The 57,671-nt window shown below is 40.2% G+C and carries 47 protein-coding genes, 5 tRNA genes, 6 rRNA genes, 1 other RNA gene and 1 other annotated feature (1 of these 60 running past the window's edge); of the genes, 5 read left to right on the top strand and 54 right to left on the bottom strand.

Going from position 1 to position 57,671, the window contains the following annotated elements; translation table 11 throughout:
• From glmU to metG, 13 genes are all read right to left on the bottom strand, one after another.
• Positions 1-727: the 5' portion of a bifunctional UDP-N-acetylglucosamine diphosphorylase/glucosamine-1-phosphate N-acetyltransferase GlmU gene (gene glmU, locus B1NLA3E_RS00290; protein ID WP_015591898.1), read on the bottom strand. Its footprint begins 647 nt before the window's first position; only the first 727 of its 1,374 coding nucleotides appear in the window; the start codon lies at positions 725-727; its stop codon lies off the left edge, out of view.
• Positions 728-977: 250 nt separating this feature from the next.
• Entirely contained in the window at positions 978-1,268 is a 291-nt protein-coding gene (gene spoVG / locus B1NLA3E_RS00285; RefSeq protein WP_015591897.1) for a septation regulator SpoVG, read from the bottom strand.
• A 171-nt stretch (positions 1,269-1,439) separates the two neighbouring features.
• Positions 1,440-1,814, bottom strand: a complete 375-nt coding sequence (locus tag B1NLA3E_RS00280) for a RidA family protein (protein ID WP_015591896.1) — start codon at positions 1,812-1,814, stop codon at positions 1,440-1,442.
• A 40-nt stretch (positions 1,815-1,854) separates the two neighbouring features.
• Positions 1,855-2,700, bottom strand: a complete 846-nt coding sequence (gene purR, locus B1NLA3E_RS00275; protein ID WP_015591895.1) for a pur operon repressor — start codon at positions 2,698-2,700, stop codon at positions 1,855-1,857.
• A gap of 57 nt (positions 2,701-2,757) precedes the next feature.
• Positions 2,758-3,627, bottom strand: coding sequence for a 4-(cytidine 5'-diphospho)-2-C-methyl-D-erythritol kinase (gene ispE / locus B1NLA3E_RS00270; protein ID WP_015591894.1), 870 nt, complete (start codon positions 3,625-3,627; stop codon positions 2,758-2,760).
• 250 nt (positions 3,628-3,877) lie between these two features.
• Positions 3,878-4,054: a small, acid-soluble spore protein, alpha/beta type gene (locus tag B1NLA3E_RS00265; protein ID WP_015591893.1), complete on the bottom strand. Its 177-nt coding sequence runs from the start codon at positions 4,052-4,054 to the stop codon at positions 3,878-3,880.
• 138 nt (positions 4,055-4,192) lie between these two features.
• Positions 4,193-4,456, bottom strand: coding sequence for a biofilm formation stimulator Veg (gene veg / locus B1NLA3E_RS00260; protein ID WP_015591892.1), 264 nt, complete (start codon positions 4,454-4,456; stop codon positions 4,193-4,195).
• Positions 4,457-4,700: 244 nt separating this feature from the next.
• Complete coding sequence (gene yabG / locus B1NLA3E_RS00255) at positions 4,701-5,579, bottom strand: sporulation peptidase YabG (RefSeq protein ID WP_041580820.1); 879 nt, start codon at positions 5,577-5,579, stop codon at positions 4,701-4,703.
• A 176-nt stretch (positions 5,580-5,755) separates the two neighbouring features.
• Positions 5,756-6,637 (bottom strand): 16S rRNA (adenine(1518)-N(6)/adenine(1519)-N(6))-dimethyltransferase RsmA, encoded by an 882-nt coding sequence (gene rsmA / locus B1NLA3E_RS00250; RefSeq protein WP_015591890.1) that lies wholly within the window; start codon positions 6,635-6,637, stop codon positions 5,756-5,758.
• Positions 6,630-7,190, bottom strand: coding sequence for a ribonuclease M5 (gene rnmV, locus B1NLA3E_RS00245; RefSeq protein WP_015591889.1), 561 nt, complete (start codon positions 7,188-7,190; stop codon positions 6,630-6,632). Before rnmV ends, rsmA begins: the two co-directional genes overlap by 8 nt.
• Before the next feature lie 200 nt (positions 7,191-7,390).
• Positions 7,391-8,566, bottom strand: a complete 1,176-nt coding sequence (locus B1NLA3E_RS00240) for a G5 and 3D domain-containing protein (protein WP_015591888.1) — start codon at positions 8,564-8,566, stop codon at positions 7,391-7,393.
• Positions 8,567-8,799: 233 nt separating this feature from the next.
• Complete coding sequence (locus tag B1NLA3E_RS00235; protein ID WP_015591887.1) at positions 8,800-9,570, bottom strand: TatD family hydrolase; 771 nt, start codon at positions 9,568-9,570, stop codon at positions 8,800-8,802.
• Positions 9,571-9,735: 165 nt separating this feature from the next.
• Complete coding sequence (metG, locus tag B1NLA3E_RS00230; RefSeq protein WP_015591886.1) at positions 9,736-11,697, bottom strand: methionine--tRNA ligase; 1,962 nt, start codon at positions 11,695-11,697, stop codon at positions 9,736-9,738.
• Positions 11,698-12,254: 557 nt separating this feature from the next.
• Here metG and B1NLA3E_RS00225 point away from each other — a divergent pair.
• Positions 12,255-12,545, top strand: a complete 291-nt coding sequence (locus tag B1NLA3E_RS00225; RefSeq protein WP_187292175.1) for an AbrB/MazE/SpoVT family DNA-binding domain-containing protein — start codon at positions 12,255-12,257, stop codon at positions 12,543-12,545.
• Between the two features lie 50 nt (positions 12,546-12,595).
• On the opposite strand, the gene rsmI is transcribed toward B1NLA3E_RS00225, so the two are convergent.
• From rsmI to B1NLA3E_RS00115, 23 genes are all read right to left on the bottom strand, one after another.
• Complete coding sequence (gene rsmI / locus B1NLA3E_RS00220) at positions 12,596-13,471, bottom strand: 16S rRNA (cytidine(1402)-2'-O)-methyltransferase (protein ID WP_015591884.1); 876 nt, start codon at positions 13,469-13,471, stop codon at positions 12,596-12,598.
• The gene (locus tag B1NLA3E_RS00215) at positions 13,449-13,733 is read right to left on the bottom strand and encodes a GIY-YIG nuclease family protein (protein ID WP_015591883.1); all 285 of its coding nucleotides are present in this window, start codon (positions 13,731-13,733) and stop codon (positions 13,449-13,451) included. Before B1NLA3E_RS00215 ends, rsmI begins: the two co-directional genes overlap by 23 nt.
• Entirely contained in the window at positions 13,723-14,463 is a 741-nt protein-coding gene (locus B1NLA3E_RS00210; protein WP_015591882.1) for a tRNA1(Val) (adenine(37)-N6)-methyltransferase, read from the bottom strand. Before B1NLA3E_RS00210 ends, B1NLA3E_RS00215 begins: the two co-directional genes overlap by 11 nt.
• A 56-nt stretch (positions 14,464-14,519) precedes the next feature.
• Positions 14,520-14,897, bottom strand: coding sequence for a DNA replication initiation control protein YabA (gene yabA / locus B1NLA3E_RS00205; protein WP_015591881.1), 378 nt, complete (start codon positions 14,895-14,897; stop codon positions 14,520-14,522).
• A 13-nt stretch (positions 14,898-14,910) separates the two neighbouring features.
• Positions 14,911-15,738, bottom strand: a complete 828-nt coding sequence (locus B1NLA3E_RS00200) for a PSP1 domain-containing protein (protein WP_015591880.1) — start codon at positions 15,736-15,738, stop codon at positions 14,911-14,913.
• Complete coding sequence (gene holB, locus B1NLA3E_RS00195) at positions 15,731-16,738, bottom strand: DNA polymerase III subunit delta' (RefSeq protein ID WP_015591879.1); 1,008 nt, start codon at positions 16,736-16,738, stop codon at positions 15,731-15,733. The genes B1NLA3E_RS00200 and holB overlap by 8 nt, the downstream gene beginning before the upstream one ends.
• Positions 16,739-16,844: 106 nt before the next feature.
• The gene (locus B1NLA3E_RS00190) at positions 16,845-17,174 is read right to left on the bottom strand and encodes a cyclic-di-AMP receptor (protein ID WP_015591878.1); all 330 of its coding nucleotides are present in this window, start codon (positions 17,172-17,174) and stop codon (positions 16,845-16,847) included.
• Between the two features lie 333 nt (positions 17,175-17,507).
• On the bottom strand, positions 17,508-18,134 hold the full coding sequence (tmk, locus tag B1NLA3E_RS00185; RefSeq protein ID WP_015591877.1) for a dTMP kinase: 627 nt from the start codon (positions 18,132-18,134) through the stop codon (positions 17,508-17,510).
• A gap of 169 nt (positions 18,135-18,303) precedes the next feature.
• Complete coding sequence (locus B1NLA3E_RS00180) at positions 18,304-19,743, bottom strand: aminotransferase class I/II-fold pyridoxal phosphate-dependent enzyme (protein WP_041580201.1); 1,440 nt, start codon at positions 19,741-19,743, stop codon at positions 18,304-18,306.
• 254 nt (positions 19,744-19,997) lie between these two features.
• Positions 19,998-20,210 carry a sigma factor G inhibitor Gin gene (locus B1NLA3E_RS00175; RefSeq protein WP_015591875.1) on the bottom strand — a complete coding sequence of 71 codons (213 nt, stop codon included), beginning with the start codon at positions 20,208-20,210 and terminating at the stop codon, positions 19,998-20,000.
• 181 nt (positions 20,211-20,391) lie between these two features.
• A 5S ribosomal RNA gene (rrf, locus tag B1NLA3E_RS00170) occupies positions 20,392-20,508 on the bottom strand.
• A gap of 74 nt (positions 20,509-20,582) precedes the next feature.
• A 23S ribosomal RNA gene (locus B1NLA3E_RS00165) occupies positions 20,583-23,519 on the bottom strand.
• Between the two features lie 129 nt (positions 23,520-23,648).
• A tRNA-Ala gene (locus tag B1NLA3E_RS00160) sits at positions 23,649-23,724 on the bottom strand.
• 14 nt (positions 23,725-23,738) lie between these two features.
• Positions 23,739-23,815: transfer RNA gene (locus tag B1NLA3E_RS00155), tRNA-Ile, on the bottom strand.
• A 123-nt stretch (positions 23,816-23,938) separates the two neighbouring features.
• A 16S ribosomal RNA gene (locus B1NLA3E_RS00150) occupies positions 23,939-25,488 on the bottom strand.
• The 16S, 23S and 5S rRNA genes sit together here with 2 tRNA genes alongside, the layout of an rRNA operon.
• A 337-nt stretch (positions 25,489-25,825) precedes the next feature.
• On the bottom strand, positions 25,826-26,089 hold the full coding sequence (locus B1NLA3E_RS00145) for a pro-sigmaK processing inhibitor BofA family protein (RefSeq protein WP_015591874.1): 264 nt from the start codon (positions 26,087-26,089) through the stop codon (positions 25,826-25,828).
• A gap of 83 nt (positions 26,090-26,172) precedes the next feature.
• Positions 26,173-26,391 (bottom strand): YaaL family protein, encoded by a 219-nt coding sequence (locus B1NLA3E_RS00140; RefSeq protein WP_015591873.1) that lies wholly within the window; start codon positions 26,389-26,391, stop codon positions 26,173-26,175.
• A 19-nt stretch (positions 26,392-26,410) separates the two neighbouring features.
• On the bottom strand, positions 26,411-27,007 hold the full coding sequence (recR, locus tag B1NLA3E_RS00135; protein ID WP_015591872.1) for a recombination mediator RecR: 597 nt from the start codon (positions 27,005-27,007) through the stop codon (positions 26,411-26,413).
• Positions 27,008-27,022: 15 nt separating this feature from the next.
• On the bottom strand, positions 27,023-27,337 hold the full coding sequence (locus B1NLA3E_RS00130; protein WP_041580819.1) for a YbaB/EbfC family nucleoid-associated protein: 315 nt from the start codon (positions 27,335-27,337) through the stop codon (positions 27,023-27,025).
• Between the two features lie 22 nt (positions 27,338-27,359).
• On the bottom strand, positions 27,360-29,042 hold the full coding sequence (gene dnaX, locus B1NLA3E_RS00125; protein WP_015591870.1) for a DNA polymerase III subunit gamma/tau: 1,683 nt from the start codon (positions 29,040-29,042) through the stop codon (positions 27,360-27,362).
• Positions 29,043-29,239: 197 nt separating this feature from the next.
• An RNA gene (ffs, locus tag B1NLA3E_RS23455) (signal recognition particle sRNA large type) lies at positions 29,240-29,505 on the bottom strand.
• A 74-nt stretch (positions 29,506-29,579) separates the two neighbouring features.
• On the bottom strand, positions 29,580-30,074 hold the full coding sequence (gene tadA, locus B1NLA3E_RS00120) for a tRNA adenosine(34) deaminase TadA (protein ID WP_015591869.1): 495 nt from the start codon (positions 30,072-30,074) through the stop codon (positions 29,580-29,582).
• A gap of 109 nt (positions 30,075-30,183) precedes the next feature.
• On the bottom strand, positions 30,184-31,038 hold the full coding sequence (locus B1NLA3E_RS00115) for an EAL domain-containing protein (protein ID WP_015591868.1): 855 nt from the start codon (positions 31,036-31,038) through the stop codon (positions 30,184-30,186).
• A gap of 169 nt (positions 31,039-31,207) precedes the next feature.
• Here B1NLA3E_RS00115 and B1NLA3E_RS00110 point away from each other — a divergent pair, with 169 nt between their 5' ends.
• The 3 genes from B1NLA3E_RS00110 to B1NLA3E_RS00100 all read left to right on the top strand — a co-directional run bounded on the left by B1NLA3E_RS00110 (position 31,208) and on the right by B1NLA3E_RS00100 (position 33,977).
• Positions 31,208-32,491, top strand: coding sequence for a glycoside hydrolase family 18 protein (locus B1NLA3E_RS00110; protein WP_015591867.1), 1,284 nt, complete (start codon positions 31,208-31,210; stop codon positions 32,489-32,491).
• A 180-nt stretch (positions 32,492-32,671) separates the two neighbouring features.
• Positions 32,672-33,331: a deoxynucleoside kinase gene (locus B1NLA3E_RS00105; RefSeq protein ID WP_015591866.1), complete on the top strand. Its 660-nt coding sequence runs from the start codon at positions 32,672-32,674 to the stop codon at positions 33,329-33,331.
• Positions 33,309-33,977 (top strand): deoxynucleoside kinase, encoded by a 669-nt coding sequence (locus tag B1NLA3E_RS00100; RefSeq protein ID WP_015591865.1) that lies wholly within the window; start codon positions 33,309-33,311, stop codon positions 33,975-33,977. Before B1NLA3E_RS00105 ends, B1NLA3E_RS00100 begins: the two co-directional genes overlap by 23 nt.
• A gap of 197 nt (positions 33,978-34,174) precedes the next feature.
• Here the strand turns inward: B1NLA3E_RS00100 and B1NLA3E_RS00095 are convergent.
• From B1NLA3E_RS00095 to guaB, 6 genes are all read right to left on the bottom strand, one after another.
• Positions 34,175-34,267: transfer RNA gene (locus tag B1NLA3E_RS00095), tRNA-Ser, on the bottom strand.
• 96 nt (positions 34,268-34,363) lie between these two features.
• A complete protein-coding gene (serS, locus tag B1NLA3E_RS00090; protein WP_015591864.1) occupies positions 34,364-35,644 on the bottom strand; it encodes a serine--tRNA ligase in 1,281 nt (426 codons plus the stop codon).
• A gap of 56 nt (positions 35,645-35,700) precedes the next feature.
• Positions 35,701-35,919, bottom strand: a binding site (T-box leader).
• A gap of 55 nt (positions 35,920-35,974) precedes the next feature.
• Positions 35,975-36,565 (bottom strand): pyridoxal 5'-phosphate synthase glutaminase subunit PdxT, encoded by a 591-nt coding sequence (pdxT, locus tag B1NLA3E_RS00085; protein WP_015591863.1) that lies wholly within the window; start codon positions 36,563-36,565, stop codon positions 35,975-35,977.
• Positions 36,566-36,576: 11 nt separating this feature from the next.
• Complete coding sequence (pdxS, locus tag B1NLA3E_RS00080; protein ID WP_187292132.1) at positions 36,577-37,476, bottom strand: pyridoxal 5'-phosphate synthase lyase subunit PdxS; 900 nt, start codon at positions 37,474-37,476, stop codon at positions 36,577-36,579.
• Between the two features lie 110 nt (positions 37,477-37,586).
• Complete coding sequence (locus tag B1NLA3E_RS00075) at positions 37,587-38,915, bottom strand: D-alanyl-D-alanine carboxypeptidase family protein (protein WP_015591861.1); 1,329 nt, start codon at positions 38,913-38,915, stop codon at positions 37,587-37,589.
• 248 nt (positions 38,916-39,163) lie between these two features.
• Positions 39,164-40,630, bottom strand: coding sequence for an IMP dehydrogenase (guaB, locus tag B1NLA3E_RS00070; RefSeq protein ID WP_015591860.1), 1,467 nt, complete (start codon positions 40,628-40,630; stop codon positions 39,164-39,166).
• 121 nt (positions 40,631-40,751) lie between these two features.
• Between guaB and B1NLA3E_RS00065 the strand changes: the two genes are divergently transcribed.
• A complete protein-coding gene (locus B1NLA3E_RS00065) occupies positions 40,752-41,708 on the top strand; it encodes a YaaC family protein (RefSeq protein WP_015591859.1) in 957 nt (318 codons plus the stop codon).
• Positions 41,709-42,089: 381 nt separating this feature from the next.
• Here B1NLA3E_RS00065 and rrf (B1NLA3E_RS00060) read toward each other — a convergent pair.
• The 12 genes from rrf (B1NLA3E_RS00060) to dnaA form a co-directional block, all read right to left on the bottom strand.
• Positions 42,090-42,206, bottom strand: a 5S ribosomal RNA gene (gene rrf / locus B1NLA3E_RS00060).
• Between the two features lie 118 nt (positions 42,207-42,324).
• Positions 42,325-45,261 (bottom strand): 23S ribosomal RNA (locus B1NLA3E_RS00055).
• Between the two features lie 127 nt (positions 45,262-45,388).
• A tRNA-Ala gene (locus B1NLA3E_RS00050) sits at positions 45,389-45,464 on the bottom strand.
• Between the two features lie 14 nt (positions 45,465-45,478).
• A tRNA-Ile gene (locus tag B1NLA3E_RS00045) sits at positions 45,479-45,555 on the bottom strand.
• A gap of 123 nt (positions 45,556-45,678) precedes the next feature.
• Positions 45,679-47,228, bottom strand: a 16S ribosomal RNA gene (locus B1NLA3E_RS00040).
• A gap of 492 nt (positions 47,229-47,720) precedes the next feature.
• Positions 47,721-50,324, bottom strand: a complete 2,604-nt coding sequence (gene gyrA / locus B1NLA3E_RS00035) for a DNA gyrase subunit A (protein ID WP_015591858.1) — start codon at positions 50,322-50,324, stop codon at positions 47,721-47,723.
• A 191-nt stretch (positions 50,325-50,515) separates the two neighbouring features.
• Complete coding sequence (gene gyrB / locus B1NLA3E_RS00030; protein WP_442852674.1) at positions 50,516-52,423, bottom strand: DNA topoisomerase (ATP-hydrolyzing) subunit B; 1,908 nt, start codon at positions 52,421-52,423, stop codon at positions 50,516-50,518.
• Positions 52,424-52,512: 89 nt separating this feature from the next.
• A complete protein-coding gene (gene remB, locus B1NLA3E_RS00025; protein ID WP_015591856.1) occupies positions 52,513-52,758 on the bottom strand; it encodes an extracellular matrix regulator RemB in 246 nt (81 codons plus the stop codon).
• Between the two features lie 9 nt (positions 52,759-52,767).
• Positions 52,768-53,886, bottom strand: coding sequence for a DNA replication/repair protein RecF (gene recF, locus B1NLA3E_RS00020; RefSeq protein ID WP_015591855.1), 1,119 nt, complete (start codon positions 53,884-53,886; stop codon positions 52,768-52,770).
• 18 nt (positions 53,887-53,904) lie between these two features.
• Positions 53,905-54,117: a S4 domain-containing protein YaaA gene (gene yaaA / locus B1NLA3E_RS00015; protein ID WP_144061409.1), complete on the bottom strand. Its 213-nt coding sequence runs from the start codon at positions 54,115-54,117 to the stop codon at positions 53,905-53,907.
• Positions 54,118-54,329: 212 nt separating this feature from the next.
• Entirely contained in the window at positions 54,330-55,466 is a 1,137-nt protein-coding gene (dnaN, locus tag B1NLA3E_RS00010; RefSeq protein ID WP_015591853.1) for a DNA polymerase III subunit beta, read from the bottom strand.
• 288 nt (positions 55,467-55,754) lie between these two features.
• Positions 55,755-57,101, bottom strand: coding sequence for a chromosomal replication initiator protein DnaA (gene dnaA / locus B1NLA3E_RS00005; RefSeq protein WP_015591852.1), 1,347 nt, complete (start codon positions 57,099-57,101; stop codon positions 55,755-55,757).
• Positions 57,102-57,671: the final 570 nt, after the last annotated feature.

Below are 57,671 nucleotides of genomic sequence, written 5' to 3'. Positions count from 1 at the left end.
TTTTTCGCAAAATGCGTTCAGCTTCCGATAAAGCAATCCGATCATTTACACCGAGAGTTTCTTCAAACTCTGCAGTCTGGTAGGCCGTAACCGTTTTTCCCTGCTTTTTCAAAATTTCAATGACATCTGGCAAATAATACTCGCCTTGAACATTATCATTTGATACTTGTTCAAGTGCAGTAAACAATGCAAGATTATCAAAGCAATAAGTACCAGTATTGATTTCTTTTATGTTTCGCTCTTGGTCTGAAGCATCTTTATGCTCAACAATCTTTTCAACGTAACCCTGATCATTCCGAATAACCCGTCCATAACCAGTTGGATCGGTTGCTTTAGCTGTTAACACGGTCGCCTTAGCTTGGGTTTCTTCATGTTGTTTGAATAGAGCCTCCATTGTTTCAGCCTTAATGAGCGGTGTATCACCACAAACGACTAAGGTAACACCTTGTTTCCCAGCAAGCATATCTTTTGCTTGAATCACAGCATGTGCCGTCCCAAGCTGTTGCTCCTGCAAGGCATACTGACTTTGACTTCCGAGCTGAGATTTTACCTTTTCTGCCCCATGTCCAATAATTGTGACCATTTCCTCTATGTGAAGTCTTGAAATTTGATCAACAACATGTTGAACCATAGGTTTGCCACAAACAGGGTGTAAAACCTTATATAATTTAGATTTCATTCTTGTTCCCTGGCCTGCAGCCAAAATGATAGCATACCGAGTAGACATGTATGGGCCTCCAATTTACCTTTTTATCCATTAAGAATATATCTTAAATAGCGGTTTATTTCAAGGAATCATCACAAAGTGTTTATATTTGCTAAGAAAGGGAGAGTGTTGGAAGGGGTTTCAGAAGGGTATGTATTTCCTTTATGAAGCCTAGTTTACAGGTGATTCTTGGGTAAAACGGCCCTATTTATTAAAATAAAAAAAGAGCCATACTTTTTTGTAGTAGGCCCTCGGTGTTTATCAATAATTATTAAGATGCTCCAGCTTCTTCAAATTCTACTTCTAATTCACCTAAACGATGGTATTCCACTAACACAGCTTCTTGAATTTTGCCACGGGTACCTGAATTGATTGGATGGGCAATATCCCGAAACTCACCATCTGGTGTACGTTTACTTGGCATCGCAACAAATAAACCATTATTTCCGTCAATGACCCGGATATCATGAACCACAAATTCATTATCTAAGGTTATTGATGCGATTGCTCTCATACGTCCATCTGTGTTTACACGGCGTAATCTTACATCTGTCACTTCCATCATGTTCACCACCTTCTCATTTTTCCGTAATGAAAACAATTTTAAATATTCAACAAGTATTTCCAATTTTCCTTCTTTATCCTTTTATTTTTTCAAAAAATTTGCTCAAATTGTGAACAAAAAATGAAACGACTAACGTAATATTTTAGAATAATTAAAAAACGCCCGTTATTATTTAACGAGCGCTACAACTTCAATTTCAACTAAAACATCTTTCGGAAGGCGGGCCACTTCAACACAAGAACGGGCTGGTTTATGAACTGAAAAATATTCACCGTAGACTTCATTTAGAGGAGCAAAATCATTCATATCTTTAATAAATACAGTCGTTTTAACTACCGTTCCGAAAGACGCCCCAGCTGCTTCCAATACAGCCTGTAAGTTTTTGAATACTTGATGGGTTTGAACCGTAATATCACCTTGTGCCAGGGTTCCCTCTGCTGTTAAAGGAATCTGACCAGAACTATAAAACATATTATTAACGATAATTCCTTGTGAATAAGGTCCGATTGCTGCTGGCGCCTGGTTTGTTTGAACAATTTTCATTACTATATCCTCCCTAATGTTTATTTAAACTGTGAAACTGTTACTTCTTTTCCCACGACATATTCCCTGCTAAAGTAAAATAGTTTCCATTTCCAACGTTAATTGACTTAGATTTCAAATCTACATCCGATAATTTCACTAGCGATAGGTATTCATCGACTAATCGTTCCTCTATGTTCTCTGACTCAACTAACACTGCTATCCCCGCCAAATGTGCTTTGAATTCCTCAAGCATACTCTTCATTCCATTCACGGTTCCGCCCGCTTTCATAAAGTCATCTACAATGAGAACCTTCGAACCCTCCGCAAGACTTCTCTTTGATAATACCATTGTTTGGATCCTTTTTGAGGAACCTGACACATAGTTAATGCTAACAGTAGAACCTTCTGTTACCTTACTATCCCTTCTAACCATTACCACCGGAACATTGAGTTGACTAGCAACTGCATAAGCAAGCGGAATTCCTTTTGTTGCGACAGTCATGACAACATCAATATCTGCATGTGCATAGGCTGATGCAAATAACCTGCCAGCTTTTTGAACAAAGGAAGGATCACCTAAAATATCCGTCATGTACAAATAACCACCCGGAAGAAGCCGTTCCGGACTTGCTATCAATTCACATAATTCATTCACAAATAACTTTGCTTCTTTTTCATTCACCTTCACATAATATTTAACCCCTCCGGCTGCACCGGGTACTGTCTGTAAGGTTCCTATCCCTCTTTGCTCAAATGTATCCTTAATGATAGCTAAATCTTCACTAATCGAGGACTTAGCTGAACCATACCTTTCAGCAAAAAAGGTTAACGATACTAACTCCCGGGGATGATCGGTTAAATAGTGTGCCATATCCAGTAAACGTTCACTTCGACGGAATTTCATAAAAGGGACCTCCAAAAACCGAATGTTTTATCGATAATATATCACTAATATACGGTTTTAATCAAGAGAATGACGGTCTCCTAAAATTCTTACTGCGAAAACTTGATCACAAAATCCTCTTAACCCGTTATAAATCCGATGCATTCTCGAATCATGTTGAACAAGACTGAAAACAGTTGGGCCACTTCCACTCATTAGCACAGCATCTGCACCGAATCTTTTCATTTGTTCTTTAATTTGAGCTACCTCAGGATAGAGGTTAAGTGTAACCTCTTCTAAAACATTCCCAACATTTTCACAAACCTGAGCGTAATTTTTCTTTTTGATTGCTTCAATCATTCCTTCTGTATGGGGGTGCTTCATTCTAGTAAGATCCAACCGACGATACACGTCTGCAGTTGAAACCCCAATAAAAGGCTTCGCTAAAATCACCCAACACGTTGGAGGAACGGGTAACTGAGAGACAATTTCCCCTCTTCCTGTAGCTAAAGCTGTACCACCATAAACACAGAAAGAGACATCAGATCCTATCTCTGAACCAAGACTTGCTAATTCATCTAAAGATAAGCCTAAATTCCAAAGCTTATTTAAGCCTCTTAATGCAGCTGCAGCATCACTACTTCCACCAGCTAACCCTGCCGCAACTGGTATCGTTTTTTCAATGGCAATCATAACGCCTTGTTTTACGTTAAATCGATCTTTCAAAAGTTGAGCAGCCTGATAGGCTAAATTCCGGTCGTCATCAGGAACAAACCGATTATGTGACACTATTTGTATTTCATTTTTATCTAATAAAGAAAGCTCAAGGCGATCCGCTAAATCAATTGTCGTCATAATCATTTCTACTTCATGGTATCCATCAGGACGTTTATGTAAGACATCTAATGATAAATTGATTTTTGCCGGTGCCTTCACTAAAAGCTTCAAAAAATCCACCTACTTTACAAAATTCGACCATCTTCATATTTTGTCCTATTTTACCATAAAACAGACTGTATAGAACGACTGATTCCCAACATTATTCGGAATAAGTAGGACAATTTCCTTATAAAGTGAAACTTCAATCAGTAGGGATTTCATTTCTTGATGAAGTGAAAAAAAAAAGTCAGGGTTTTAACCTGACTTCCTGCCGTGTGATTTATAATTGATTGAATCCTAAAGCTATTTTAAAGAGAAATTACTGTTTGTTTAAGAGTTGTTGTTCCGCAAGCTCAATTGCTCTTTTCACCATATTCCCCGCGTCTCTGGCCTTAATTCCACCCCAGCCTTCTTTTTGGACAACATCGTAAAAGCCAAGCTCCTTTGCTAGCTCCTCTTTAAAACGTTCCGACATAATCCCTCTTTTTCTGCTCAAAAAAACAACCTCCTTATTCACAAACGGCATGATTAGTTTGTGGAAAGGCCGGAAAGTTATTTATCATATTAGAAATATCATCAAAAATGGCAAAATAAAAAGCAGAGAACGAAAGTCCACTGCAATTTAAACTACTTATTAACTTAAAGCAATGCTTCCTGATGTATCTTCATAGAAGGTAATCTGAACCGTCTCGGTTAAAATATCCGCATAACTGTATGATACCCGTTCAAACGCGTTTTCTTCTTGATCCAACTCAATTACAAATACGGAAGGATACGTTTCTGCTAAAACACCGGAACGTTCAATCGTCTTTCTTCGTCCTCCGTTCGCTTTTAGCATAAGTCTTTTCCCTAAATTTGAATCGAGAGCTCTCTTAATATCCGCTAATGTTCTTGGCATTCAGTCCACCTCACTATTGAAAGTATATCACGATTAGCAAAAAAAGTCAAACAAAACATAAAATTATAACAGTCTAACAAAAAGATTGTCAACATTTTTCATTCCTCTTTTTTTGCTAATTTTCAACATTTTTATATTAACCCTAACATGGATGGATTATGTACCCTTTTTTGATATAATATTTTCCCAAATCCAAAAAGGCACAAAAATAAGCCGATTGGATTTAACGGCTTATTTTTGATTTTTATTCATCCACCGGAAGCTTATATGGCATCCCTGTTCTTAACACACCCTTTGTCTCTATTCCACCTAATCCCTTTTCTCCTGTTAAAGTGTTTCTTAAAACATCCCATACGTTTATTCTCTCCATAAACGGTGTAAAGCTAATTTTCGCCACAATGTACACCGGATCAAGCGCATGAATATTAACCCGAGATGGTGAACTCGCAAAATTAGCTCCAGCATGAATGAGTGATTCAAAATGCGATTGGCACGCTCCTGCAAAAATGACCAACTGATCTAAGTGGGGAACCTTTTTTCTTGCTTCAATGACCGTTTCTACAAATTGCCTCGAATGACGATACGCATTGATATCCGACATTTTTCCTTTAGCTTTAGAATATGAATCATGCCCTGTCACAACTAAAATGTCAGGACGATAATAATCGAGAAATTGTCCAATCTTTGCTGGCATTTCTTTTTCATTACAGTGAATCCCATAAACAGGAACTCCGACCTTCTCATATAACAAAAGACATTTTTTTAAATAAGTGGCATCCCCATCCATGTGAAGGACCTTCCCGGGCATTTGAAAATAGTTTAATTCTTTGCTATATCCTTCAGTTGCATCGTACTCCTGTTTCTGCTTAATTAAGCTCACATCTTGGCGAAACAATTGAAATGATTGTTCTTCCATGGATCGAAACTGTTGAGACTTCTTCATTCGTTCAGTTTGATCAATCGAAATGAGATCTTCATAAGGTGCATCAGCAATAAGCCGAAAATCCTCCCCGTATAAAATGGCGATTTTCCGCCCATCTTCTTCTCTTATATCAATGACACGAAACAGGATGTCACAATGGTATGACCTTCTTCCGACTACATCCATAATGCTTATCGCCACTGTCAACCACTCCATACAGCCCATAAAATGGGCTTTCCTAAACTAAATATTTCTTTGATAAGTTATGCGAATACCTAATTAAACGTGAAAAAAACTGCCATAGAAAAAATGACAGTTTGATTTATCGTTATACCAAAATAGCATATGTATGATACACGCTAGTTTTGAAATCAATCTTATTTTGAAAAGAATGGGATTAAGAAGTCACTCAACCGCGCAAACTCCTCGATTGAAAGGGTTTCTCCTCGACGCCTCGGATCTATATTCGCCTGTTCTAATGCTAAAACGATAGACTCCTTCTTTTCCTTACCGTTTGGTAACTGGCTTGTTAAATTGTTTAAAATGGTTTTTCTTCTTTGAGCGAAGCTCATTTTTATCACCCTGAAAAAGAATGCCTCATCAATCATAGTCACCGGTGGATTCTCTCTAACAGTAAGCCTGATGACAGCGGAATCTACATTAGGCTGAGGAACAAAAACCGTCTTTGGAACCGTCATAACAATCTCAGCCTTCGTATAATACTGGACGGCAATTGATAAGGATCCATAATCCTTTGTACCCGGGTTAGCGGTAATTCTCTCTGCCACTTCTTTTTGCAACATCACCACAATTCCTCTGATTGGTAGCTTTTCTTCAAGAAGCTTCATGATGATTGGAGTCGTCACGTAGTATGGCAAATTAGCTACCACCATGACGTCTTTGATATCACTAAGCCTGTCCTCCATCACGGTCTTTACATCCGCCTTCAATACGTCCTGATGAATCACTTCAACATTGGAATATGGATCCAATGTTTCGTTGAGAATAGGCAATAATCGTTGATCGATCTCAAAAGCAACGACCTTTTTACTGCTTCGGGCTAACTGTTCTGTTAAAGCCCCAATACCAGGACCAATTTCAATAGTGCCTGTCTCTTCTGTAATTTCAGCGTGATCAACGATCCTTTTTAAAATATTGGGGTCAATTAAAAAATTTTGACCAAGGCTTTTTTTGAAAGAGAATCCGTATTTTTCCAAAATGTCCCGTGTTCGAATGGGTGTCGCAATATCCTTAAGCATTCTTTTCCTCCTGTCTAATTACCGCTATTGCTGCCGCAAATTCCTCGCGGCTAATTTGAAACATCATTAATCTTTTATGGAGCTGTTTCCCATTGGTGTAGCCTATTTTTAGCAATTTGCCAAGTTTTTCCCTCTTTTCCTTTGCGCCGTCACCGCCAATCAAACCTGCGTCGATCAAGTCCTCTTGAGTCATTTCTTCAACGATACTTATACTCATCTCATGAGCCTGTTCAAGCGCCTTCAAAATGGTTTGGGGAGAAGCATGCTCGACACCTAAGCCTCTTCCACGACTTTTGAGCGCTTCTTCTTTCGTAATGAAGGCATGCTTACAGCCAGGAACTTGTTGAGCAATTATTTTCCGAATCTTTTCCCCTGGAAAATCAGGATCGGTAAATACAATAACACCCCTATTCTTTTGGGCAAGCTTGATCTTTTCAATTGTTACTTCGTTAATGGCAGATCCATTTGTTTCAATTGTATCTGCGTCAACTGCTCGTCTAATCGCAGTGGTATCATCTTTTCCCTCCACTACAATAACCTCTTTAATTTTCATGTTTAAGTTTTCCTCCAACAATAAAATATTCCTAAATGTGAATGTAATTTTATTAAATATAAATGTAACATTTCTGTTATATTAATCGTCTATAAATGTGGTATTTGAATAAAAATAGAATAAGAACATTATCTTATATTCTAAAGAAAAATGACAAAAAAGCAAAATGCAGAGGAATTTCTCCCTCTGCACTCAGTTTGCTACAAAATTCTAATTTTTACTTTTTTGTTTCCCCAACGGAATGCATCCGATTTTGATGGGAAAAACACATCAATCTTATATCCCTTTATTGCAGAGCCAGTATCTGCTGCAACTGCATAGCCATACCCATCAACATACACCTTGGTTCCAAGAGGTATGATATTCGGGTCAACAGCAATGACTTTTACATTCGGATTCACCCTTAGATTAATCCCCGTTGCAGTAGTACCAGAACAGCCGTTGCACGAGGCTGTATAGGCGGTAGAGCTAACATAGATCTCTTGTCCACTTGCTGCTCCACGGGACACTTGTTGAGCAAACGTCATGGTCCCCACAGCTACTACCTTATCTTGCTTTTCCTTAAGTTTGGTTTCATTCAATAAATTTCTAACAACTTCCTTGCCATTTTCCAAAACTACTTCATAGGTTTTCTGTAAGAGGCCCTTTTGCCCCTCCGTCACAACCGTTTCGGTACCCTGTGTCAAGTTGTTGTCTTGCTTTGTTACCACGGCAAATTCAACTGGTTCTTCCACAACATCGGTGACTTTTTCAACTCTAATGACATTTATCACGCCATTTTCCTTTACGGGATCTTCTGGCTTAGGATCAACTCGGTCTAGTTGATTCAGCGTAATTCCTTGTTGTACTAAAAAGTCAGCGACCGTAGTCGAAGTGGACCAAACTTGGTGCTCTACTCCGCCATCCACTAAAGTTAACGGAAAGGCACTTTTTACTGTTACCTTCAATTTGCTTTTTATCTTTACAGCAGGCCTGGGATAAACCTTGTCTTGTTCTTTTAAAGCAACTTTCTGCTCTTTTAACAATTGTGCAACTGTTGTGGCTGTTGTCCAAACCGTTTTCTTCTCGCCGTCTGTGACAAGTTGAACCTGTTTTGCTGGTTTCCAAACAATTTTCAAGTTGTTCTTAACCCTTGTGTTAACCGCAGGAAACACATAGTCTTCTGAGCGAAGAGAGATATTTTGATCATCAAAGATTCCTTGGACGGTTTCCTTGTGGGTCTTGATGACTTTTTCATGACCGTCAATCGTAAATACTATAGTTTTTTTCGTCGTTTCATACAGTATACCACCTGTTGATGCAACAAAAACTATGAAACTTGCAATAAAAACGGTCAATCTCCTCTTCCTCGAAAGAATGGAAAACAGGTTTTTCATGTTTTTGATTACGATGAAAAACGCCTCCTTATCTCGAGTGAATTATATAGACTAACTTGCCGCCTGTCAACCAAGGCACATTTTCCCTGACGTATCCCAATTATGCAAAAAGTCAAGAGAAAAAGAAAGGAAGACTTGTCGACATGATTATCCTATGTTTCACCGAAGGCGTGTAGAACTTTAGTGGATAACAAAAAATTCAGACAAGCTCTATTATAAATCGACAAAATCCTTTATCGATTTATGCCGAATAATTTTTTTGCATTTTCTGTCGTTATTGCTCCAACCTCTTCCAACGTTTTCCCTTTAATCTCCGCTATTTGTTCCGCAACTAGTTTTACATAGCCAGGCTCATTTCGTTTTCCTCGATTAGGATGAGGAGTTAAATAGGGGCAATCCGTCTCAATTAATAGTCGATCTAGCGGAATCATTTCTGCCACTTTTTTTGGTTGTTTGGCATTTTTAAATGTTACCGGTCCTCCGAGAGAAATATAAAAGTTCATTTTTATACATTCTTGGGCAATTTCTGGACTTCCACTAAAACAATGCAATACCCCACCAACTTCCTCCGCTTTCTCTTCTTTCAAAATCGTAATGATATCAGCAGTAGCATCACGATTATGAATAATAATTGGTAATTTTACCTTTCGAGCTAATTGAATTTGTTTCCGAAAGACCTCTTTTTGGATTTCCTTTGGGGATTTATCCCAATAGTAATCTAATCCCATCTCTCCAAGTGCCACTACCTTAGGATGCCCAGCCAACGATTCAATCCATTGAAAATCTTCTTCTGTCATATCAATTGCATCAACTGGGTGCCAGCCAACACTTGCATATAGAAAATCATAAGCTTCTGCTAATTCAATTGCTTTTTTTATCGTCGGGCGGTCAAACCCTACGACAACCATCGTATTGACACCTGCTGCTAGGGCCCGATCAATAACCTCTTCTAAATCATCTTGATATTGTTCTGCGTTTAAATGGACATGAGTATCAAAAAGCATGATCAATTACTCCCTTACAAAAATAATATTTAGTCATATTTTATCGTTTTAGACACATAAAAACAAAAACATAGAATGTTCGACGTTTTGTTACACGTGAAACATCCTATGTATTAGAAAAGCTTCAGCACCTAGGGGCTGAAGCTATTCAATTCCTAAAAGATATTATTTTACTCTCGACCCATTTGGTAATGTTTGATCAACTGTCGCTAAAGACATCATACCTTCTTGACTTCCTGCTAAAATCATCCCTTGTGAAAGCTCTCCACGAAGTTTTACCGGTTTTAGATTAGTGACGCAAATAACCTTGCGACCGACTAAATCCTCTGGTTTATAAAATTTGGCGATTCCAGAAACAACCTGACGTTGTTCATAGCCTAAATCTAATTGCAGCTTCAGTAATTTATCAGCTTTTGGGATAGCTTCTGCATGCAATACCTCTGCCACCCTCAAATCAACTTTCATAAAATCATCGATTGAAATTTCTTCACTTTCTGGTATTTCCGCTTTTGGTTGTTCTTTTTCCTGAACAGGTGCTGCCGGTCCTTTCATAACCCCTTTGATATAGTTTACTTCCTCTTCAATATCAAGACGTGGGAAAATGGGCTCACCCTTTGTTACAGTTGTTCCACTAGGGATTTTCCCAAACTCGGCTAAACTTTCCCACGATTTTAAAGCATCATCATTAATATTTAATTGAGTGAATATTTTACCTGGTGTTTGTGTTAAAAATGGTTTTAGTAAAATCGCCACTCTGCGCAATGATTCTGATAGATGAGCCATTACATTTGCCAATTGAGCTCTTGTTTCTTCTTCTCTTGCCAATATCCACGGTGAAGTTTCATCAATATATTTATTGGTTCGACTAACAACTTGCCAAATAGAGCTGAGTGCAACTGAAAATTCCATTCGTTCCATCGCATCTTCATATTTATCGACTGCATCCACATTTGCTTGTAGAAGCTGATTGTCGAACTCACTAACAGACCCATTATATTCTGGAATTTGTCCATCAAAATATTTATTGATCATTGCTACAGTCCGATTTAATAAATTACCAAGATCATTAGCCAAATCAAAATTGATACGATCCACAAACCCTTCTGGAGTAAAGACCCCATCGGCACCGAAAGGTACTTCACGAAGCAAATAATAGCGCAGTGCATCTAAACCATAACGGTCAATTAATGTAACTGGATCAACCACATTCCCCTTTGACTTGGACATTTTCCCATCCTTCATTAATAGCCAGCCGTGCGCAAACACTTTTTTAGGTAGGGGTAAATCAAGGGCCATTAACATGATTGGCCAATAAATAGTATGGAATCGGACAATTTCCTTCCCAACTAAATGAACATCTGCAGGCCAATAATTTAAGTACTTAGCATCGTTTTCTGTTCCATAACCTAGTGCAGTTATATAGTTTGATAGAGCATCGATCCAAACATAAATGACATGCTTTGGATTTCCAGGAACCTTGATGCCCCAATCAAATGTTGTTCTTGATACAGCCAGATCTTCTAATCCAGGCTTGATGAAGTTATTGATCATTTCATTCTTCCGTGATTCCGGTTGGATAAATTCCGGGTTTTGCTCATAATAAGCAAGCAATCGATCGGCATACTTGCTTACTTTGAAAAAGTAAGATTCTTCCTTTACCTTCTGAACCGGGCGCCCACAATCAGGACAATTCCCCTCGACTAATTGGATTTCTGTGTAATAGGACTCACAAGGAGTACAATACCAGCCTTCGTATTCTCCAAGGTAAATATCCCCTTGCTCCAAAAGTTGAGCAAAAATCTTCTGGACAACTTGTTTATGACGATCTTGAGTGGTTCGAATAAAATCATCATACGAGATATCAAGCTTTTTCCAAAGATCTTGAATACCGGAAACAATTTCATCCACATACTGCTGAGGTGTTACACCTTTCTCCTCGGCTTTTTCTTGAATCTTTTGACCGTGCTCATCCGTGCCTGTTAAATACATAACATCAAAGCCACGCATCCGCTTATACCTGGCCATAGCATCACCTGCCACTGTCGTATAAGCATGTCCAATATGCAAATTTCCGCTTGGATAATAAATCGGTGTAGTAAGATAAAAGGTCTTAAGTTTTTCCTCCATTAAAAATTCCTCCCATAAAAGTTTGTATGTACTTATTCTCTTCAATCCACAGAAAAACTCCCCTGGCAAATCCCCAAAAACAGCTAGGAAAGTTCCATGGAAAAACTCTATTATTCGAATGATTTTATAACGTCATCATAACCGCTTATATCATCAAAATATACCTAAAAATACATAAATGTGCAACAACGCGACTCTATCCAGAACAACCCTTCACATTCTCATGAAAACCTAACAAAAAAATCGATATCGTTTCATCGATTAAATAAATGAAGGATAATCATTATTTTTGTCGAATAATATATAGAATACTTATTTTAATATATCATTTTAATAGTTCTTTCTTCCTATTTTCATTCCCCTCCAAACAGCGCCAAACATGATAAATATTGATTTAATAAGGTTTTTGAACACATTCAAAAATTACTATTAAACAATAAATAAAAATAATTGACGGATATGGGAATGGCTGGTATTATTAAAGCAGAAGAGAAAAATGTCGAATTATGACGAATTAAAACAATAATAGAGAGAAACATAGAGTTTGAGAGGAGATTATTGGAATGAAATCTACAGGTATTGTTCGTAAAGTTGATGAGCTTGGTCGCGTGGTTATTCCTATTGAATTAAGACGTACTCTTGGTATTGCAGAAAAAGACGCTCTTGAAATTTATGTTGATGACGAGCGCATCATCTTAAAAAAATACAAGCCAAACATGACTTGCCAAGTAACTGGTGAAGTATCTGATGACAATGTGACATTAGCCGACGGCAAATTAATCCTTAGTCGCGAAGGTGCAGAATTACTAGTAGAAGAAATCAAAAAAGCGTTTGAATTTAACAAATAATTTCATTCAATAAGAGGCTGACTCCAATCTAGGAGTCAGCCTCTTTATTATTAATCAATGTGGTACGCCTGATAGACATCCCGCTTGCTTATATCTCTATCTTTTGCCACTTGCTTGATGGCTTCTTTTGAAGGCAATCCCTTCTCTGTAATGTAATGATCCACATGCGCTGAAATTGGTATCGCTTCCCACCAATTGATTTCGGGTAAAGCATCTTTCTCATTCGAACCCTCCACCACAATACAGAATTCCCCTCTAATCTCATCATTGCGGGCCCACTCAAGTACTTCCTCTAATGATCCACGAATAAATTCTTCGAATTTCTTAGTTAATTCTCTACATAACACCACTTGGCGATTACCTAACGTTTCAAACATCAATTGCAAAGTATCCTTTAAGCGGTGTGGAGATTCATAAAAAAGGAGCGAAGCAGTCTGTTTCGCTAATGTTTCAAGTTCTTTCCGTTTCTCCTTTTTCTGACGATTCAAAAAACCATAAAAATAAAACGGTTGTGTAGTTATTCCAGAGGCAATTAGGGCGGTCAGCGCAGCGTTAGCTCCTGGAAGCGGTACAACCTTCAGCCGCTCTGCCACTGCACTCTGTACTAACTCATAACCAGGGTCAGATATTGTTGGCATCCCAGCATCACTAACGAGAGCAATATTGGCACCTTCTCTTAATCGGCTTAATAACTTCTCCCCACTTACTCGTTTATTATGTTCATGATAACTGACAATTTTGGTTTCAATCTCGTAATAATGACAAAGCTTCATTGTATTTCTTGTATCTTCTGCTGCTATCATATCGGCTTCTTTTAAAATTCGAACTGCCCGGAAACTCATATCCTCTAAATTGCCAATTGGAGTAGGAACTAAGTACAAAATTCCACCTTGTTCTTCATTATTAAAACTTTTTTGCTGCCACATATTCACCACCAACTTCCCTTAAAAGGAACTCTTCCTTTTTTTTCCGCGACCATTGTTTAAATTCGTATTCCGCTTTCAAGGCCTCACTTTTATTTTCAAAAGCTTTATTGTATAAAAGCACTACAGGCCCTCTTCCTCTTGTATATTTTGCGCCTTTTCCTTCATTATGTTGCATAATACGTCGTTCTAAATGATTGGTATACCCTCCGTAAAAACTACCATCACGACACTCAAGCACATAAAAATAATGTTTATTTTCCATACAAGATCTCTTTTACTTCTGAAGTATATTCTTGCTTTTCATCATAGACAAAAAGAGGGGGTAAAATCTTCAGGTCCGGTTGTCCATCTTTGATTGCCTCAATTAATAAGGTATTAGCATCTTTTCCTTGCTTTGGATGGACAAGCTGAATTCGTTTTGGTTCGAGGCGATATTCTCGCATCAGGGTGATAATATCAAGCAATCTGCCGGGGCGATGCACAAAGGCTACTTTTCCTCCTTGTCTGACCAGCTGACTCGAAGCTCTGACTGCATCCTCTAAAGTACACATGATTTCATGACGGGCAATCGCCAAATGTTCATTTTCATTTATTGTTTCCTTTCTTGGCGTAGAAAAATAAGGGGGATTACAGGTAATAACATCAAACTTCCCATATCCTAACTGCTTATGTATTTCCTTAATATCCCCTTGTATCATTTGTAAACGGTGCTGTAGGCCATTATATTCAATACTTCGAATAGCCATATCATACAACCGCTCTTGAATTTCTACACCTGTAATTGCTCCCTTTGTTCTCGTACTTAATAGCAATGGGATGATACCATTTCCACTGCATAAATCAAGAATATTACCCTTTTGAATTGGGACATATGTAAATTTTGCAAGCAACACTGCATCTAGTGAAAATGCAAAAACGGATGGACTTTGGATAATTTTTAAGTCTTCTGCTAGTAAATAATCCAACCGTTCATCATTTTTCAAATTGACCATATTTAATAATCCTCCGTATATGGAAACAGCCTTCCTTACAGTAGGAAGGCTGCCAGCTATTTCTTATTTAAAAAGGATAAGCAGAATAGACAATCCCCTTCTTTTCTAGGACTTCCAAAATGAATATTACAAATATGGAAACCCTCTTGATAAAGACGAGCAAGATTATCGTAGCCTTCGCCAATATCGAAACTATTTCGGTCAGCAGAGTCAGGCTGATCTGCATTTTTCTTGTCTGGCTTCTTCTTTTTCTGCTTTTCTTTCTCAGTTGTAAAATCAAATCGTTTACGTAACAGGTCATTTTCTAGCTTTAAGGAGTTATTCTCTTCTAGTATTTCCGCTAGATGCTCCCTTAACTCACCAAGCTGTTTATACAATTGGCCAATTTGCGTTTCCATATTGCTGACTGAATCAAAAATCTCTTTTTTATCCAAGCGTTCCACCTCGTTAGTCTGTGGATTGAATCGAAACAGCGCCTTCTTTTAATATCTCATCAAGCGTATATTCAAGCACACGCCCTTGATCACTGTATTCTATTTGAAGAACGCGTTCTAAAATGTTTAAACCAACAACTTTCCCAATTCCAAGGGGGGTCCGAATCTTTTCACCTAAATCTGGCAGTTGTTCTTTTGCAGTTTCGTATTCATCATTTTCATATTTTAAACAGCACATAAGACGCCCGCATAATCCAGAAATCTTTGTGGGATTTAAGGATAAGTTTTGGTCCTTCGCCATTTTTATCGATACAGGATCAAAATCGCCAAGAAATGTAGAACAGCACAGCATTCTCCCACATGGACCAATACCACCAAGCATTTTTGCTTCATCTCGTACTCCAATTTGACGGAGTTCAATTCTTGTTCGGAATATAGCGGCCAAATCTTTCACTAATTCTCTAAAATCAACTCTTCCATCTGCAGTAAAGTAGAATATCACCTTATTTCGGTCATATGTGTATTCTACATCCACCAATTTCATATCTAATTGGTGCTCATTAACCTTCTCACAACAAACCTCATAGGCTTCTTTAGCGGCTTGTTTATTCTCTTCAACAATTAGCCGATCCTTTTGGTCTGCCAGCCTTAGCACCTTTTTAAGCGGGAGAACCACATCGTGATCCTCTACTTGTTTTCGTGCCGTTACTATTTTTCCATATTCAACACCACGAACTGTTTCAACAATAACAAAATCATCCTTTTCAATAAGGAGATCCCCGGGATCAAAATAATATATCTTACCCGCTTTTTTAAAGCGTACTCCTACAACATCATACAAATGAAGATCCCTCCTGCAATTTTAACACAAGCTGTTCCATTAACAGCTGCGGATTCATATTTGCATGCAGCTTTCTCTTGGACTCTAATATGGCTGCCATCTGTTCAGCCAAACGCCGACCTGATGTTTGCAATGCATACTGCTCTAACCGATCCTTCTCTTTAAGAAAAACAACCTGGGTCCCTTTTCCGAGTTGTATATATAATAAATCCTTATAAATAAGAAGTAATAAATCTAGACCACGATCCAATTGTTCTTTTTCTTTAAAGTGCACGAACCAATTTTCCTGAAGAGACACCATCGCTTCAAGAGAATTTTTTTTCAGCACCTCGTATAATTTTAACACTATTTTTTGTGCTTGTGCAAACCAATCATCCTGGTTCCATTCCAATGCTTCATCAATATTATTGGTTAACTGTGCCAATAAAGGAGCTACGTCCATTTTTACCCCCTCAGCAATAAACTTTTCTATCAAATTATCCGGAGAAAGCGGTGTAAATGTTAAGGTTTGGCACCTTGATAAAATGGTTGGTAATATTTTTTGGACTTGTTCAGATATTAAAATAGCAAACGTTTGTCTATTAGGTTCTTCGAGAAATTTCAATAGACTATTTGCTGCATTGACTGTCATTTTATCGGCATGGACGATCATATAAATTTTTTGCTTCGATTCGACACCAGTTTTAGAAAATTCATCTTGAAGCTCATGAATTTGCTGTTTTTTTATCGAAAGACCATCAGGTTCAATTAAATGAAAATCCGGATGGTTACCCGTATCAATTCTTTTGCAATTTGAGCATTCTTCGCAGGGCAAATAACCTTCTTTAGGGCTTTGACAAAATAGACTCTTGGCAAGTAGCAGCCCTACCTCTTTTTTCCCAGTCCCACGGATTCCTTCAAAAAGATAGGCGTGTGAAACCCGATTTCTTAAGATACTATTTTTCAGCATTTTTAATACTGTTGGTTGGATCGCTTCAAGCTGATTCCAAGTTCTTGCCAAGTTCATCACTCACTTATATAAAATGATCAAAATTCTTTTTTTGTATGCTTAACCTTGGTTGTGCAATAAGGGAATTATTAGTCCATTTCACCACTAGGGCTATTTTTTAAAAACGATGAAATTGATCGACAGGAAGGACAAAAACAGTGGCTCCTCCTACTTTAATCTCAATTGGATATGGGACATAGGATTCAGCACTACCACCCATCGGTGATATCGGAGCAACAAATTGCTCTTTAGACTGGCAGTTTTCTTTTATGATTTCCAATGCCTGCTCTACCAGACTATCTTCTGTTCCAATCATAAAAGTTGTATTCCCAGATTTCAAAAAACCACCAGTACTAGCAAGTTTAGTGGCGCGGAAATTATTATCTACGAGAGCATTTAGAAGACGATTACTATCTTGGTCCTGAATAACTGCAAGAATTAACTTCATCCTTTCTTCCCCCAATGATTTCCGATTTAATATCTATATTATAACAGTTATTCTCTTGTAATCAGAAAGAAGTTAGACTACTGTACTTATTTAAAAGAAGGCTCTTTTAAACTAGAATGTTGATTTCCGTTCCAGGCACTCGCTTTCCGCGGGCGGTCCGGGAGCCTCCTCGGCGCTTTCGCTCCTGCGGGGTCTCCCGTGACTCGCTTCTCCCGCAGGATTCTCGCGCCTTCCACTCCAATCAACATTGTGCAAAAAATAAACATTGAGCTTTAACACAGCCTAAAAGTAAAAACTGACTACACTTTTTGTAGTCAGCTTCTTCTCATTTTATTATAGTATTTCCCTGATTTTGATTAATGCCTGATTGAATACTGATTCCACTGACTTTGATGCATCAATTAGTTGAATACGCTTTGGAAACCTAGTTATCAAAAGTTGATAACCCTCTCTAACCTTTTGATGAAAATCAATTGTTTCTAAATCCAACCGATTCACTTCACGACCTTTATGTTGGTTGATCCGCTTCAGTCCTTGTTCAGGATCAATATCAAAATAAAGCGTTAGCTTAGGCATCATATCCTCAATTGCAAACTCATTAATAGTATATACCTCGTCGATTCCCAAACCGCGCGCATAACCTTGGTATGCTAGGGAACTATCGATAAACCGATCACACAAAATTACCGCCCCAGATTCTAGAGCTGGCTTAACCTTTTCTATTAAATGCTGTCTTCTGGCCGCAGCATATAACAAAGCTTCTGTTCGTGGATCCATTGCCGTATTTTCGGTTGCTAAAATGACCTCACGGATTTGTTCAGCGATTTCTATTCCTCCAGGCTCCCTTGTTTGCATAACCGGATACCCTACACTTTCTAAATGTTGCGCTAACATATTGATTATCGTTGTTTTACCGGCACCCTCAGGCCCCTCAATTGTAATAAATACACCTTTACCCATATAAACCTCCGAAATATATGAAATGCTCTAGTGGCCCGCCTAAAGGCTTGACTCGAGATCCGATGGCACCTAATACTAGACACCCATCTATGTTCAAAAATTTTACACCGTTTTATCCACGCAGCGCTGAAAGCCTGAAGCGGAAATCAACATTTTAATTTTACAAAGCCTATATAAAAATAGAAATAAAACCTTGCCTTAATATTTCTCCACCTTGAAATCTTGTCCCCTTTTCAAGTAGCCATTGAATGTGGTGAATATCTGCTTCCATTATCATTTCCCCGGGAAATAATAATGGAATTCCGGGAGGATATGGGATAATCATTTCAGCAGAAATTGCCCCAATTGCTTCCAAAAGTGGGACCCTCTTATTATTTCGTTTTTTCATTTCTTTATAGTTTAAACTCAACTTAGCCAAGTCTTTTTTTTGATAGGGAACCAGCTCTTTTTCCATTTCTTTAGTGGGAACAGCATTGTCGCTCAAAGCCGTTTTCATTCGAACGATCACCTCGTTGAACGGATATTCCATTCCCTCTTTTAACAAAGGAATAATGAACAATAGGTTAAAGGGATCAGCAAGCTCCGCAAAAATACCTTGTCCCTCTAATATTTTTTGTAAATTAAATCCACTTAAAGAGTTTGTTGATTGAATTGTTATCTTTAACAAGTCACCTTGATTGTTAGGGTATGACAAAACTTTAATGCCAGATAGATTTGAAAGGTGGATTTTAAAAATATTTATCTGTTCTTGGAGATAAACTAAATCGTTTTTGTTTATCGAGCTAAGATAACAGCGTGCTATATCCAAAGAAGCCATGATTGGATAGGATGGACTACTTGATTGTAAAATATGAAGATATTTTTCTATATCATTTAATGCAATTAGCTTACTGTTAAAGTGCAAAAATGAACCCATTGTCATCGCTGGCAATGTTTTATGTGCAGATTGTATGACCACATCGGCTCCAAATGTTACTGCCGATGAAGGGAAAGGCTCACCTGCAATAAAATGAGCACCATGTGCCTCATCTACTAAAACTGGAATGTTATGACCATGGGCCAATCTTATAATCCTTCCGAGTTCATAAACCATCCCATAGTAATTCGGATAGGTTACAATCAAGGCTTTGGCATTGGGATACTTTTTTATGGCAGCTTGGACTGCTTCAAATGAAAGACCACCTGCCACCTGCCAGTCTTCATCAAATTCAGGACTAATAAAGACCGGGTCAGCATTGACAAGTTGAAGCCCATTTAAAATAGATTTATGACAATTCCGTTGTACAAGTACAGTATCCTCTTCATCAAGAGCTGCCATAATCATTGCCAGATTACCAACAGTACTACCATTAACAAGAAAAAAGCTCCTGCACACGCCAAAAAGCCCTGCCAGCAACTGCTCTGACTCTCGGATCACACCTTCCGGAGAATGGAGGTCATCTAAACCAGTTAGCTCTGTAACATCAAGCTTTAACAGTTCTTTAAAGGATACTGCACCTTCGAAAGGGAACACAGCCCCATTTTTATGACCTGGGACATGAAGAGAAATCGGAATTGCTTCTTTATGAAAAATAAGTTTTTCGTATAAGGGTGTTCTTAATTGTTCCATAGTCACCACCATTGGTAAATATTAATCTCGTTTGGAAATTTGGTATATGGTATCTTGAAAAATGTAAGGTTTATCCTGCTAATTGCAAGTCTAATCTATTTTAACAAATCAAGGAACAAGTTGTATGTCATATTAGTAAAAAAACTAATATGGATTTTATTAAAATTGAATGGATGTAAGTTATTTTTCCACAAAAAAACAAGCGCCCTACTGAGCACCTTATCAAAAGTATTTTATTTTATTTATGATTAACTTTATGAATAAATTTCTGGCTTTGTGCCCTTTTTTAGCTGATTAAGATAATATTTATATTTGGGATCATCCGTTGCTGTCTTGATAAGTTCACTTTCGCATTCGGTACAGATAAACGAAGTGTATAGATGAATCCCTTTCAGTTTTTGTTCCTCACAAATCACACATGTTTCCCCACAAAACTGATTCTGCAAGCTCAATATTTCCACCTCCATAATCCTAGTGTGTCCTTACCGTTCAATTTGTATACAATTTTTAGAATTTTCATATTAATGATAGCCGCATTTTATTGTATGTTTTTTTCTCTGGTTGGGTGTATGTCTATTGGATTGTTTTTTCTAAATATGACAAAAACGGTCCAAAAAAAGAACAACCCATTTGAGTTGTTCTTCATTTGCCCGGCAACGTCCTACTCTCACAGGGGGAGAACCCCCAACTACCATCGGCGCTGAGAAGCTTAACTTCCGTGTTCGGTATGGGAACGGGTGTGACCTTCTCGCTATCGCCACCAGACTATTTAATTGGGAATTTTCATTCCCTCAAAACTAGATAATGCAGAAGAAGTTGTAAAACCAATAACACCGTTTTTGGTTAAGTCCTCGATCGATTAGTATCAGTCAGCTCCACACGTCACCGCGCTTCCACCTCTGACCTATCAACCTGATCATCTTTCAGGGATCTTACTAGCTTGCGCTATGGGAAATCTCATCTTGAGGGGGGCTTCATGCTTAGATGCTTTCAGCACTTATCCCTTCCGCACATAGCTACCCAGCTATGCCTTTGGCAAGACAACTGGTACACCAGCGGTGCGTCCATCCCGGTCCTCTCGTACTAAGGACAGCTCCTCTCAAATTTCCTGCGCCCACGACGGATAGGGACCGAACTGTCTCACGACGTTCTGAACCCAGCTCGCGTACCGCTTTAATGGGCGAACAGCCCAACCCTTGGGACCGACTACAGCCCCAGGATGCGATGAGCCGACATCGAGGTGCCAAACCTCCCCGTCGATGTGGACTCTTGGGGGAGATAAGCCTGTTATCCCCGGGGTAGCTTTTATCCGTTGAGCGATGGCCCTTCCATGCGGAACCACCGGATCACTAAGCCCGACTTTCGTCCCTGCTCGACTTGTAGGTCTCGCAGTCAAGCTCCCTTGTGCCTTTACACTCTACGAATGATTTCCAACCATTCTGAGGGAACCTTTGGGCGCCTCCGTTACTCTTTAGGAGGCGACCGCCCCAGTCAAACTGCCCACCTGACACTGTCTCCTACCCCGATCAGGGGTATGGGTTAGAATTTCAATACAGCCAGGGTAGTATCCCACCAATGCCTCCACCGAAGCTAGCGCTCCGGCTTCTACGGCTCCTACCTATCCTGTACAAGCTGTACCAAAATTCAATATCAGGCTACAGTAAAGCTCCACGGGGTCTTTCCGTCCTGTCGCGGGTAACCTGCATCTTCACAGGTACTATAATTTCACCGAGTCTCTCGTTGAGACAGTGCCCAGATCGTTACGCCTTTCGTGCGGGTCGGAACTTACCCGACAAGGAATTTCGCTACCTTAGGACCGTTATAGTTACGGCCGCCGTTTACTGGGGCTTCGGTTCAAAGCTTCGCCTTGCGGCTAACCTCTCCCCTTAACCTTCCAGCACCGGGCAGGCGTCAGCCCCTATACTTCGCCTTGCGGCTTTGCAGAGACCTGTGTTTTTGCTAAACAGTCGCCTGGGCCTATTCACTGCGGCTCTTCAAGGCTATTCACCCTAAAGAGCACCCCTTCTCCCGAAGTTACGGGGTCATTTTGCCGAGTTCCTTAACGAGAGTTCTCTCGCTCACCTTAGGATTCTCTCCTCGCCTACCTGTGTCGGTTTGCGGTACGGGCACCTTTTATCTCGCTAGAGGCTTTTCTAGGCAGTGTGAAATCAGGAACTTCGGTACTATATTTCCCTCGCTATCACAGCTTAGCCTTCACGGTAACGGGATTTTCCTCGCTACCAGCCTAACTGCTTAGACGCGCATATCCAACAGCGCGCTTACCCTATCCTTCTGCGTCCCCCCATTGCTCAAACGATAAAGAGGTGGTACAGGAATATCAACCTGTTGTCCATCGCCTACGCCTTTCGGCCTCGGCTTAGGTCCCGACTAACCCTGAGCGGACGAGCCTTCCTCAGGAAACCTTAGGCATTCGGTGGATGGGATTCTCACCCATCTTTCGCTACTCATACCGGCATTCTCACTTCTAAGCGCTCCACCAGTCCTTACGGTCTAGCTTCAACGCCCTTAGAACGCTCTCCTACCACTGACATCTAAGATGTCAATCCACAGCTTCGGTGATACGTTTAGCCCCGGTACATTTTCGGCGCAGAGTCACTCGACCAGTGAGCTATTACGCACTCTTTAAATGGTGGCTGCTTCTGAGCCAACATCCTGGTTGTCTAAGCAACTCCACATCCTTTTCCACTTAACGTATACTTTGGGACCTTAGCTGGTGGTCTGGGCTGTTTCCCTTTTGACTACGGATCTTATCACTCGCAGTCTGACTCCCACGGATAAGTCTTTGGCATTCGGAGTTTGTCTGAATTCGGTAACCCGATGAGGGCCCCTAGTCCAAACAGTGCTCTACCTCCAAGACTCTTACAACGTGAGGCTAGCCCTAAAGCTATTTCGGAGAGAACCAGCTATCTCCAAGTTCGATTGGAATTTCTCCGCTACCCACACCTCATCCCCGCACTTTTCAACGTGCGTGGGTTCGGGCCTCCAGTAGGTGTTACCCTACCTTCACCCTGGACATGGGTAGATCACCTGGTTTCGGGTCTACAACCACATACTCATTCGCCCTATTCAGACTCGCTTTCGCTGCGGCTCCGTCTTATCAACTTAACCTTGCATGTAATCGTAACTCGCCGGTTCATTCTACAAAAGGCACGCCATCACCCATTAACGGGCTTTGACTACTTGTAGGCACACGGTTTCAGGATCTATTTCACTCCCCTTCCGGGGTGCTTTTCACCTTTCCCTCACGGTACTGGTTCACTATCGGTCACTAGGTAGTATTTAGCCTTGGGAGATGGTCCTCCCTGCTTCCGACCGGATTTCTCGTGTCCGGCCGTACTCAGGATCCACTCAGGAGGGAACGAAGTTTCAACTACAGGGTTTTTACCTTCTTTGACGGGCCTTTCCAGACCTCTTCATTTACCCCGTTCCTTTGTAACTCCATGTTGAGTGTCCTACAACCCCAAGAGGCAAGCCTCTTGGTTTGGGCTATTTCCCGTTTCGCTCGCCGCTACTCAGGGAATCGCATTTGCTTTCTCTTCCTCCGGGTACTTAGATGTTTCAGTTCCCCGGGTCTGCCTTCAATACCCTATGTATTCAGGTAAAGATACTACTCCATTACGAGCAGTGGGTTTCCCCATTCGGAAATCTCCGGATCAAAGCTTACTTACAGCTCCCCGAAGCATATCGGTGTTAGTACCGTCCTTCATCGGCTCCTAGTGCCAAGGCATCCACCGTGCGCCCTTTCTAACTTAACCTAAAGGTTAATCTCTTATTATATAAGAGAGAAAAAAACTAATGTGGTGTTTCTCGGTCTTACATTCTTCTTACGATTATCTAGTTTTCAAGGAACAAAAAATAACGACAAAAAGCAATCGTTATAAGATTGGTGGAGCCTAGCGGGATCGAACCGCTGACCTCCTGCGTGCAAGGCAGGCGCTCTCCCAGCTGAGCTAAGGCCCCGTTATAGGTGGATATGGTGGGCCTAAATGGACTCGAACCATCGACCTCACGCTTATCAGGCGTGCGCTCTAACCAGCTGAGCTATAGGCCCATATAACGGATAAACATATATAAATTTTTAAGAGATTACTCTCTCAAAACTAAACAAACAAACCATCAACATCACATCACTATAAGTGTTGTGTTCCGATTGTCTTTACGACAATATCCTTAGAAAGGAGGTGATCCAGCCGCACCTTCCGATACGGCTACCTTGTTACGACTTCACCCCAATCATCTGTCCCACCTTAGGCGGCTGGCTCCTTACGGTTACCCCACCGACTTCGGGTGTTACAAACTCTCGTGGTGTGACGGGCGGTGTGTACAAGGCCCGGGAACGTATTCACCGCGGCATGCTGATCCGCGATTACTAGCGATTCCAGCTTCATGTAGGCGAGTTGCAGCCTACAATCCGAACTGAGAGTGGTTTTATGGGATTGGCTCGACCTCGCGGTTTTGCAACCCTTTGTACCACCCATTGTAGCACGTGTGTAGCCCAGGTCATAAGGGGCATGATGATTTGACGTCATCCCCACCTTCCTCCGGTTTGTCACCGGCAGTCACCTTAGAGTGCCCAACTGAATGCTGGCAACTAAGATCAAGGGTTGCGCTCGTTGCGGGACTTAACCCAACATCTCACGACACGAGCTGACGACAACCATGCACCACCTGTCACTCTGTCCCCCGAAGGGGAACGTCCTATCTCTAGGAGTGTCAGAGGATGTCAAGACCTGGTAAGGTTCTTCGCGTTGCTTCGAATTAAACCACATGCTCCACCGCTTGTGCGGGCCCCCGTCAATTCCTTTGAGTTTCAGCCTTGCGGCCGTACTCCCCAGGCGGAGTGCTTAATGCGTTAGCTGCAGCACTAAAGGGCGGAAACCCTCTAACACTTAGCACTCATCGTTTACGGCGTGGACTACCAGGGTATCTAATCCTGTTTGCTCCCCACGCTTTCGCGCCTCAGCGTCAGTTACAGACCAAAGAGCCGCCTTCGCCACTGGTGTTCCTCCACATCTCTACGCATTTCACCGCTACACGTGGAATTCCGCTCTTCTCTTCTGCACTCAAGTTCCCCAGTTTCCAATGACCCTCCCCGGTTGAGCCGGGGGCTTTCACATCAGACTTAAGGAACCGCCTGCGCGCGCTTTACGCCCAATAATTCCGGACAACGCTTGCCACCTACGTATTACCGCGGCTGCTGGCACGTAGTTAGCCGTGGCTTTCTGGTTAGGTACCGTCAAGGTACCGGCAGTTACTCCGATACTTGTTCTTCCCTAACAACAGAGCTTTACGACCCGAAGGCCTTCATCGCTCACGCGGCGTTGCTCCATCAGACTTTCGTCCATTGTGGAAGATTCCCTACTGCTGCCTCCCGTAGGAGTCTGGGCCGTGTCTCAGTCCCAGTGTGGCCGATCACCCTCTCAGGTCGGCTACGCATCGTCGCCTTGGTGAGCCGTTACCTCACCAACTAGCTAATGCGCCGCGGGCCCATCTGTAAGTGACAGCCGAAACCGTCTTTCAGCTTTTCCTCATGAGAGGAAAAGGATTATCCGGTATTAGCTCCGGTTTCCCGGTGTTATCCCAGTCTTACAGGCAGGTTGCCCACGTGTTACTCACCCGTCCGCCGCTGATATCAGGGAGCAAGCTCCCATCAATCCGCTCGACTTGCATGTATTAGGCACGCCGCCAGCGTTCGTCCTGAGCCAGGATCAAACTCTCCAAGAAAGTTGATTGACTCATAAAAGTTACGTTGGCTAGTGTCATGACCGAAGTCATTCACACTATAAAAAATTATATTGTTGACGTTTGTTTGTTTAGTTTTCAAAGAGCAATTTTTCACCATCGCCGTGAAGCGACTTTATTAATATATCATTTCATCATTTATTTGTCAAACATTTTTTTAAAATGTTTTTTTCGCGTCTTTTCGACGACGTTTAATATCTTACCATCCTCAACTATTTCTGTCAATCCCAAAAAAACTTATTTAGAAATACATTTTACACACCGTTTCAATTAAAAATAAAAAAACCGTCATTCAATGACGGAGTTAATGAAGAATTCTCTAAATAATCCATGTCTGTACAGCAACTAGTGCTATGATTCCCGGGATTCCTAATAAACCCGAAACTGCTGACGTTATGAAATTAATTGGGACATGGATACCATAATGATTTCCCAATGTGTTTAAAAAAAACAAAAACATGGCACCTATTAATAACTTTATCACACCTTGTCCAATATATCTGATTGGTTTAACAGGCGCACCAATAAATAGTAATAATAGCACTAACCCAACGATTACCGCGATTACATAAGCTGGTTCCAATAAAAAACCCCCTACCGAGTATCTTGTACTATAAAGATATGTACAAGTATTAAAAAAAGAACACGGTAGTGGGGTATGAATGCTTATTTTCTTATTGTTACGTTTCTACTCTTTGCTTCTCTAAGCAAAAAGAAATATTTCATTTCGGCAACCCTTGATTCACTAAGAACTTCATCAGAAGGGTCTAAGCACTTTTCAACAAGGTTTTTTTGATTAATCCAACCATTTCGTAAATCATGAAGTTGATTTAAAAGTTTCTCATCAAACTCTTTACGAAGTCGGCCTTTTCGTTGAAAAAACATGGTATTCCCTCCGTTAACACTATACTTCTCTGCGACCTTCTAATGCCTTTGAAAGTGTTACTTCATCAGCATACTCTAAATCTCCACCAACTGGTAATCCATGGGCAATCCTTGTAACTTTGATTCCTGATGGCTTTAATAAACGAGAAATGTACATCGCGGTTGCTTCTCCCTCAATATTAGGGTTAGTAGCAAGAATAACCTCTTCAACTGTTTCATCTTGTAACCTTTTCAGTAGCTCAGGAATTTTAATGTCTTCCGGACCGATTCCATCCATTGGAGAGATTGCCCCTTGCAAAACATGATATAATCCAGAAAACTCCTTCATTTTCTCCATTGCAATGACATCTTTCGGGTCCTGAACTACACATATAATAGATCTATCCCTACGCTGATCTTCACAAATATAACATGGATCTTGGTCTGTTATATGACCACATACAGAACAATAGGTTAAATTTCTTTTAGCATTTACTAATGCTTTTGCAAAATCTAACACAATATCTTCCTTCATACTTAATACATAAAATGCCAGTCTTGAGGCTGTCTTTGGCCCAATTCCAGGCAATTTCATAAAGCTATCTATCAGCTTAGAGATTGGTTCAGGATAATACATATTGTTTTATTCCTCCTAGAACATGCCGGGAAGATTCATACCTTTAGTAAATTGTCCCATTGTGTTGTTTGTTAATTCCTCTGCTTTTTTCAAGGCATCATTAGTTGCAGCCAGTACTAAATCCTGCAACATTTCTATATCATCAGGGTCAACCGCTTCTGGTTTAATATTTACTTCAACGACTTCTTTATGTCCAGTTACAACAACAGTGACAACTCCTCCAGCTGTCCCTTCAATTCTCTTTTCTCCTAATTCCTCTTGAGCTTTAGCCATTTGCTTTTGCATTTTTTGCATTTGTTTCATCATACCTTGCATATTTCCACCGCGCATCATAAGTAAAACCTCCGATTTATTATTCTTTAATTTCAACTAGATCTTCGCCAAACAGTTTTTTTGCTTCGGCGATAAGTGGATCCTCTTCCTTATCCTGCTCAGGAGGGGCATCCTGACGTTGAACTGATAAAAAGTTCTCTCGTATATTATGCCATTGATCCTCTGGTACGCCTACAACTTGCATTCTTTTTCCTAGTAATTCTTCCATTATGGTTGATACAGTCTCAAGAAATTTGTTGTTTTCCATAGCCATTTGGCAATGAATTTCATATTTAAATTTAATAATAAACGTATGTTCAGAAGCAGCAACAGGTTCGGCTTCGTTTAACAATGCAGCCTGAGATCGCATCTGATTTTTTGCTAAATGCCCTAACATCTCCCCCCATTTACTCTTAACATGGTTTAGGTTAGTTTTGGTAGCCTGTTTTAATATTTCATTAATTTTTCCAGCTGGTGCTTGGAACCCCTTCCGGGAAGTTCTTTGAGGAACAGCATTAGTGGTAGGCTCCTGAGTCACGGTAATACCTTTAGTATTCAATTCACTAATTTTTTGTTCTAACTGTTCAATTTTAGCAAGCAACTGATTTATTGCCGGTGTTGACTCCACCGTTTGCACCTGCCGAAGTTGACACAGTTTTACAATTGCCACTTCTAAAAAGATCCTTGGATGATTTGTCCAACGCATTTCTTGTTGAGTTTTATTTAAAATTTCAATAAGTTCATAAATATTATCTGTTTGAACTTCATTAGCAATATTTTTAAATTCCTCATCAGCCATGACTTTCTCGATAGATTCTTCTAATTGCGGTGCAGCTTTATATAATAACATATCACGGTAGTAAAAAATAAAATCCTCTATAAACCTAACTGGATCTTTACCGTTTGATAGCAAGCTATTTAAACCATTTAAACCATTGGCTGCATCTTGGTCCTGAATGGCCTTGGCCAGTCTGTTTAAAAAACCTTGTGAAACGGATCCTGTTACAGTCAAAGCATCTTCTACGGAAACACTGTCCTGACTAAAGGAGATAGCCTGGTCCAGCAAACTAAGGGCATCCCGCATTCCGCCTTCAGCAGCTTTTGCAATTATTTGTAGGGACTGGTCCTCATATTCTACCCCAGTTTCATCTACAATAAGTTTCATTCGATTAACGATTGCTTTTGGCGTTATCCGTTTAAAATCAAATCGTTGGCAGCGCGAAATGATTGTTAAGGGAATTTTATGTGGTTCAGTGGTTGCCAATATGAAAATAACATGCTTCGGAGGTTCTTCTAGCGTTTTTAACAGGGCGTTAAATGCTCCAATTGTCAGCATATGCACTTCATCGACAATATAAACTTTATATCTCACTGAACTTGGGGCATACTTTACCTTATCACGAATATCTCGGATTTCTTCTACTCCATTGTTGGATGCAGCATCAATTTCTATTACATCTGGAATTGATCCGTCTGTTATTCCTTTACATGAAGCACACTCATTACAAGGCTCGCTTGCAGGTGATCTTTCACAATTAACTGCCTTTGCTAGTATTTTTGCAGCACTTGTTTTCCCTGTACCTCGGGGGCCAGAAAAAAGATAGGCGTGTGAAATTTTTTGCTGAAGCAGGGCGTTCTGCAAAGTTTTTGTAACATGTTCTTGGCCTACAACATCGATAAATGATTGCGGACGCCAAACACGATATAAAGCTTGATAACTCACTGACACCGCCCCCTTTCTTTTTATATCTTCTCTATTATAACGTAATCAATTTCAATAATTCAAAATGAAAAAGAAAAAGCTGAAACAGTTATCGAGGCTCCTGATGAAGCAAAACAAAGAAATGAGGAAGGCAACTATAGATGGACAAAAAAACCCACCCCGCCATCGAGATGAGTTTACCTTAGCAAATATGTATACCGTGCACCCTCCGTCGACTGACGACCATAAGCGTTACTTAAGCAGTTAGCTCGGCCCAGGCAACCCTGCGGCACATGAGAGCTTCCACTTAATGCTGCTTCCTTCCGGACCTGACATGGTTCGTGGATTCCCATTGCGCAGGACCCGGGCGTCAACGCCACTTACTTAAGGCAGACCCTACAGTCAGCCAGCCTCAGAGAGGGAATTCGGCCTCGCTAGAGCGGATTGCGAATACAGGGCACCGCTACCTCCCCGCTTAGCACGGTAATATAAAGTATACTAACTTTCATTTAAAAAAGCAACGCAATTAAGCTGTTAATTATTGTAAGCTTATCAACCTTATGAATTTTGCTTTTTATCTCGTTTTTTTCGTTCGCGAATCCCTTTAAAAAAATTAGTTAGTAATTCTCCACATTCTTTTTCTAACACACCAGGAATCACTTCGCTACGGTGGTTAAAACGCTCGTCCTCAGGCAGATTCATAAACGTCCCTGCACAGCCACCCTTAGGATCTTTTGCCCCATATACGACCCGAGCAATACGGGATAAAATAACCGCCCCTGCACACATTGGACATGGCTCAAGGGTCACATATAGCGTTGCATTTTCAAGTCGCCACGTTCCGAGTTTTTGGCAAGCTTGATCAATGGCTAGTAATTCTGCATGTCCTAGTGCATTTTGATTGGTTTCTCTGAGATTGTATGCACGGGCGACAACTTCCCCTTCAAGAACAATCAAGGCTCCGATTGGTACTTCACCAATTTCCTCTGCTTTTCGAGCTTCTTTTATAGCTTCATACATATAGAATGTGTCTATTTCTTTGTTTTTTTCCATATAGAACCTCTTATTTATTTCCTGTTTTTCTTAATGAACATTTTACTATATCAATTTCGATAGTGAAAGCGTGATTAAGGTTCAAAACTGTTTCCATTCTATCGGTACACTATACTATAAGACTTCCAGGCGTTAACTCTTTCTTTGGTGTTCCCAACCCGTATCCCTGTCCAAAATGAATACCCATTTTTCTTAAATATTGATAATCTTTCACCTGTTCTATACCTTCAGCAATTATGCTTGTATCTGATTCAACTGCAAAATTCATCAACAGAGAGACCATCTTCTGTTTTACTATGGTCTTATTAATATTTTGAATGATTGACTTATCAATTTTGATAAACTCTGGCTTTAAATACACTAATGTTTTTAAACTGTTATAACCGGATCCTGCATCATCTACGGCAATGCGAAACCCTTGTGAACGATAATGTGATAATATCCGTTCAAACTGGACAAAATCAGAAACAGCTTGCTTCTCTGTTATTTCGAAAACCACCTGTTCTGGAGAGATCCCATATTCCTCAATTAATTGTTTTGTTTCCCCAATTTTATAATTTGAATCCATTAATACATATGGATGGATATTCAAGAAGATTAAAGCACTTTTTTGATTTGGAGATTTTCTTAGACCGTCAACAAGACGTTTTATGGAGATATTTCTAATAAAACATTCAAACTGAAAAACTCGGTCTGTTTGTCCAATAAATTCATAAAATAAATCCGTATTGGGAAACAAACTGGTGGAGGGTGGCCGATTTAGCACTTCATATCCAATCGTTTTTCCATTTTCTAAATCCAGGATAGGCTGAAAAAATGTAGTTAAAGACTGATTACGAATGATTTTATCTAATTCTAAAAACCTTTTATAGTCCATATACCTCTTTTTTCTCTCTTTGTGTAAATAACGAAAAGCTGTGAAAAGACCGCTGTTTGAAAGGTTAGGTAAGAAGGTATTTTGCATATGGGACCTCTTTTTTTTATTTTTACCAATAGTTTATCGCTAAAATATTAATCCTTCGTGAAAGGGTTGTAATACTTTTATTAATTTTGTAATTTTTCGGAAATCCTCATTTTTACTTATCCTTAACATAAGATGATTAATATTGATGTGTGTTAAAGGAGGGAGAAACATGCAGATTCATGTCATTCAGCCTAACCAATCCTTGTTTGGTATCGCCCAGGCTTATGGCACCAGTGTAGACGAATTAATCAAAACAAACGATATTCCTAATCCTAACGACTTAGTTCAAGGCCAGACATTGGTGATTCCAATCGTTGGAAAATTTTATTGGGTAAAGTCTGGAGACAGCCTTTATTCAATTGCAAGGAAATTTGGCATTACCCAACAACAATTAGCCACAGTAAATCGTATTCCCGCAAATCAACCTCTTCGGATTGGGATGCGTCTATATATCCCACCGCGCCCCAAAAGAAATGGGGAATTCAATGCATACGTTGAGCCAAGGGGGGCAACTGTAACAACTGTTCTGGAAAATAGCGCCCGGGAGGCGGCTCCCTATTTAACCTATTTAGCACCGTTTAGTTTTCAAGCGTTACGAAATGGGGCACTGAAAGAACCTCTCTTAAATAACTTCCCAACTATCGCAAGGACCAATAGGAATGTCTTAATGATGGTCATTACGAATCAAGAAAACGATCAATTTAGCGCTGAGTTGGGTCAAATTCTTCTCAACAACACCGAAATTCAAACTAGGTTTTTAAACAATATTGTTTCCACTGCAAAGAAGTATGGATTTAAGGATATTCATTTTGATTTTGAACATTTACGTCCCGCAGATCGAGAAGCCTATAGTCGCTTCTTAAGAAGAGCTAGAGACCGATTTAGACAAGAGGGCTGGCTAATCTCTACAGCTCTTGCCCCAAAAATAAGTGCGACTCAAGCGGGAGAGTGGTATGAAGCTCATGATTATCATGCGCATGGTCAGATTGTCGACTTTGTTGTCATCATGACCTATGAATGGGGTTATAGTGGTGGACCAGCAATGGCGGTATCTCCAATTGATCAAGTAAGAAAGGTACTCCAATATGCTTTAACAGAGATCCCTTCTCAAAAAATCATGATGGGGCAAAATCTTTATGGTTATGATTGGACATTACCTTTTGTCCAAGGGAGCGTGGCTAGAGCAATCAGTCCTCAGCAAGCTATCCAACTTGCAGCCCGTTATAATGTACCTATACAATACGACACAAAAGCACAGGCACCTCACTTTAATTATGTCGATGCTCAAGGCAAACGACACGAAGTTTGGTTTGAAGATGCCCGCTCGATTCAAGCTAAATTTGATTTAATTAAAGAGTTAAACATTCGCGGAATGAGCTATTGGAAGCTTGGGTTAGCTTTTCCGCAAAACTGGCTGTTGATCCTCGAAAATTTCAATGTTGTAAAAAGATAAGGTTACTAACAATAAAGGGCTGCGACCACCTCGTAGCTCTTTTTTTATCCTTAAAATACATATAATATACAGGTTCGTTTCCACTAATTGTGTGTTACAATATTTTTTGCGTCATTAAGTTAATATATTAAAATAATGAATTCTATATATTATAGAGAGTGAAATAGAGGAGGACAAGCGATGGAGGGTACACCTTTTATCACCGTTGAAGGTCCGATTGGAGTGGGGAAAACTTCTCTTGCAAAAGCAATATCTGACCAATTTAAATTTACCCTATTAAAGGAAATAGTCGATGAAAATCCATTTCTCGGGAAATTCTACGAGAACATTGAAGAATGGAGCTTTCAAACAGAAATGTTTTTCCTATGTAATCGTTATAAACAATTAGGAGACATCCATGGACAGTTCCTATCAAGAAAAAAACCAGTTATCGCTGATTATCACATATTTAAGAATTTAATATTTGCCGAACGTACATTAAATAAAGAAGAATATCAAAAATATTATAAGATTTATCAAATATTAACGGCAAATATGCCGAAACCAAATGTAATTATTTATTTAAACGCCAGCCTCGAAACTCTTCTTAACAGAATTCAATTACGAGGTCGAGAGGTCGAAAAAAATATTAGTCCACTTTACCTAGAGCAGTTATCAATTGATTATGAAAATGCGATGCTAAAATTTGAAAAATTGCACCCCGAGATCCCTGTACTTCGCTTCAGTGGTGATGAAATAGACTTCGTCAAGAAAGAGCAGGATTTAACATTGATACTTGATACCCTTTCAAACCATGTAAAAAAAGGAGCACGCACCCATGAACTTTCAAATGAAATATGATATTCCTACTAATGCTATTTTCACCATTGCAGGGACAGTGGGCGTTGGAAAATCTACAATGACAAACGCATTAGCAAATGCACTATCATTTAATACATCCTTTGAAAAAGTAGATACAAACCCTTATCTAGATAAATTTTACGGAGACTTTGACCGCTGGAGCTTTCATTTACAAATTTACTTTTTAGCCGAACGCTTTAAGGAGCAAAAGCGAATTTTTGAATTTGGTGGCGGATTTATTCAAGACCGCTCAATCTATGAAGACACAGGAATCTTTGCAAAAATGCATTTTGAAAAAGGTACCATGTCAAAAGTAGATTTTGAAACATACACGAGTCTATTCGATGCCATGGTCATGACGCCGTATTTTCCACATCCTAATTTATTAATTTATCTTGATGGATCAATTGACGATATTCTCGCTCGCATTAAAGAACGTGGACGTCCAATGGAACAACAAACACCGATTGAATATTGGCTAGAAATGCACAAACGTTACGAAGACTGGATTAACTCCTTCACCGCTTGCCCCGTTCTTCGCTTAAATATTAAGGATTACGATATTATGGAAAATGAAGGGTCTATCGAGCCCATCATCGAACGGATTTCCTATTCTATGAAACAAACCAATTTGGTTAAGAAATAAGGCAACTATTCAAAACAGTCAGGAATATCCTTTGTTTAGAAGGTATTACTGCCTGTTTTTTATTTACTTATAAACAGGTAATTAAAAAATGTGACAGAATAATGTCGAATTTTCTTTAATAACACGCAAAAAAACCCACTACCTAATGGTAGTGGGTTAAATCTCCAATTTATGCGAATGGTAATTATTAGTATAGATGGAGGAGGAAGAGGGATTCGAACCCCCGCGCGGTTTAACCCGCCTGTCGGTTTTCAAGACCGATCCCTTCAGCCGAACTTGGGTATTCCTCCGTATCGACAAGAATAAATATATCATTAATAAATTACATTGTCAACAAAATGAAAAAAAAAAATTCTGAGCAGATTATTCTGCTCAGAAACTTTTCTTTATTCAGGGCGGATGACTTTGTGTTTGCCCATATACGGCTGTAATGCCTCAGGAATTAAAATACTTCCGTCCTCCTGCTGGTAGTTTTCCAAAATAGCTGCCACTGTTCTACCTAGTGCAAGTCCAGAACCATTTAATGTATGAACATGTTCGGGCTTTGCCTTCAGATCACGACGGAAACGAATGTTTGCTCGCCGTGCTTGGAAGCCTTCAAAATTACTACATGAAGAAATTTCTCGATAGGTTTCATAGCTCGGAAGCCAGACTTCAATATCGTATTTCTTAGCAGCGGTAAAACCTAAATCACCTGTACACATGCTTAAAACTCGATAAGGTAAGTTTAATAACTGTAATACTTTTTCAGCATGACCTGTTAATTTTTCGAGCTCAGCATAAGAATCTTCTGGCTTCACAAATTTAACTAGCTCCACTTTATTAAATTGATGCTGACGAATAAGTCCTCGCGTATCACGACCGGCTGATCCTGCCTCAGAACGGAAGCAAGCACTGAAAGCTGCGTAGCTGATTGGCAATTCTTCTCCGCTAAGAATTTCATCCCGATGGAGGTTTGTCACAGGCACCTCGGCAGTAGGGATAAGGAAATAATCCTCGCTTTCAACTCGAAATGCATCTTCTTCAAACTTTGGCAACTGACCCGTTCCAACCATGCTAGCTCGATTGACCATATAAGGAGGTAAAATCTCTTTGTAACCATGTTCATCGACATGAAGGTCAAGCATAAAACTAATTAAAGCGCGCTCTAGCCTAGCTCCTAAGCCTTTATAAAACACAAAACGACTTCCAGTCACTTTACCAGCACGTTCAAAATCCAAGATCCCTAGATCATCAGCAAGATCCCAATGTGGTTTCGCCTCAAATGGAAATTCACGAATATTACCCCATGTTCGAATCTCAACATTATCATCCTCTGATTCACCCACTGGAACGCTCTCATGAGGGATATTTGGAATACTGAGCAATAATTGCTCCAGCGTCTCTTCAACAACACGGAGCTCCTCGTCTAATGCTTTGATGCGGTCGCCAACCTCTCTCATTTCTGAAATTAAATGGTCAGCATCTTTCTTTTCCCGCTTCAAAACAGCAACCTGTTGTGATACTTCGTTTCGCTTACTTTTTAATTTCTCACTTTCTACAATTAAATCACGTCGATTTTGATCAAGCTCTTCAAACCTTCCAAAATCTGTTAAATCCTCACCGCGATGTTGTAATTTTCCCTTTACTTCTTCAAAATTTGCTCTTAATACCTTCATATCCAGCATAACTTGACCCTCCTTATTAATAAATCTTTATGTAAACAAAAAAATCCCGTCCCCAAAACAGGGACGAGAGTTACTCGCGATACCACCCTGGTTGAAAGCAAGCTTTCCACCTCAAAAAAAGATAACGGCTTAGACCGAAAGTATATAGTAACCTAAAAAAGGTGTTCCATACTTTACTCGAGGATGGATTCACAAATGTCATTCACCGGTTTACACCACCCACCGGCTCTCTAAAGAATGAACAAGCTGTTACTAGTTCCTCTCAATGCTTTAAAAAATATGAGAATTTCAAACATAATGTACTATAATTTTTTCTTAATTGCAACCAAATTATACGGATTGTTTTCCTTTTGCTTCTTTTACCATATTAACAAAATAAGAAGTTAAACGGTTGTCATCGGTAAGCTCAGGATGAAAGGAACAACCTAAAATATTCCCTTCACGTGCCGCAACAATTCTTCCTTCATGCTTAGAGATCACTTCAACGTTCTCTCCAGCTTCAACAATATGAGGCGCCCGAATAAATACCGCTGGAAAATCTTCTGCCACACCGGTAATATCTAAATCAGCTTCAAAACTTTCTCTTTGGCGACCAAATGAATTCCGCTCAACCGTAACATCCATTGCACCGATATGTGGCTCGTCATAGCCAACCACTCTTTTTGCCAATAGAATAAGTCCGGCACAAGTACCATATACTGGTTTCCCTTGATTCGCAAACTCTTTAAGTTGGTCCATAAATTGATACTTATCTATTAACTTACGCATTGTTGTGCTTTCGCCGCCAGGTAAAATTAATCCGTCAATTTCCTCTAGCTGCTCAACCCTTTTAATGACAACTGCTTCCGCTCCGGATTCTTCAACAGAACGGACATGTTCTCTTACCGCTCCTTGTAATCCAAGAACCCCTATTTTCACCATTGTACTACCCCTTACCAACCGCGATCTTGCATGCGAGCTCCTGGAGCTATAGTAGAGATTTCAATTCCCTTCATCGCTGCTCCTAGCCCTTTAGAAAGGTTCGCTATTAATTCGTAATCTTGATAATGTGTTGTTGCTTCAACAATGGCTCTTGCAAACTTTGCTGGATTTTCCGATTTGAAGATCCCTGAACCAACAAATACGCCATCTGAACCAAGCTGCATCATTAACGCAGCATCAGCAGGTGTTGCAACGCCACCGGCTGCAAAGTTTACGACTGGTAATTTACCTAACCGTTTAATTTCAAGCAAAACCTCATATGGAGCTCCTAGAAGCTTAGCTTCAGTCATTAGCTCGTCCTCATTCATGCCAACTACTTTACGTACTTGAGCATTTACTTTGCGAATATGACGAACGGCTTCAACAATATTTCCTGTTCCTGGTTCACCTTTTGTGCGTAGCATAGATGCGCCCTCGCCAATACGGCGTGCTGCTTCGCCTAAATCACGGCAACCGCAAACGAATGGTACTGTATAATCTCTTTTATTTAAATGATACTCTTCATCTGCTGGAGTTAAAACTTCACTTTCATCAATGTAGTCAACGCCCATTGCTTCTAATACTCTTGCTTCAACGATATGACCAATCCGTGCTTTAGCCATTACTGGAATAGAAACTGCGTTTAAAACTTCTTCAGTAATGCGAGGGTCAGCCATTCTTGCAACTCCACCTGCTGCACGAATATCAGAAGGTACCCGTTCTAACGCCATTACTGCTACAGCGCCAGCCTCCTCGGCAATTTTCGCCTGTTCTGCATTGACAACGTCCATAATGACGCCACCTTTTTGCATTTCTGCCATACCTCTTTTTACACGATCTGTTCCTGTTTTCACGGAAAACTTCCCCTCCATAAACGTTATTTAATTTTAAGAACAATTAATTCTATCGGATTATTCTTTTTTTTCCTTTATGAAAATAAAACAACAAAAAGAGGCTCCTGTCAAGGCAGGAACCCCAAATATTAGAACCAACTTTTTACAGATGACGACACACTTCCCCAAACATCGCCAAAGAATCCGCCGATTCCGCGCATCATTAACACGAATCCATTTGATCTTTCAACATTTTCTGCAGCCACTACATCTACTTGAAGATTTTTATTTTCTTTGCCCAAAATAAATCCAAGATCTTCACCATTAGTAGATTTAATTGTTACGTAACCAACCTTCTCTCCTTTTTTTACAGGAGCAGTCAATTCACCGTCTTTAGTTAATTTTTTCTTATCCAGAACTAGGACAGGTTTGTATGAGTCCTTTTCTCCACTTTTCATCACCATACTAATGGGTTCTTTTGTATAAATCTCTACTTTATCTCCCTTACCTTTTACTACAGGAAGAGACTTTTTACCTTTAACTTGATAATGTTTAGACAAAACTTTTTCTTTAGCAAAGTTATTAAACGCATAATCAAGAACTTTTCTTGTTTCAGTAAATCTTGCATCCTTTGAAGAGGCCTTCATCACTACTGAAAGATACCGCTGACCATTTCTTTCAGCTGTTGAGGTAAAGCAGTAGCCAGCAAAATCAGTTGAACCAGTTTTTAAGCCGTCAACACCCTCATATTGAAAAATTAACCCTGGTAACATCCAGTTGAAATTAGGATACTCCTTACCATCTCTAAATTTTAATTTTGGAGTTTTTGCTGTTTCAATAACCTCAGGATAATTACTGATTAATTGATAAGCAAGCTTCGCTGTTGCCCGAGCTGACATGACATTTTCGTCCTTTGGTCCGCCTGCCGGTTGATTACCTAATAAGCTTTCATTGTTAAGACCAGTAGAATTAACAAAATTATAATCTTTTAAACCTAACTCATTTGCTTTTTTATTCATCATAGTGACGAAGTTTTTTTCTGTTCCTGCTACTGTTTCTGCTAATGCAACTGCTGCAGCATTACCAGAAAAAATAGCCATTGCTTGATAGAGCTCTTTAACCGAATATTCTTCTCCTTGTGTTAATCCTACATTGGAGAGATCAGGTGCGGCTGATAATTTATGAACATATTCATTAATCGTAACCTTCTGGTCCCAACTAATTTTTTTATTTTGGATGGCTTCTAAGACCAAGTATTCTGTCATCATTTTTGACATACTAGCAACGCCAAGTACCTCATCTGGATTTTTTTGATATAATATCTTACCAGTCTTTACATCTAATAAAATAGCTGCCTCTGCATTAATACCAAGGGAATCTCCCTCCGCATTTGCTACATGTGGGCCAACTGCCGTGACGGATGCGAAACATACTATTAACATGGCAACGAATAGCAAAACCTTACGATAATAATTCAATCCAATTTCCTCCAGCTCTTAATTTTAGGGTCAAATTTATATTGTGAGAGTGGTAGACTCTTGTTTTCACCTTGATAGTTTAACATAAACAATTATTAGTTTCTACACCCACCCATGTATGGAAATAAGTCTATTAATTTTACAAAAAATAGCACAATAACGGTGGTTTGGCAGAGCAATAAGTCTTTATTTTAATGAATTAAAAAGGACAGAGAATACTTTCTCCGTCCTAAGTAAATTTTAGATATTTATTGAAGTGAATAGTTTGGTGATTCCTTCGTAATTTGAACATCATGAGGATGACTTTCTCTTAATCCTGCACCAGTCATTCTAATGAACTGGGAATTTTCTCTTAGTGCTCTTAAATCTCTTGAACCACAATATCCCATTCCCGAACGAATGCCTCCTACTAACTGATAAATCGTATCGGACAAAGGTCCTTTGTAAGGTACTCTTCCTTCAATACCCTCTGGGACAAACTTCTTATTATCTTCTTGGAAATAGCGGTCTTTAGAGCCTTTTTCCATTGCACTAACTGAGCCCATACCTCGATATACTTTAAAGCGACGTCCTTGATAAATTTCGGTATCTCCTGGGCTTTCTGAAACACCTGCTAACATGCTTCCGAGCATAACGGCATGTCCACCAGCTGCTAACGCCTTTACGATATCACCAGAATATTTAATACCACCATCAGCAATAATTGCCTTCCCGTGTTTCCGTGCTTCCGTTGCACAATCGTAGACGGCTGTAATCTGAGGTACTCCAACTCCAGCTACCACCCGAGTTGTGCAAATTGAACCAGGTCCGATTCCAACCTTAACAACATCTACCCCTGCATCGATTAGTTCCTTTGTCGCAGCCGCAGTAGCTACATTCCCGGCGATAATGGCCAGTTCAGGATAAGCTTGTCTAATCTCTCTAACTGTCTCAAGAACCCCTGCTGAGTGTCCGTGAGCGGTATCGACGACAATGGCATCTACATTTGCTTTCACTAAGGCATCTACACGCATCATCGTATCCTTTGTTACTCCTACTGCAGCCCCAGCCAACAGACGCCCTTGTTGATCTTTTGCTGAATTAGGAAATTCAATAACCTTCTCAATATCTTTAATTGTAATAAGGCCCTTTAATACTCCACTTTCATCAACTAAAGGAAGTTTTTCTATTTTGTATTGTTGAAGAATCTTTTCGGCATCCTGGAGACTTGTTCCCACTGGTGCTGTTACCAAGTTCTCCTTTGTCATAACATCTGAAATAAGGATAGAGTAGTCTTGAATAAATCGTAAATCACGATTAGTAAGAATTCCCACAAGTTTTTGTTCAACTTCGTTATTAATGATTGGAACGCCAGAAATTCGATATTTCCCCATCAAGTGTTCAGCATCAAAAACTTGCTGTTCAGGAGTTAAGAAAAATGGATCTGTTATTACGCCGCTCTCTGACCGTTTAACTTTTAATACTTGGTCAGCCTGTTGTTCGATTGACATATTCTTGTGAATAACACCAAGTCCACCTTGGCGGGCAATTGCTATTGCCATATCCGCTTCTGTTACTGTATCCATTCCTGCACTGATAATTGGGATATTTAACTTAACCTTTTTTGTTAACTCTACTTGAAGATTGACATCACGCGGTAACACTTCCGATTTCGCCGGGACCAACAAAACATCATCGAACGTTAAACCTTCTTTTTTAAATTTAGATTCCCACATTTTTATTTATGACCTCCTGGATACGTAAAAATATTATTAGTAGGTTATCAATTGGATAAAATACTGTCAAGAAAGATCACTTATGTTAGATTTTTCAGAAAATTGTAAAGGGGTAAATCGAATGGATTATCAAGACTGGAATAGTTACACAATGTTTTTCTCCGCCTCCTTTACTCAAGCCTTTTTAAAAAATAATTATCATAAGCAACGTATTGAGCAAGCTGATCAAAAAAGCTTTCAAAATTGCTACCCATTCATTTATTATCTAGAACACGGGAAAATTTATTACGAACAAGCTATCCAAGCCCCACTCATGATTCAACCAATTTTAATCTTTTACGGGTTTATCCACTTAATTAAAGCCTGTATTCTAGTCAAAGACCCAAATTATCCAGAAACAACCTCTGTATTAGCACATGGGGTTTCATCGAGAAAAAGAAAAAAACAACAGTATCGTTTTTTAGATGATGAAGTCAAAATTCAAAAGACCGGCCTTTTCCCTTTTATGTCTGATAAGTTGTTTCACATGAAACAATTAGAAGGGGAGAAGGTTACGATGGAAGAACTACTATCCAATATACCTGAGGTTGACCATCTCTTTTCAAAATTAGAAAAGAAAAAGATTTTCGAAAAAGGGCCATTTAAAAATGGAAACATCCTTATTTCTAATAATATCTTAGACTCCTTCCATATGACAGAAAATCGCTTTGAAGATTATTTACGCTCTAAATTCCAAAGATCATTCTCGGTATCTTCACACGATAAGGATTATTTAAAGATAGGAGTTGAAAATGGTTTTTTTGGAGAGACGCTTCCTTTTAGATTTAATATTGTAGAAAAACAATATTCATTACCTCTACACAAAGGGGATCTCTTGCAATTTCCTGAAATGCTTATTCATTACTTACTTCTTTATAATCTAAGTATGATTGCTAGATATGAAACAGAATGGTGGAGTGAACTAATGAAAATGATGGCAAATAACGATTTTCCATTTATCCAGTCATTTTTAGAAACAACTATTAAGAAAGGTCCGTTTTTGATATATCAGCAGTTGATTAGTGGGTTGGAGAAGTAGTAAGCAAAAAAGCTCAAGCCTCTTGGTTTGCACAAGGAGCTCGCTTATCAGCTTGTGACCTCGAGCCGAGCGGATGTTAGCCAATAGGACAAAGAGGCTCGTGAGCTCCTGACCTCTGAGTGTACCTTGTACGCTCCGGGCTTCATCCCTAACTAAAAGATTGTTGTTTTTTAAATGGGGTTTGTGGAAGCAAAACGTTGATAAAAAAGCTTATCTTCGCTTCAGGTGCGAGACCCCTGCGGGAGCAACGGGACAAGGTGATCCCCTAAGGTGCGCGAGTATCCTGGAGCGGAAATCAACCACATTTCTCTTTTGGTAAATAGCAAAAAACTTTACAAAAACGGCAAAAAAAGAACAACTCATTTGAGTTGTTCTTTTTTTGCCCGGCAACGTCCTACTCTCACAGGGGGAGATCCCCCAACTACCATCGGCGCTGAGAAGCTTAACTTCCGTGTTCGGTATGGGAACGGGTGTGACCTTCTCGCTATCGCCACCAGACTATTTTTTTCATAAGACATTATTTATTATAATGACTTTTTGAAGTTTTGCAAGAGAAATTTTCATTCCCTCAAAACTAGATAATGCAGAAGAAGTTGTAAAACTAATAACACCGTTTTTGGTTAAGTCCTCGATCGATTAGTATCAGTCAGCTCCACACGTCACCGCGCTTCCACCTCTGACCTATCAACCTGATCATCTTTCAGGGATCTTACTAGCTTGCGCTATGGGAAATCTCATCTTGAGGGGGGCTTCATGCTTAGATGCTTTCAGCACTTATCCCTTCCGCACATAGCTACCCAGCTATGCCTTTGGCAAGACAACTGGTACACCAGCGGTGCGTCCATCCCGGTCCTCTCGTACTAAGGACAGCTCCTCTCAAATTTCCTGCGCCCACGACGGATAGGGACCGAACTGTCTCACGACGTTCTGAACCCAGCTCGCGTACCGCTTTAATGGGCGAACAGCCCAACCCTTGGGACCGACTACAGCCCCAGGATGCGATGAGCCGACATCGAGGTGCCAAACCTCCCCGTCGATGTGGACTCTTGGGGGAGATAAGCCTGTTATCCCCGGGGTAGCTTTTATCCGTTGAGCGATGGCCCTTCCATGCGGAACCACCGGATCACTAAGCCCGACTTTCGTCCCTGCTCGACTTGTAGGTCTCGCAGTCAAGCTCCCTTGTGCCTTTACACTCTACGAATGATTTCCAACCATTCTGAGGGAACCTTTGGGCGCCTCCGTTACTCTTTAGGAGGCGACCGCCCCAGTCAAACTGCCCACCTGACACTGTCTCCTACCCCGATCAGGGGTATGGGTTAGAATTTCAATACAGCCAGGGTAGTATCCCACCAATGCCTCCACCGAAGCTAGCGCTCCGGCTTCTACGGCTCCTACCTATCCTGTACAAGCTGTACCAAAATTCAATATCAGGCTACAGTAAAGCTCCACGGGGTCTTTCCGTCCTGTCGCGGGTAACCTGCATCTTCACAGGTACTATAATTTCACCGAGTCTCTCGTTGAGACAGTGCCCAGATCGTTACGCCTTTCGTGCGGGTCGGAACTTACCCGACAAGGAATTTCGCTACCTTAGGACCGTTATAGTTACGGCCGCCGTTTACTGGGGCTTCGGTTCAAAGCTTCGCCTTGCGGCTAACCTCTCCCCTTAACCTTCCAGCACCGGGCAGGCGTCAGCCCCTATACTTCGCCTTGCGGCTTTGCAGAGACCTGTGTTTTTGCTAAACAGTCGCCTGGGCCTATTCACTGCGGCTCTTCAAGGCTATTCACCCTAAAGAGCACCCCTTCTCCCGAAGTTACGGGGTCATTTTGCCGAGTTCCTTAACGAGAGTTCTCTCGCTCACCTTAGGATTCTCTCCTCGCCTACCTGTGTCGGTTTGCGGTACGGGCACCTTTTATCTCGCTAGAGGCTTTTCTAGGCAGTGTGAAATCAGGAACTTCGGTACTATATTTCCCTCGCTATCACAGCTTAGCCTTCACGGTAACGGGATTTTCCTCGCTACCAGCCTAACTGCTTAGACGCGCATATCCAACAGCGCGCTTACCCTATCCTTCTGCGTCCCCCCATTGCTCAAACGATAAAGAGGTGGTACAGGAATATCAACCTGTTGTCCATCGCCTACGCCTTTCGGCCTCGGCTTAGGTCCCGACTAACCCTGAGCGGACGAGCCTTCCTCAGGAAACCTTAGGCATTCGGTGGATGGGATTCTCACCCATCTTTCGCTACTCATACCGGCATTCTCACTTCTAAGCGCTCCACCAGTCCTTACGGTCTAGCTTCAACGCCCTTAGAACGCTCTCCTACCACTGACATCTAAGATGTCAATCCACAGCTTCGGTGATACGTTTAGCCCCGGTACATTTTCGGCGCAGAGTCACTCGACCAGTGAGCTATTACGCACTCTTTAAATGGTGGCTGCTTCTGAGCCAACATCCTGGTTGTCTAAGCAACTCCACATCCTTTTCCACTTAACGTATACTTTGGGACCTTAGCTGGTGGTCTGGGCTGTTTCCCTTTTGACTACGGATCTTATCACTCGCAGTCTGACTCCCACGGATAAGTCTTTGGCATTCGGAGTTTGTCTGAATTCGGTAACCCGATGAGGGCCCCTAGTCCAAACAGTGCTCTACCTCCAAGACTCTTACAACGTGAGGCTAGCCCTAAAGCTATTTCGGAGAGAACCAGCTATCTCCAAGTTCGATTGGAATTTCTCCGCTACCCACACCTCATCCCCGCACTTTTCAACGTGCGTGGGTTCGGGCCTCCAGTAGGTGTTACCCTACCTTCACCCTGGACATGGGTAGATCACCTGGTTTCGGGTCTACAACCACATACTCATTCGCCCTATTCAGACTCGCTTTCGCTGCGGCTCCGTCTTATCAACTTAACCTTGCATGTAATCGTAACTCGCCGGTTCATTCTACAAAAGGCACGCCATCACCCATTAACGGGCTTTGACTACTTGTAGGCACACGGTTTCAGGATCTATTTCACTCCCCTTCCGGGGTGCTTTTCACCTTTCCCTCACGGTACTGGTTCACTATCGGTCACTAGGTAGTATTTAGCCTTGGGAGATGGTCCTCCCTGCTTCCGACCGGATTTCTCGTGTCCGGCCGTACTCAGGATCCACTCAGGAGGGAACGAAGTTTCAACTACAGGGTTTTTACCTTCTTTGACGGGCCTTTCCAGACCTCTTCATTTACCCCGTTCCTTTGTAACTCCATGTTGAGTGTCCTACAACCCCAAGAGGCAAGCCTCTTGGTTTGGGCTATTTCCCGTTTCGCTCGCCGCTACTCAGGGAATCGCATTTGCTTTCTCTTCCTCCGGGTACTTAGATGTTTCAGTTCCCCGGGTCTGCCTTCAATACCCTATGTATTCAGGTAAAGATACTACTCCATTACGAGCAGTGGGTTTCCCCATTCGGAAATCTCCGGATCAAAGCTTACTTACAGCTCCCCGAAGCATATCGGTGTTAGTACCGTCCTTCATCGGCTCCTAGTGCCAAGGCATCCACCGTGCGCCCTTTCTAACTTAACCTAAAGGTTAATCTCTTATTATATAAGAGAGAAAAAACTAATGTGGTGTTTCTCGGTCTTACATTCTTCTTACGATTATCTAGTTTTCAAGGAACAAAAATAACGACAAAAAGCAATCGTTATAAGATTGGTGGAGCCTAGCGGGATCGAACCGCTGACCTCCTGCGTGCAAGGCAGGCGCTCTCCCAGCTGAGCTAAGGCCCCGTTATAGGTGGATATGGTGGGCCTAAATGGACTCGAACCATCGACCTCACGCTTATCAGGCGTGCGCTCTAACCAGCTGAGCTATAGGCCCATATAACGGATAAACATATATAAATTTTTAAGAGATTACTCTCTCAAAACTAAACAAACAAACCATCAACATCACATCACTATAAGTGTTGTGTTCCGATTGTCTTTACGACAATATCCTTAGAAAGGAGGTGATCCAGCCGCACCTTCCGATACGGCTACCTTGTTACGACTTCACCCCAATCATCTGTCCCACCTTAGGCGGCTGGCTCCTTACGGTTACCCCACCGACTTCGGGTGTTACAAACTCTCGTGGTGTGACGGGCGGTGTGTACAAGGCCCGGGAACGTATTCACCGCGGCATGCTGATCCGCGATTACTAGCGATTCCAGCTTCATGTAGGCGAGTTGCAGCCTACAATCCGAACTGAGAGTGGTTTTATGGGATTGGCTCGACCTCGCGGTTTTGCAACCCTTTGTACCACCCATTGTAGCACGTGTGTAGCCCAGGTCATAAGGGGCATGATGATTTGACGTCATCCCCACCTTCCTCCGGTTTGTCACCGGCAGTCACCTTAGAGTGCCCAACTGAATGCTGGCAACTAAGATCAAGGGTTGCGCTCGTTGCGGGACTTAACCCAACATCTCACGACACGAGCTGACGACAACCATGCACCACCTGTCACTCTGTCCCCCGAAGGGGAACGTCCTATCTCTAGGAGTGTCAGAGGATGTCAAGACCTGGTAAGGTTCTTCGCGTTGCTTCGAATTAAACCACATGCTCCACCGCTTGTGCGGGCCCCCGTCAATTCCTTTGAGTTTCAGCCTTGCGGCCGTACTCCCCAGGCGGAGTGCTTAATGCGTTAGCTGCAGCACTAAAGGGCGGAAACCCTCTAACACTTAGCACTCATCGTTTACGGCGTGGACTACCAGGGTATCTAATCCTGTTTGCTCCCCACGCTTTCGCGCCTCAGCGTCAGTTACAGACCAAAGAGCCGCCTTCGCCACTGGTGTTCCTCCACATCTCTACGCATTTCACCGCTACACGTGGAATTCCGCTCTTCTCTTCTGCACTCAAGTTCCCCAGTTTCCAATGACCCTCCCCGGTTGAGCCGGGGGCTTTCACATCAGACTTAAGGAACCGCCTGCGCGCGCTTTACGCCCAATAATTCCGGACAACGCTTGCCACCTACGTATTACCGCGGCTGCTGGCACGTAGTTAGCCGTGGCTTTCTGGTTAGGTACCGTCAAGGTACCGGCAGTTACTCCGATACTTGTTCTTCCCTAACAACAGAGCTTTACGACCCGAAGGCCTTCATCGCTCACGCGGCGTTGCTCCATCAGACTTTCGTCCATTGTGGAAGATTCCCTACTGCTGCCTCCCGTAGGAGTCTGGGCCGTGTCTCAGTCCCAGTGTGGCCGATCACCCTCTCAGGTCGGCTACGCATCGTCGCCTTGGTGAGCCGTTACCTCACCAACTAGCTAATGCGCCGCGGGCCCATCTGTAAGTGTCAGCCGAAACCGACTTTCAGCTTTTCCTCATGAGAGGAAAAGGATTATCCGGTATTAGCACCGGTTTCCCGGTGTTATCCCAGTCTTACAGGCAGGTTGCCCACGTGTTACTCACCCGTCCGCCGCTGATATCAGGGAGCAAGCTCCCATCAATCCGCTCGACTTGCATGTATTAGGCACGCCGCCAGCGTTCGTCCTGAGCCAGGATCAAACTCTCCAAGAAAGTTGATTGACTCATAAAAGTTACGTTGGCTAGTGTCATGACCGAAGTCATTCACACTATAAAAAATTATATTGTTGACGTTTGTTTGTTTAGTTTTCAAAGAGCAATTTGTTCCGTCGTCTCTCAGAGGCGACTTTATTAATATATCATTTGCAACAAAATAAGTCAACTAATATTTTTTAATGCTTAAATAGTATTAACCGTTTGTTGCTGACTTGAATGATTATATCAGCTATTAAATACTTTGGCAAGTACTTATTGATAATAAAAGACTCTACTCCTTTTTTCGCTGATCAACTTAAAACGGGAGTTATTTAATCCATAGGCATTTTTAAACTAGAATGCTGATTTCCGTTCCAGGCACTCACGCACCTGTCCCGCTGCTCCTGTGGGAGTCTTGCGCCTTCCACTCCAATCAACATTGAGCTTTAAAACAGCCAATCTATAAAAAAGGGACGAAGGTTAACAGCAACCTTCATCCCTTTTTAAAAATTATTCTTCTTTGTCTTCATCAGATATAACTTCACTGATAGATTCAGGTGAATTATCTGATTCATTCTTTTCAGCTTTATCAGTTGATGCTTGAGGAGATTCTTGAACACTGTCTTCTATTTCCCCACTAGATAGATTTGTTTCTTCATTCTCAAATTCTTCTTTATCTTCTTCTTTAGCAACCTTGGCAACTGTAGCCACTTGATCATGTTCAGATTCTCCTAGTCGGATCAATCTGACACCTTGCGTGTTTCTTCCCATTGATGAAATATCATTAACATCCATACGGATTAACACACCGCCTGTCGTAATCAACATGACATCTTCCTCGCCAGTTACTACTTTCATCGATATGAGATTCCCATTTTTCTCTGTAATATTACACGTTTTAATCCCTTTACCGCCTCGACCTTGGACTCGGTATTCAACTGCTGGAGTTCGTTTTCCATAACCTTTTTGGGTAACAATTAAGATGTCAGTATTATCCTCTAATACTTCCATTCCAACAACTTCGTCATCATCATCCAGGTTAATTCCTTTAACACCAGTAGCTGTTCTTCCCATTGAACGTACATCAGTCTCAGGGAAACGAATCAACATTCCTTTTTTTGTACCAATGATGATTTCTTTGCTTCCGTCGGTTAACCGAACTGAAATCAATTCATCTTCCTCACGTAAATTAAGTGCAATTAAGCCATTATTACGGATGTTCGCAAACGATGTTAATGGAGAGCGTTTCGAAACTCCTTGCTTCGTAGTAAAGAATAGAGACCAATCATCTACAAATTCTTCTACTGGAATAATCGCATTTACCCATTCACCTTTATCTACTTCGAGTAAATTAATGATTGGCAACCCTTTTGCTGTTCGACTATACTCTGGAATTTCATAGCCCTTGGACCGGTATACCTTACCTTTGTTTGTGAAAAATAGAATAGTATCATGGGTAGAAGTGGTGATTAAGTGTTCAACAAAATCATCTTCATTTGTGTTCATTCCCTGGATACCGCGTCCTCCACGTTTTTGCGAACGATAGGTTGAAACTGGAAGACGTTTGATATAGCCATTATGCGTTAAAGTAATGACGACACTTTCCTTTGGAATTAGGTCTTCATCCTCTATCATTTCTACTCCACTTGTAACAATTTCAGTACGGCGCTTATCATTAAAGCGTTCTTTTATTTCGGTAAGTTCTTCTCTAATAATTTCTAAAATTTTCTCTTCATTAGCGAGAATTGCATTCAATTCTTCAATCAGATTAAGCAAGGTCTGGAGTTCTTCCTCGATTTTTTCACGTTCTAAACCAGTTAATCGTTGCAAACGCATGTCAAGGATTGCCTGTGCTTGTTTTTCTGATAATTGAAATTGAGTCATTAATCCTTCGCGAGCAATATCTGTTGTCCTCGAGCCACGAATCAAACTAATTACTGCATCAATATTGTCTAATGCAATTTTTAATCCTTCTAAAATATGAGCACGAGCTTCAGCCTTACGTAGTTCAAACTCCGTTCTACGACGAATGACTACCTTCTGATGATCTAAGTAATGAACTAAACATTGCTTAAGTGTTAAAACCTTTGGGTGACCATTAACAAGTGCTAATGTGTTGATTCCAAAGCTGGTTTGCAGGGCGGTGTGTTTATATAAGTTATTTAAAAGGACATTCGCATTAGCGTCTTTTCGTACCTCAATAACAATCCTCATCCCATTACGATCGGATTCATCGCGCAGGTCTGTAATTCCATCGATTTTTTTATCACGAGCTAATTCAGCAATCTTTTCAATCAATCTTGCTTTATTAACTTGGTATGGTAATTCATTAACAATGATTACTTCTTTTCCATTTGACTTTTGTTCAATTTCTACCTTCGCACGGATAGTTACTGAGCCTCTGCCTGTTTCGTATGCTTTACGAATACCACTTCGGCCTAGAATTAATCCTCCTGTTGGGAAATCAGGACCAGGGATAATCTCCATTAGCTCTTGAGTAGTAATCTCAGGATCATGGCTAATTGCTAATACTCCATCAATTACTTCACCAAGTTGGTGAGGTGGGATATTAGTTGCCATACCTACAGCAATTCCTGTTGTTCCATTAACTAATAGATTAGGGAATCGAGCCGGAAGAACAACCGGTTCACGTTCCTCACCATCGTAGTTATCTTGAAAATCAATCGTATCTTTGTTGATATCTCTTAATAGTTCCATCGAAATTTTGGACATTCTTGATTCTGTATAACGCATTGCTGCTGCTGAATCACCATCTACAGACCCAAAGTTTCCATGACCATCTACGAGCATATAACGGTAGTTAAAGTCTTGAGCCATCCGAACCATTGTTTCGTAAACTGCAGAATCACCATGAGGATGATACTTACCGATTACGTCACCAACGATACGAGCAGACTTTTTGTAAGGTTTGTCCGAATGCATTCCAAGATCATGCATAGCATAAAGAATACGGCGATGAACTGGCTTTAAGCCATCACGTACATCCGGAAGAGCACGAGATACAATAACACTCATCGCATAGTCAAGAAAGGAAGATTTCATCTCCTGACTGATATTAATCTCTTTTATTTGAGAATTTGGTGTTTCAGCCATATTTGGTACCTCCTATTTAGGGCAACGTAAAGCTTTCATTGATCACCCTTCTACTTCGGTAAATGAAAAAAGGAGGATAGTGGTCAACCCTCTACCCTTACCTTTTTCTAATTGTCTAGCTCATCGAAAGCTAAGCGCCTTTCGATTTTCTTGTTGTCTAGCAGCTACTTGCCTCTTCGAAGTGCTTTTTTCTATATGTCTAGATTCTTCACATATTGTGCATTTGCTTCAATGAAGTTACGACGAGGTTCTACTTTGTCACCCATTAACATTTCAAAAGTTTCATCAGCCTCAATTGCATCTTCTAAACTAACTTGTAGCATTGTTCTAGTGGATGGATCCATTGTTGTTTCCCATAATTGCGTCGGATTCATCTCTCCAAGACCTTTATAACGCTGGATATTTGGTTTAGGTGAATTAGGTAATTCCGCAAAAACACGCTCAAGTTCTTTATCATTGTATGCATACTCAATTCGTTTCCCTTGTTGGACTTTATATAGTGGGGGTTGGGCAATATAAACATAACCAGCCTCTAATATTTGTCTCATATATCGATAAAAGAAGGTTAATAAGAGCGTGCGAATATGGGCACCATCAACATCAGCATCAGTCATGATCACTACTTTATGATAACGAGCTCGAGCAATATCAAAATCTTCCCCAATCCCTGTCCCGATTGCCGTAATCATTGCCCTAACTTCATTGTTAGAGAGAATCTTATCTAGCCGTGCTTTCTCAACATTTAGGATTTTTCCTCTTAAAGGTAAAATTGCCTGAAAGTGACGGTCACGTCCTTGTTTGGCTGATCCACCGGCAGAGTCACCCTCAACAATATAGATTTCACTGATTGCAGGATCCTTAGAAGAACAATCTGCTAATTTCCCGGGCAAACTCGAAACCTCTAAAGCACTTTTTCGACGTGTTAATTCCCGTGCCTTTTTTGCAGCGAGTCTTGCTCTTGCAGCCATTAGGCCTTTTTCAACAACTTTACGTGCAACTCCGGGGTCTTCAAGTAGAAATTTCTCGAAATGTTCAGAGAAAATGGTATCAGTAATCGTACGAACTTCTGAGTTACCCAGTTTTGTTTTTGTTTGACCCTCAAATTGCGGATCCGGGTGTTTAATGGATATGATGGCTGTTAACCCTTCACGAACGTCTTCACCAGAAAGATTTGTGTCATTTTCTTTAATCAATCCATTCTTTCTAGCATAATCATTAATGACTCTGGTTAACGCGGTCTTGAAACCAAATTCGTGAGTTCCACCTTCATAGGTGTGAATATTATTGGCAAAAGAGTATATATTGCTTGTATAGCTTTCGTTATATTGCAGAGCAACATCGATTGTTATACCATCTTTTTCGCCCTCGATAAAAATAGGCTCTTCATGAACAACATCCTTCGTTCTGTTTAAATGCTCAACGTAGGATTTAATTCCACCTTCATAAATATACTCATTCTTTTTATTTTCAACTCGCTTGTCTTCAATAGTAATTTTAATATTTTTATTTAAGAAGGCAAGTTCGCGTAGACGAGTTGCAAGTGTGTCATAATCATATTCTAGTGTTTCAGTGAAGATGGTTGCATCAGGTATAAAGTGAATCGTTGTTCCTGTATGATCTGTTTCTCCAACCACTGCTAAATCAGCTTGTGGAACACCACGTTCAAATACTTGGTAATAGATTTTTCCGTCACGGTGGACATAAACTTCTAGCTTTGTTGATAAAGCATTTACAACTGAGGCACCAACACCATGGAGACCTCCAGATACTTTATATCCACCTCCGCCAAATTTACCGCCTGCGTGGAGGACTGTAAAAATGACTTCAACTGCTGGGCGTCCCACTTTTTCTTGAATACCAACTGGAATACCGCGTCCATTATCCTTAACCGTAATGCTGTTATCTTTTTCAATAATGACATTTATGTCTGAACAATGACCTGCAAGGGCTTCGTCAATACTATTATCCACAATTTCCCAAACTAGATGATGTAAACCTCTTCCACTCGTTGACCCGATGTACATTCCTGGCCGTTTTCGAACAGCTTCTAATCCTTCTAATACCTGTATGTCACTTTCATCATAGGTTTCTTCTTGCATTGCATTTTGCTCCATTGCCATTTCGATCACCTACACTTTCTGTATACACTGGACTTTCTAATTTATTCAATAGATAGTAATTAATTATATCATTCAAGATGGGGAAATGCTTGAGAGCGTCTTTTTAATGTTCCTGAAGAAAAAGGGGAAAAGTACACCTTATTTAGTGTTATCACAAGCGATTTATATGGCCCTTTAGCTGCATTGAATATCTGGTCTTTTTGGTGATCAATGAAGTCATCCATGTAAGGCGAAAACTTTGTGCTTTCTCTATCAACGATCGCGATAATGTCTTCTGTTTTGACTGTTATCTCTTCCCCGACATGAAGGTACATTTTTTCACCTCATTGAATTTGACTCATTTTTCCAACCTCAACACTGAATGTAGCAGCTTCTTTTAGTGTTTGATGGTCAATTCCTTCCACACTTGTGGTGGTTACAAACGTTTGAACCTTGCCTTGAATCGTATTAAGTAAATGAGATTGACGGTAGTCATCAAGCTCGGATAATACATCATCTAACAATAAAATAGGGTATTCACCGATTTCTGAACGAATTAATTCAATTTCGGCAAGCTTAACAGAGAGGGCTGTTGTTCTTTGTTGTCCTTGTGACCCGAACGTTTGGACATCGCGTTCATTTACAAAAAAGAGGAGATCATCACGATGGGGACCAAACAAAGTAATACCGCGCTCAATTTCCTTATTTTTAACTTTGAAATATTTTTGTTCGAATACTTCTATCATTTTCGACAAACATCTTTCTTCTGATACCTCTACGGAAGGTTTATATTCCAACTTTAGTGTTTCTAAACCTCTGGAAATCCCCTTATGGATCGGAACAGCCCATTTTTCCAATAATTGAATGAATTCAAATCGCTTTACGATAATTTTTGCTGCGAGTTGAATAAATTGTTCCGTAAGTACATCAAGCATGGTCAAATCAGTTTGTTTTTTTGTTTGAAGTAGTTTTAAATAATGATTTCTTTGTTGTAATACTTTCTGGTACTGTCCCATATCGTGTAAATAAATAGGGGATACTTGCCCAATCTCCATATCAATAAAACGACGCCTAACTTGAGGGCTCCCTTTTACAAGATTGAGATCTTCTGGCGCAAACATGACAACATTCATATTTCCAATATATTGACTCAGCTTTTGCTGCTCAATATGATTGCATTTAGCCTTTTTTCCCTTTTTTGAAATAATTAATTGTAGTGGTAAAGAACCATGCTGTTTTTTAACCCTACCTTCTATTTTAGCATATTCTTTGTCCCAAGATATAAGTTCTTTATCATTTGAAGTTCGATGGGATTTAGCCATCGCAAGAACATAAATGGATTCCATTACATTCGTTTTTCCTTGAGCATTTTCACCTAGGATAACATTTACTTTATTTTCAAATTGAGCCTCAAGAACCTCATAATTCCGGTAGTTTTTTAGCTGTAATTGCTGGATATACATGAAATCCACCTTTGTTTATTACACCACAATAAATGTTCCGATATTTGGTATTTTTATTTTATCACCAGCATAAAGTTTTCTTCCTCTTCTTTGGTCCTGGTCACCATTGATGAAAACTTCATACTCACTTAAAAACCACTTAGCCATGCCGCCAGATTGAATCACTTCAGCCAATTTTAAAAATTGCCCTAATGTAATATATTCCGTATCAATTTTGATTTCTTTCATTATCTCACTCTTTTCTCTCTTAAAGAAAGGGTATCTTGACTAAAATAAAAATATAATTGAACTACTTCATGAATGGTATGGACTGTAACAAGAAATCACCTTTTCTAAAGTGACCCAATTCTTTTATTTTACTAAAAAAAACATTTTTAGACAAATTTCGTATAAAAAAGAGCCTGACCGAATAATAGTCAGACTCTTCAGATTAAAATTAAAATTTAATAGGTCCTTACCGGTAATATTAATTGGAGAATAGAATCGTCAGCCATAGGGCGGATGACAAATGGACGCATTGCCCCAGTAAAGCTAATTTTAATTTCTGTTCCTTCTAATGCTTTTAATGCATCCATCATGTATTTCGCACTAAAAGAAATTTTCAATTCCTCTCCCTCAATTTCTTGAGCTTGAACTTCTTCAACTACATTACCGATTTCTGGAGTGTTAGAGGTGATTTCGAGCAAGCTGTCACCAATCGTCGCAAACTTAACGACATTATTTTTTCCTTCACGAGCAAGCAATGACGCACGATCAATGGCATGTAAAAAGTCCTTCGTAATAACCGTTACATTTGTTTTATTTTCCGCTGGGATAAGACGTGACGTATCAGGATAATTTCCTTCTAATAACCTCGAGAAAAATAACAAATGCTTCGCTTTAAACAAAACCTGATTTTCCGTAATGACAATATCAATAGAATCATTTGTATCATCTAAAATTTTGCTTAGTTCGTTTAAACTTTTACCCGGAATGACCACATTGTAAGCTTCATTGTTATCCGTTTCAATTTTAGCTTTTCTTAAAGCAAGACGATGACTATCTGTTGCAATACAGGATAATTCATTATTTTCCACCTTCCAGTTGACACCTGTCAAGATAGGGCGTGTTTCTGAGGTGGACACTGCAAATACAGTTTGTCTAATCATCGCTTTTAAAAGATCTGTTGGGATTTTAAATACATTCTCTTCGTCAATTTGTGGTAAGTGTGGATATTCTTCAGCATCAATTCCATTTAAATTAAATTCAGACTTTCCAGAACGAATCACGGTTTGTAAATGATTTTCGACATGAATTTCGACCGAATCAGTTGGTAGCTTCTTAACAATTTCACTAAAGAATTTTGCTTGTAAAACAATTGATCCCGTTTGTTTTACTTCAACAATTTCATCACTAGATTCTTCTTTAGGAATAAACGATTCAATAGAAATATCCGAATCACTTCCTGTTAGCGTTACTCCCTCGTTCGTTGCGACGATCTTGATACCAGTTAAAATAGGAATAGTAGTTCTGGATGTTACAGCTTTCATTACATCTTGAACACTTTGAACAAGGCGATCTCGTTGGATTATAAATCTCATTAAATTAATCCTCCGTTATATGCATATTTTTTGTTCTTAAAACATATATTAATAAGTTATAAATATAGTAGAAGTACTAGTAGGGCCTGTGGATTTGTGGATAACCTCACTTTTTGAAAGAAAAGACAGTCTATCCACATGTGGACAAACTGTGTGTAAGTCATAGCAGGTTATCCACATTTTCCAAGGCTAAAATGAACTTAATTTCTATCATAGTGATCTAGCGCAAGGCGCCATCGGTTCGATTTTCTTAGCCGATGGCGCCTTCATATTTCTAAAATAAAAATTCTATACTTTTAAGGTTTGATGGATTTCCTTGATCTGCTTTTGTAATTGCATGTCAGATTGTAGTAGTTTTGAAATTTTTTCATGGGCATGAATGACCGTTGTGTGGTCACGTCCTCCAAACTCCTCACCGATTTTCGGTAGAGAAAAGTCTGTTAGCTCCCTCGATAAATACATGGCAATTTGACGAGGAAACGCGACTGACTTTGTGCGTTTTTTCGCTTTAAAGTCATCCAACTTGATACTGTAATGTTCTCCAACTACTTTTTGGATATCCAGGATTGTTATAATTCTTGGTTTCGAACTTGGTATGATATCTTTCAATGCTTCTGCTGCCAAGTCAGCATTGATATCTTTATTTATTAAAGAAGAATAAGCTACAACACGGATAAGTGCACCTTCAAGTTCACGAATGTTGGAATCAATTTGATTCGCAATATAAAGCATGACTTCATTTGGTATATCTAAACCTTCTGCTTTCGCCTTTTTACGGAGAATTGCAATTCTCGTTTCTAAATCTGGTGGAGTAATATCAGTAATTAATCCCCATTCAAAGCGTGATCTTAATCGATCCTCTAAAGTTGGAATTTCTCTAGGTGGTCGATCACTTGAGATGATAATTTGTTTACTTTCCTCATGCAGGGTGTTAAAGGTATGGAAAAATTCCTCCTGGGTTGATTCTTTTCCAGCTAAGAATTGAATATCATCAATCAATAAAACATCGACATTTCGATATTTATTTCGAAATTCTACAGCTTTGTTGTCGCGGATCGAATTAATGAATTCATTTGTGAATTTTTCAGAAGATAAATAAACCACTTTAGCGTCTGGATTATGATCTAATACATAATGTCCGATCGCATGCATCAAATGTGTTTTTCCGAGACCTACTCCTCCATAAATAAACAAAGGGTTATAGGCTTTGGCTGGCGCTTCAGCAACAGCCAGTGATGCTGCATGAGCAAAACGGTTTCCAGATCCAATAACAAATGTATCAAATAAATATTTTGGATTTAGCCAGCTCTGCGGTAATTCTTGCTGCTCCTCGTCTCTTCTGGCCTTTTTTGGTGGTATTGGAAGAGAGATTTCTTCTTCGTTTTGATTTTGAGGAATGATGAATTTTACTCCAAGCTCTTCACCTGTAATATCATATAAAATTCCTGAGATCAATTGGGAATAACGTTCCTCAAGCCAATCCCGTGCAAACTCGTTGGGAGCAGTAATAGTCAAGGTATCACCTTGAAGCATGTGTGCTTTTGTTGATTTTAGCCAAGTTTCAAAACTAGGCTTACTTACCTTTTTTTCTATATCACCAAGTGCTTTATTCCAAAGGTCCGCAATATTTTCCAATAAATATCCCCCCTTTTCGCCAAGTTTGAAAATGAACGCACTTTGACATATTACATTTTACTTCAAAAATGAAGAATTTATAAAAATACAATCATATTCATCTGAATAAACTATGGATTTATAAATATACAAAATGACTTATGCGGAATAATAAATAATAAGGAAGATAAGTGGAGTTTTCGACAGTATCCACGACTTGTGGACAAACTTTTCCTTATCCCTGAATAACCTGTCCACAGCTTATCCACAATTTGTGGATAAGCTAGTTATTCACAACTATTTATCCAGAGTGAAAACACAAATATAATATCAAATTATTAGTTGAGGTGCAATGCTTTTTCATACATTATCCACAAGTGACACAAGTTATTAGAAAAAATTGTCCACAGGCACTTAATGTGTGAAAAACCTGTCAATATCTGCTGTGGATAATAAAAAAGGCTGTCGAAAAGTATCCACAAGACGGGAAAACAAAAAAATTCTAATTTTTTTTGCTAAAATAAAAAACTGGATTGGCTATTTGGCTATAATAAGTTTAGAAAGAATATTTTCTGCAGTAAGTACATTCCT

Source organism: Bacillus sp. 1NLA3E (genome assembly GCF_000242895.2).
In the GTDB taxonomy this organism is placed as follows: Bacteria; Bacillota; Bacilli; order Bacillales; family Cytobacillaceae; genus Bacillus_BU.
The sequence above is the reverse complement of the archived record's forward strand: the minus strand, read 5'-3'. Positions and strand labels throughout refer to the sequence as shown.

What these genes read in the sequence shown, in the direction of transcription:
- spoVG (WP_015591897.1), bottom strand. Translation starts at nt 1,268, where the DNA reads ATGGAAGTGACAGATGTAAGATTACGCCGTGTAAACACAGATGGACGT.
- B1NLA3E_RS00280 (WP_015591896.1), bottom strand. Translation starts at nt 1,814, where the DNA reads ATGAAAATTGTTCAAACAAACCAGGCGCCAGCAGCAATCGGACCTTAT.
- purR (WP_015591895.1), bottom strand. Translation starts at nt 2,700, where the DNA reads ATGAAATTCCGTCGAAGTGAACGTTTACTGGATATGGCACACTATTTA.
- veg (WP_015591892.1), bottom strand. Translation starts at nt 4,456, where the DNA reads ATGCCAAGAACATTAGCGGATATTAAGAGAGCTCTCGATTCAAATTTA.
- rsmA (WP_015591890.1), bottom strand. Translation starts at nt 6,637, where the DNA reads ATGCTTAAGGATATTGCGACACCCATTCGAACACGGGACATTTTGGAA.
- rnmV (WP_015591889.1), bottom strand. Translation starts at nt 7,190, where the DNA reads ATGAAAATTAAAGAGGTTATTGTAGTGGAGGGAAAAGATGATACCACT.
- B1NLA3E_RS00240 (WP_015591888.1), bottom strand. Translation starts at nt 8,566, where the DNA reads ATGAAAAACCTGTTTTCCATTCTTTCGAGGAAGAGGAGATTGACCGTT.
- B1NLA3E_RS00235 (WP_015591887.1), bottom strand. Translation starts at nt 9,570, where the DNA reads ATGCTTTTTGATACTCATGTCCATTTAAACGCAGAACAATATCAAGAT.
- metG (WP_015591886.1), bottom strand. Translation starts at nt 11,697, where the DNA reads ATGGAGGAAAAACTTAAGACCTTTTATCTTACTACACCGATTTATTAT.
- rsmI (WP_015591884.1), bottom strand. Translation starts at nt 13,471, where the DNA reads ATGTGGCAGCAAAAAAGTTTTAATAATGAAGAACAAGGTGGAATTTTG.
- B1NLA3E_RS00215 (WP_015591883.1), bottom strand. Translation starts at nt 13,733, where the DNA reads ATGGAAAATAAACATTATTTTTATGTGCTTGAGTGTCGTGATGGTAGT.
- B1NLA3E_RS00210 (WP_015591882.1), bottom strand. Translation starts at nt 14,463, where the DNA reads ATGGTCAATTTGAAAAATGATGAACGGTTGGATTATTTACTAGCAGAA.
- B1NLA3E_RS00190 (WP_015591878.1), bottom strand. Translation starts at nt 17,174, where the DNA reads ATGAAGTTAATTCTTGCAGTTATTCAGGACCAAGATAGTAATCGTCTT.
- tmk (WP_015591877.1), bottom strand. Translation starts at nt 18,134, where the DNA reads ATGGGTAAAGGTGTATTTATTACAATTGAGGGGCCTGAGGGTGCCGGT.
- B1NLA3E_RS00180 (WP_041580201.1), bottom strand. Translation starts at nt 19,743, where the DNA reads ATGGAACAATTAAGAACACCCTTATACGAAAAACTTATTTTTCATAAA.
- B1NLA3E_RS00175 (WP_015591875.1), bottom strand. Translation starts at nt 20,210, where the DNA reads ATGGAGGTGGAAATATTGAGCTTGCAGAATCAGTTTTGTGGGGAAACA.
- B1NLA3E_RS00140 (WP_015591873.1), bottom strand. Translation starts at nt 26,391, where the DNA reads ATGTTTTTTCAACGAAAAGGCCGACTTCGTAAAGAGTTTGATGAGAAA.
- recR (WP_015591872.1), bottom strand. Translation starts at nt 27,007, where the DNA reads ATGTATTATCCTGAACCAATCTCTAAGCTGATAGATAGCTTTATGAAA.
- B1NLA3E_RS00130 (WP_041580819.1), bottom strand. Translation starts at nt 27,337, where the DNA reads ATGCGCGGTGGAAATATGCAAGGTATGATGAAACAAATGCAAAAAATG.
- tadA (WP_015591869.1), bottom strand. Translation starts at nt 30,074, where the DNA reads ATGGAAAAAAACAAAGAAATAGACACATTCTATATGTATGAAGCTATA.
- B1NLA3E_RS00115 (WP_015591868.1), bottom strand. Translation starts at nt 31,038, where the DNA reads ATGCAAAATACCTTCTTACCTAACCTTTCAAACAGCGGTCTTTTCACA.
- B1NLA3E_RS00110 (WP_015591867.1), top strand. Translation starts at nt 31,208, where the DNA reads ATGCAGATTCATGTCATTCAGCCTAACCAATCCTTGTTTGGTATCGCC.
- B1NLA3E_RS00105 (WP_015591866.1), top strand. Translation starts at nt 32,672, where the DNA reads ATGGAGGGTACACCTTTTATCACCGTTGAAGGTCCGATTGGAGTGGGG.
- B1NLA3E_RS00100 (WP_015591865.1), top strand. Translation starts at nt 33,309, where the DNA reads ATGAACTTTCAAATGAAATATGATATTCCTACTAATGCTATTTTCACC.
- serS (WP_015591864.1), bottom strand. Translation starts at nt 35,644, where the DNA reads ATGCTGGATATGAAGGTATTAAGAGCAAATTTTGAAGAAGTAAAGGGA.
- pdxT (WP_015591863.1), bottom strand. Translation starts at nt 36,565, where the DNA reads ATGGTGAAAATAGGGGTTCTTGGATTACAAGGAGCGGTAAGAGAACAT.
- pdxS (WP_187292132.1), bottom strand. Translation starts at nt 37,476, where the DNA reads ATGGAGGGGAAGTTTTCCGTGAAAACAGGAACAGATCGTGTAAAAAGA.
- guaB (WP_015591860.1), bottom strand. Translation starts at nt 40,630, where the DNA reads ATGTGGGAATCTAAATTTAAAAAAGAAGGTTTAACGTTCGATGATGTT.
- B1NLA3E_RS00065 (WP_015591859.1), top strand. Translation starts at nt 40,752, where the DNA reads ATGGATTATCAAGACTGGAATAGTTACACAATGTTTTTCTCCGCCTCC.
- gyrA (WP_015591858.1), bottom strand. Translation starts at nt 50,324, where the DNA reads ATGGCTGAAACACCAAATTCTCAAATAAAAGAGATTAATATCAGTCAG.
- gyrB (WP_442852674.1), bottom strand. Translation starts at nt 52,423, where the DNA reads ATGCAAGAAGAAACCTATGATGAAAGTGACATACAGGTATTAGAAGGA.
- remB (WP_015591856.1), bottom strand. Translation starts at nt 52,758, where the DNA reads ATGTACCTTCATGTCGGGGAAGAGATAACAGTCAAAACAGAAGACATT.
- recF (WP_015591855.1), bottom strand. Translation starts at nt 53,886, where the DNA reads ATGTATATCCAGCAATTACAGCTAAAAAACTACCGGAATTATGAGGTT.
- dnaN (WP_015591853.1), bottom strand. Translation starts at nt 55,466, where the DNA reads ATGAGATTTATAATCCAACGAGATCGCCTTGTTCAAAGTGTTCAAGAT.